The following is a 56,904-nucleotide window of genomic DNA, read 5'->3' on the forward strand; positions in this document are numbered from 1 at the left end:
GGTGGGCTCGCGGCCGGAACTGACCGGCCAGGGCGCCCGGTTGCGCCGGTTGCTGCCCATCGCCGCGACCGGCGGGGCGCTGGGGTGCGTGCTGCTGCTGGCGCTGCCCTCGGAGACGTTCGAGGTCGTCGTGCCCTTCCTCGTCGCCGCGGCCTCGGTGCTGCTGCTGGTCCAGCCGCGCGTGCAGCACCTGCAGCCGGGCCGGTGGTCGGCCCGCAACCCCCTCGTGCTGGCCGCGGTGTTCCTCGTCGGGGTCTACGGCGGGTACTTCGGGGCCGCCGCGGGCGTGCTCATGCTGGCCCTCACCGAACTCCTGCACGCGCAGTCCCTGGCCCGCAACAACGCCCTGAAGAACATGCTCACCGGCGCCGCGAACACGGTGGCGGCCCTCGGGTTCGCCGCCTTCGGGCCCGTCGACTGGCCGGCCGCGCTCGCCCTCGGCCTCGGCTGCGTGGTGGGCGGGCGCCTGGGACCGCCCGTGGTGCGCCGGGTGGACCCCCGCTGGCTGCGCGTGGTCGTCGCGGTCGCGGGCCTGGTCCTCGCCGTCCGCCTGTTCCTGGCCCGCTGACCCGCCCGCCCCGGCGTGGTAGGCACGTCCGGTGCGCATCGCCCTGTCGCAGATCACCAGCGGGACCGACCCGGCCGCCAACCTCGACCTCGTCCGCGCCGAGGTCGCCGCGGCCGCCGCGGCCGGCGCCCGGCTGCTCGTGCTGCCCGAGGCGACGTCCTGCCGCTTCGGGGTGCCGCTGGCGCCGGTGGCCGAACCCGTCGACGGCCCCTGGGCGCGGGAACTGGGACGGGTGGCCGACGAGGCGGGCCTGACGGTCGTCGCGGGCACCTTCAGCCCCGGCGCGGACGGCCGCGTGCGCAACACCCTCCTGGCCCGCGGCGCCGGGGTCCACGACCACTACGACAAGGTCCACCTGTTCGACGCCTACGGGTACGCCGAGTCCGACACCGTCGAGGCCGGCTCCCGGCCCGTCGTCCTCGACGTGGACGGGACGGGGGTGGGCCTGAGCACCTGCTACGACGTCCGCTTCCCGGGGCTGGCCACCGCCCTGGCCGACGCCGGGGCGCAGGTGGTCGTCGTCGCCGCCTCCTGGGGCGCCGGGCCCGGCAAGGCCGAGCAGTGGGACCTGCTGACCCGCGCCCGCGCCCTGGACTCCACGAGCTGGGTGCTGGCCTGCGGGCAGGCGCGCCCGGCCGTCCCGGCCGGTGACGCCCCCACGGGCATCGGCCGCAGCCGCGTGGTCGACCCCCTCGGCGTCGTCGTCGCCGAGCTGGGGGAGGACCCGGGCCGGCTCGTCGTCGACCTCGACCTGGACCGCGTGCCGGCCGTGCGCGAGACCGTGCCGGTGCTGCGCAACCGCCGGTTCTGACCCCTCCCGTGACCGACGCCGCCACCGCCCTGCTGGCCACCACCGCCGCCCACGCCGGCTTCTCGGCGGTCGTGACCGCCGTGGCCTACCCGGCCCTGGCCGCGACGCCCGCCGAGCGCTGGGCCGCCGTCCACGCCGCGCACTCGCGCCGCATCACGCCCGTCGTCGCCTGCGTCTACGGCGCGTTGCTGGCGTCCTGGGCGTGGGCCCTGGCCACGCTGCCCGCGAGCGCCGGTCTCCTCACCGCCGCGGCGGGCACGGTCGCGGCGTTCGGGGCGACGGCCGCGGTCGCCGCCCCCACCCACGCCCGGCTGGGCCGGGAGGGGCCCCGCCCCGAGCTGGTGCGGCGGCTGCTGCGCGCGGACGCGGTGCGGACCGCGGGCGCGGGGCTGGCGCTCGCGGGGGCCGTCGTCGCCGTCGTGCGGTGAGGGTTCAGGCCAGGGAGTCCAGGCCCGCCGGCAGCGGTTCGGCGTGCAGGACGTGCAGTTCCTGCGTGGCCCGGGTCAGGGCGACGTAGAGGTCGTTGGCCCCGCGCGGGCGCCGCAGCACCGCCGCGGGTTCGACGAGGACGACGACGTCGAACTCCAGGCCCTTGGCCCGGTGCACGTCGAGCACCGACACCGTGGCGTCCAGGTCGTCGGGGGAGGCCGCGACCGACCCGGCGGGCAGGGCCGCGTCCACCGCGGCCCGCAGCGCGTCCGAACCGGTGGGGCCGTCCTCGTGGGCGGTGAGCACGGCGATGCGACCGGCCTCCAGCGCGTCGAACCGCGACCGCACGAGGTCCACGACGGAGGCCGGGCCCGCCAGCGGGACGGCCACGGGTTCGTGCTCGCCCTCGCGGACCGGGGTCGGGGGGTTCGCGGCGATCCCGGCCGTGCGCAGCACGTCCGCGGCCACGCGGGAGATCCGCGCCGGGGTGCGGTAGTTGACGGTGAGTTCCTCCAGGCGCCAGCGGTCGTCGACGACGGGTTTGAGCGCCTGCGCCCAGCTGCGCGCACCGGCGGGGTTCGACGTCTGCGCGACGTCGCCCACCAGCGTCATCGACCGCGACGGGCAGCGTCGTTCCACCAGGCGCCAGGCCATCGCCGACAGTTCCTGCGCCTCGTCGACGACGACGTGCCCGTAGGCCCAGGTCCGGTCCACCGCAGCGCGTTCGGCGACGGTCCCGCTGGGTCCGCCGGTGGCGAACCGGTCGGCGAGCAGTTCGGGGGAGACGAGCGGGTTGCCCACCCCGGAGGCCTCGTAGTCCTCCAGGACCTTGCGGGCGTAGGCGACCTGCTCCTCGCGCTCGGCCGCGGCGCGCGCGTCGGTCGCGGTCTCCTCCAGGGGGCCGAGCAGTTCGGCGAGCTCGTCCAGCAGCGGGACGTCGGCCTCGGTCCACGCGCTCGGGTCGTCGCGGTGCAGGGCGTCGCGGTCGCGCTCGGACAGGCCGGGGGCGACCTCGGCCAGCAGCGCCGGGTTGCGGTAGAGGGCGGCCAGCACCTTCTGCGGGGTCAGCGGCATCCAGCAGAGGTTCACCTCCCGGCGCACGTCGACGTTCTCGCGCAGCTCGGCGACGAGGTCGTCGCGCTCCTCCCCGAGGTCGACGCCGCGGGCGCGGGCCAGGGAGTTCACCAGGGAGTTCAGCACCTCGCGCACGAACGTCACGCGCGCGAGGTTGTGGGGTTTGCGGCTGCGCCGGGCCCGGGTGCGGGCCGAGGCGATCGCCTCGGGGCGCAGCTGGACGCGGGTCCCGTCGAGGTCGAAGCGGATCGGGCGGGCGGGCACGCGCTGGCGGGCGGCCACGGCCGCCTCCAGGACGTCGACCATCCGCAGCGACCCCTTGAGCCGGGCGGCCGCGGGGGTGTCCTCGCCGCGGCCCACGACGCCGGGGTACATCTCCCCGAGCGTCAGCGTGACCACGCCCGTCTCCCCGAGGGCGGGCAGCACCTGCTCGACGTAGCGCAGGAACACCGGGCTGGGGCCCAGGAGCAGGACGCCGCTGCGGGCCAGCCGGTCGCGGTGGGTGTAGAGCAGGTAGGCGGTGCGGTGCAGGGCCACGGCCGTCTTGCCGGTGCCGGGGCCGCCCTGGACGACGAGGACACCGCGCTCGGAGGCGCGGATGACGCGGTCCTGCTCGGCCTGGATGGTCGCGACGATGTCGCCCATGCGACCCGTGCGGGGGGCGGTGACGGCGGCCAGCAGCGCCGCGTCACCGGTGGTGCGCTCGCCGTCGGCGGCCACGAGCACCTCGTCGTCGACGCCGGTGACGTGCCGCCCGGAGGTCAGCAGGTGCCGGCGGCGCACGACGTCGCGGGGGGAGGCGGCGGTGGCCTGGTAGAAGTCCTGCGCCGCCGGCGCCCGCCAGTCCACGAGGACCTGCGTGCCGCGCTCGTCGGCCAGGCCGAGGCGGCCCACGTAGCGGCGGGGGTCCTGGGTGCCCTCGCGCAGGTCCAGGCGCCCGAAGCAGAGGCGGTTCTCCACCGACCACAGCTGCGAGAGCCGGTCCTCGTACAGGGTCGCGAAGGCGTCCCGCTCGAAGCGGTTCTGGTGGGTTCCGGTGGCCTCGGTGCGGCGCACCTCGGCGAGCTGGTCGGCCGCCTGGGCCCGCAACTGGTCCAGGCGGGCGTAGAGGGTGCCGACGTGGGCGTCCTCGTGGGCGACCTCGCGCGCCGTGACGTCCGTGTCCGACTGCGTCGACTGGCTCACTCGGGCGGCTCTCCTCGGGCGGGACGGCACGGGCGCGCCGCGAACGGCACCGAAGAAGAGTAGACGCGGGCGCCGGGGCACGAACGGGGGGACCGGTACGTTCCCCCGTGGAGAGCAACGCTGCGCGAGGTCGCAGTGCACGACCGCACCGCTGTGTCCTCCCACGGGTCCACCTCCCGGGCACCGCGCAGGACGGCCCCGCCGGGTCGTCCTCCACCCGCCCCGTGAGGAGTCCCGTGACGACCCTGCCCGCCCCCGCGTCCCCGCCGGCCCGCCCTGCGCGCAGGACGACGCCCTACGCGGCGTTGACCGCCGCCGTCCAGGAGGCCGGCCTGATGCGCCGGCGCACCGGTCGCTACTGGGTGCGCATCGCCGCCACGACGCTCGCCTTCGCCGCCGTGGTCACCGGGACGGTCCTGCTGCGCGGCTCCTGGCTGGTCCTGCTCACCGCCGCCCCGCTGGCCCTGGTCCTGACCCAGTTCGCCTTCCTCGGCCACGACGGGGCCCACCGGCAGATCTTCGCCACCCACCGCGGCAACGAGTGGGCCGCGCGGATCTTCGCCGCCCTGCTCACGGGGCTGTCCTACGGCTGGTGGATGGGCAAGCACACCCGCCACCACCAGGCCCCGAACAAGCGCGGCACCGACACCGACATCGAGTCCGACGTCGTCTCCTTCCACCCCGAGGCCGCGGCCGGCCGGCGGGGGCCGCTGCGGTGGGCCACGGCCGGGCAGGGCTGGTGGTTCTGGCCGCTGCTGCTGCTGGCGGGCCTGAACCTGCACGCGGACTCGGTGCGGACGATGGTCCGCGGCCGCGCCGGCCGGCGCCGCTGGATCGACACCTCGTTCATCGTCGTGCACTGGGCCGTCTACGGCGCCGCGCTCGTGCTGCTGCTCGGGCCGGGCCGGGGCGCGGCGTTCCTCGGTGTCCACCTGGCCGCCTTCGGCCTGGCGATGGGCGGGGCCTTCGCGCCCAACCACGTCGGCATGCCGGTCGTGGCGCGCGAGACCAAGGTCGACTACATCCGCCGCCAGGTGCTGACGAGCCGCAACATCTCCGGCGGCTGGCTCGTCGACCTCGTCATGGGCGGTCTCAACCACCAGGTCGAGCACCACCTCTTCCCGAGCATGCCGCGGCCCAACCTGCGCGCGGCCCGGCCCTTCGTGCAGCGGTTCTGCGCCGAGCACGGCATCGCCTACACCGAGACGTCGCTGCCGCGCGCCGTCGCCGACATCACCCGCTACCTCAACGAGGTCGGGCTCGCCGCGCGCGACCCGTTCCGCTGTCCGCTCGTGGCGCACCTGCGCGCCGGCTGAGGGGTGACCCGCCCCGGGGTGGGCGTGCTACGTTGTGGGCTAGTCGCAGTTCTTCGACGTGCTCGCAGCGCCCCGGGGAATCACCGAGGGCCCAGTACGCTCACCACCCGGTCAGCACCCTCGGCGGCGAGCTCCACACGTGTGGGGCGCAAGACCCGAGGAGGCCTCATGGCTCAGGGAACTGTCAAGTGGTTCAACGGCGAGAAGGGCTTCGGCTTCATCGCCCCCACCGACGGCGGTCCGGACGTCTTCGTCCACTACTCCGCGATCTCCGGTAGCGGCTACCGCAACCTCGAGGAGAACGACACCGTCGAGTTCGAGGTGACCCAGGGCGCCAAGGGCCCCCAGGCCGCCAACGTCGTCCGTCTCTGACGAACGCCTGAACGACCCCCGTCCCGGCAGGGACGGGGGTCGTTCTGCGTCTACCGCCGTTCCAGCACCCCGCGCAGGAACGCCGCCTGCGCCGCGTGCTCCAGGTCGTCGTCGGCGACGCTGACCAGGCGCACCCCCAGCGTCACCGGCGGGTCCCACTGCTCGTCCACGACCCGGTCCAGGTCCGCGTCCGACAGGCCCTGCAGGTAGGTGGTCGTGCGGGCGTGCACGGCGTCGAGGTAGCCCGTCAGCAGCTCCGCCCCCGCCCGCACCTGCCCGACCTGGTCGGCGTCGAAGCCGTAGCCCGTCTCGCCGTCGTCGAAGGGCAGGCCGAAGCGGGCGGCCCAGCCGTCGGCCGTCCACGTCTGCTCGTGGCCGGCGACGTCGCTGACGTGGTCGTCCTGCACCCGGGCCAGGTGCCACACGAGCCAGGCGATGGTGTTGGCCCGCGGGTCGAGCCGGGCGGTGAGCGTCTCCTCGTCGAGGCCGTCGACGGCGGCGCGCCCGGCGTCGGGGATGCGGCTGTACAGGTCCAGCAGGAGGTCCTTGGCGTCCATGCGCCCACCCTGCGCCGCCGGGCCGGAGCCCGCACCCGGGGTCGCCTGCTCCGGACGGGGGACCGGGTGAAACGTGTGCCGTCACGCAGCGATGAATCGTTCGTGACGCAACGCGAACTCCTCGAACGCTGGTGGGGCAGCCTCGACCCCCTCGGGCGCCGTGACGTCCTCGAGGTGGAGGCGGGCGACTTCCTCAGCGAGGCCCTGGCCCTGGACCTGCAGCTCTACGGCGTCCACGTGCCCGACGTCGCCGTGGCCTTCGACGTCGACGGGCTCCTGCGCCGGGTCGTCGTGCACGTCCAGCCCCGCGAGCTGACCGACTTCCTCACCGCCGTCCGCTGACCGCGCTCGAGGACCCGGTGACGGGGGGTGGGCCGGTGAGCAGGACCGGGGCGTGCCCGACCCGATCGTCGCCGACCCGCGGTGACCGGGACCGGTGCCCCTCGTGGGCGCGGTCCGGGCCCGGCCGGTCTTCCTCGCCGGGGCGGGGCTGACCGGGTGGGTCAGCCGCGGGCGCGGGCCCCGAGGAAGGTCCCGATGCGGCCGACGGCGTTCTCCAGGTCCTCGACGCGGGGCAGCGTCACGATCCGGAAGTGGTCCGGCGTGGGCCAGTTGAAGCCCGTGCCCTGCACGACCAGGACGTGCTGGTCCTCCAGCAGGTCCACGATGAGCTGGTAGTCGTCCTGCACGGCGTGGACCTCGGGGTCCAGGCGCGGGAAGCAGTACAGGGCGCCGCGGGGTTTGACGCAGCTGACCCCGGGGATGGCGTTGAGCAGTTCCCACGTGCGGTGCGACTGCTCGGCGAGCCGGCCCCCGGGCAGGACGAGGTCGTTGATCGACTGGTGCCCGGACAGGGCCGCCTGCACGACGTGCTGGGCCGGCACGTTCGCGCACAGGCGCATGTTGGCGAGCAGGTCCAGCCCCTCGACGAAACCCGTGGCGTGGGTCTTGGGCCCGGACAGGTACATCCAGCCCGAGCGGAACCCCGCCACGCGGTAGGCCTTGGACAACCCGTTGAAGGTGATGCACAGCAGGTCCGGGGCCAGGGAGGCCGTGGAGACGTGGACCGCGTCGTCGTAGAGGATCTTGTCGTAGATCTCGTCGGACAGGACCAGCAGGCCGTGCTCGCGCGCGACCTGGAGCATCCCCTCCAGGACCCGCGTCCCGTACACCGCGCCCGTGGGGTTGTTCGGGTTGATGACGACCATCGCCTTGGTGCGCGGGGAGACCTGCGCGCGCAGGTGCTCCAGGTCCGGCTCCCAGTCCTGGGACTCGTCGCACAGGTAGTGCACCGCCCGCCCCCCGGCCAGGCTCACGGCCGCCGTCCACAGCGGGTAGTCCGGGGCGGGGACCAGCACCTCGTCACCGTCGTTGAGCAGGGCCTGCATGGCCATGACGATCAGTTCGCTGACGCCGTTGCCCATGTAGACGTCCGCGACGTCGACGTCGGGGACGCCCTTGAGCTGGCTGGACTGCACGACGGCGCGGCGGGCCGAGGGGATGCCCTTGCTGTCGCTGTACCCCTGGGCCACGGGCAGGTTGGCGACCATGTCCTGGAGCAGTTCGTCGGGGGCCTCGAAACCGAACGGCGCGGGGTTGCCGATGTTCAGCTTGAGGATGCGGTGACCGGCCTCCTCGAGCTGCTGCGCGCGTCGCAAGGCGGGGCCGCGCACGTCGTAGAGGACGTTCGCGAGTTTGTCCGACTGCTCGAGGTTCATCGACCGGCCTTCTCCGGGGGTGTGCAGGGTCGCCGTCCAGCTTGGCACGCGAGGACGCCGCCGGCGGGTGCAGGGGCGAGGAGGGGGCGCTCCGGAGTGTCGCGCGGTAGCGCTACCCGGTTGCCGCCCCGCGGGCCCGCGGACAGGGTGAGGGCGTGCGGACGCCCTGCCAGCCCCGGCCGGGCCCCGTGACGTGCCCCACGACGTGGCTCGTGACGTGCAGGGTCCTGCGGTGGGGGCTCCTCGCGGGCGCCGCGGGGTGGGCGGCGGTCGAGGCCGTCCACGCCCTCGCCGCGCGGCGGGGGTTCCCGGCCGGTCGCCGCACCCTCGCCCCCGACGTCGTCGTGGTGCTGGGCTGCCCGCCGCGCGCCGACGGGACGGTGAGCGGGATGCAGCGATGGCGCACCGAGATCGCCGCCCGCACCCCGGGGGACCCGGTGCTGGTGTTCTCCGGTTACGCCCGGCCCGGCGCGCGCAGCGAGGCCGCCGTCATGGCCTCCCACGCGCGCGACGTGCTCGGCGTGGCCCCCTCCCGGCTGCGGACGGAGGAGACGGCGACCACGACGTGGGAGAACGTCGTGCGCACCCTGTCCGACCTGGAGGGCGCCCGGCACGTGGCGCTGGCGTCCTCGCCGGTGCACGCGCTGCGGGCCCGGCGCTACCTCGCCCGCCTGCGCCCGGACCTGGCCGACCGGCTCGTGCCGGCCGCCGACTACCGGTTCGGGGAGCGGTGGGGCTGGAAGGCCGAGACCGCCGGCTACGACCTGGTGAGGTCTATCGGGCTGCGAGCGCTCCGCATTCATCGGATGTCATAGCCGGTTTGAGGGTCTTGACAGGCACCTGAGAGCAGTCCACGCTCTAAACATCCGAGGTCTACTCGGCGCTTCGCGTGGTGGTCCAAACGGTGCCGCCGCGGTGACATCGACGTCATGGAGGCATCCCCGATGGTCCGCTCCCTCACGCTCGCCCCCCACCGGGCCGCCCTGTCCCGCCGGTCCCTGCTGTCGTGCGCCGGGGGAGCGGGTGCCCTGGCCGCCCTGACCGCCTGCGGAGGGGACTCGGGCGGCTCCTCCGGCTCCGACACCGACCTGACCTGGTTCATGTGGTCGGCCTCGACCGAGGAGGTCGACGCGTGGAAGCACGTCGCGCAGATGGTCACCGACGCCGAACCCGGGACGACGGTGACCTTCCAGACGGCGGCGTGGAACGATTACTGGACCAAGCTCACCTCCCAGGCCGCGAGCGGCGCGTCGGCGGACCTGCTGAGCATGCAGTCCCTGCGGGCACCGCAGTTCGCCGAGCTGTTCGTCCCCCTCGACGACAAGCTCGAAGCGCTCGGCATCTCCTCCGACACCTTCGAGTCGAGCATCTTCGACGGGCTGAAGGTGGACGGGAAGCTGTTGGCCCTGCCCTACGACTTCGGGCCGTACATCGTGTTCTACAACAAGACCGCCTTTCAGGAGGCGGGTCTGCCCCTGCCGGTCGAGGGGTGGACCACCGACGACTTCGTCACCGCGGCCCGCGCCCTGACGACCAGTGGTCGGTACGGGTTCTTCGCCAACAACACCATCGACGGGGCGCTGCCGTTCGTGCTCTCGGAGACGGGGCGGGCCGCGGTCGACGAGGGCGGGGAGCTCGACGTCGAGAACGACGCGTGGCGGTCGACGTTGGAGTGGTACGCAGGCCTCATCACCCGCGAGGGGGTCGCCGCGCCGCTGCCGAGCGGAGGGTCGTCTGCAGCGGCCACGAACCAGTTCCTCGCCGGGAACGCCGCCATGTCGCTCGACGGGCCGTGGAGCCTCATCAACGCCAAGGCCACGGCCGACTTCGAGGTCGGCATCGCGCCGGTGCCGGCCGGCTCGTCGGGATCGACGACGTGGACGGCCGGGTCGGGCTTCGGGGTGTCCAGGTCCGCCCCTGACCCTGACCTGGCCGCCCGGGCCGTGGCGGTGCTCACCGGCGCCGACGCCGAGGCGTACCTCGGGGAGCAGGGTCGGGCCTTCCCGGCCCGGGTGGCGCAGCAGCAGTCCTGGTACGACGGGAACGACCTGGGAGACGCCAGGACCGTCATGGACTACTCCATCGAGAACTCCGTCCCCTACCGGACCACGGCCTCGTGGACCCAGGTGAACGACACGTACACCCGCTACGCGGTGCCGGCCTTCAACGGCGACGCCTCGGTCGACGAACTCCTGAGCCGGGTCCAGGCCCAGGCCGGGAGCTAGGGGGCGACGTGGCTGCAGCGACAGCGCCGGTCGTCCCCGGACCGGGGCGGCGGCGGACGCCGGAAGAGGTCAGGCGCGGGGACGGGAAGGCGGCCCTGGGCTTCCTGACGCCGGGGGCCCTGGGGTTCCTCGCGTTCACCCTCTTCCCCGTCCTCGCCTCGCTCGTCATGAGCTTCTTCGACTGGCCGGTCCTGGGGTCACCCACGTTTACGGGGTTGGGCAACTACGTCGAGCTGTTCACGACCGACGACACCTTCCGCACGGCCGTCCTGAACACCCTGCTGTTCGTCGTGCTCTACGTGCCAGTCAACATCGTGGTGTCGATGGGGCTGGCTGTGTGGATCTCCCCGCGCATCAAGGGGCGGCGGTACTACCGGGTGCTCTTCTTCATCCCCGCCGTGACGCCGATGGTCGGCAACGCGGTCGTCTTCACGTTGCTGCTGACCCCGAACGGACTGGTCGACTCGACCATGACGTCGCTGTTCGGGGTCGGGGCGCCGAACTTCCTCGGGTCCTCGACGTGGGCCATACCGGCCGTCGTGCTGCTGTCGGTGTGGCAGGGGTTCGGCTACAACCTCCTCGTCTTCTCCGCCGCGCTCGACGCGGTGCCCCCGCACCTGGTCGAGGCGGCCGAGATCGACGGCGCCGGTGCGTTCCGCCGGTTCTTCCACGTCGTGTTGCCGCTGCTGTCGCCGAGCATCTTCTTCGCGACGGTGCTGACCCTCATCTCCTCCTTCCAGGTTTTCACCCAATCCTACGTCCTCACCGGTGGCGGTCCGGGGAACAGTACGACGACCTTGGTCATGTACCTGTACCAGAGCGGCTTCCAGTTCTTCCGGCTCGGGTTCGCCTCCGCCGTCGCCTGGGTCTTGTTCGTCTTCATCATGGTCGTCACGGCGGTCCAGTTCATCGGCCAGAAGCGGTGGGTCCACTATGACCAGTGACACCTCGACCGGCACCACCCCGGCGGCACGCCCGGCGGTCGGACACCGCCCTGGCCGCGAGGCCACCGGACCGCGCGGTCGGCACCGTATGCGCCGCACCGCATCCCAGGTGCTCCTGACTCTCGTCGGCATCGGCTTCGCCATGCCGCTGGTGTGGATGGTGGCCAGCTCGCTGAAGTCCGGTGGGGAGATCTTCTCCACCCCTCCGAAGCTGCTGGGCGACCAGCTGCTCTTCTCCAACTACGCCGAGGCCACTGACTACCTGCCCTTCGGGCGGTTCATGCTCAACACCCTGTTCGTCGCCGTCGCCGGGACCCTCATCACCCTCGTGACCTCGGCGATGTCGGCCTACGCCTTCGCGCGGCTGCGGTTCCGCTTCCGCGAGGCGGTCTTCCTGCTGTACCTCGGAACCCTCATGGTGCCGCAGGAGGTCGTCGTCGTGCCGATGTTCCTGATCATGAAGGAGCTCGGCTGGGTCAACTCGTTCCAGGCGCTCATCCTGCCGTGGGCCTTCACCGCCTTCGGCACGTTCCTGCTGCGCCAGTTCTTCCTGACCGTCCCGACGGAGCTGGAGGAGGCGGCCAAGATCGACGGGGCAGGGCACTGGCGCATCCTCACCCGCGTGATCGCCCCCATCGCCGCGCCCGCGTTCGCCGTCCTGGCCGTCTTCACGTTCATCACCTACTGGAACAGCTTCCTGTGGCCGCTCATCATCACCAACGACACCTCGACGACCACGGTGCCGCTGGGGCTGAACCTGTTCCTCGGGCAGAACGCACAGGAGTGGCAGCTGCTGATGGCGGCTGCGACGATCTCGATGGCGCCGACCATCCTTCTCGTGCTGGTCCTGCAGAAGTACCTCGTGCGGGGGATCGCCCTGTCCGGCCTCGGCGGCCGTTGAACCACCGACCCACCAGGAGAGATCGTGAAACTCATGCGCATCGGCCCCGCAGGCGCCGAGCGTCCCGTGGCGCTGCGCGAGGACGGCACCCACGCCGACCTGTCCGGTGTCCTGGACCCGACGACCGCCTGGGGGTTCGAGGACCTGGAGCGGGCCCGCACCGCCCTCGCCGGCGCACCGGCGGTGGACGTGGGGGACGAACGGGTCGGCAGCCCGCTGCCCCGCCCGGGCGCCGTGGTGTGCATCGGGCTGAACTACCGCGACCACGCGGCCGAGACGAACGCGCAGGTGCCCTCCGAACCGGTCCTGTTCCTCAAGCTGCCCTCGACCGTCGTCGGGCCCTTCGACGACGTCCTCGTCCCGCGCGGGTCGGGCAAGACCGACTACGAGGTCGAGCTGGGCGTCGTCCTGGGGCGGCGGGTGCGGTACCTGGAGTCCGCGCAGGAGGGGCTGGACGCCGTGGCCGGGTACGTCGTCTCCCACGACGTGTCCGAGCGCGAGTTCCAGATCGAGCGCGGCGGGACGTGGGACAAGGGCAAGAACTGCGAGACGTTCAACCCCCTGGGGCCCTGGTTCGTCACGGCCGAGGAGGTGCCCGACCCGACGTCGCTGACGCTGCGGTGCTGGGTCGACGGCGAGCTGCGTCAGGACGGCACGACCGCGGACATGGTGTTCGGCGTCGGTGAGCTCGTGCACTACCTGAGCCGCTTCATGGTCCTGGAGGCCGGGGACGTCATCAACACCGGAACCCCGGCGGGGGTCGCGCTGGGGCGGCCCGACCCCAAGCCCTACCTGCGGGCCGGGCAGGTCGTGGAGTGCGAGATCGAGGGGCTGGGGCGGATGCGCCAGCGGATGGGGCAGGCGTGATGAGCAGGTTCACCGGGTTCACCACCCACGACGTGCGGTTCCCCACCTCCCGCGACCTCGACGGGTCCGACGCCATGAACCCCGACCCCGACTACTCCGCGGCCTACCTCGTCATCGGCACCGACGCTCCCGACGGGCTGGAGGGGCACGGGTTCGCGTTCACCATCGGCCGCGGCAACGACGTGCAGGTGGCCGCCGTCGACGCCCTCGCCGGCCACCTCCTCGGCCGCGACGTCGAGACCGTCCTGGCCGACATGGGCGCCACCTCGCGGTCCTTCGTCGACGACTCCCAGCTGCGCTGGCTGGGGCCGGAGAAGGGCGTCATGCACATGGCCATCTCCACCGTCGTCAACGCCCTGTGGGACCTGAAGGCCAAGCGCGCCGGGCTGCCGCTGTGGGACCTGCTGTCCCGGATGAGCCCGGAGGACCTCGTCGACCTCGTGGACTTCCGCTACCTCACCGACGCCCTGACCCGCGAGGAGGCGCTGGAGATCCTGCGCCGGGCCGAACCGGGCCGGGCCGGGCGGCGGGAGGAACTGCTGGCGGAGGGTTTCCCCGCGTACACGACGACCCCGGGCTGGCTGGGGTACTCCGACGACAAGCTCGTCCGGCTGGCCCGCGAGGCCGTCGCTGACGGGTTCACCCAGATCAAGCTCAAGGTCGGCGCGGACGTGGCCGAGGACGAGCGGCGGCTGCGGCTGGCCCGCGAGGCCGTCGGCCCGGACGTCCGGATCGCGGTCGACGCCAACCAGCGCTGGGACGTCGGTGTCGCCATCGACTGGATCGCCCGGCTCGCCCCGTACGACCCGTGGTGGATCGAGGAACCCACCAGCCCCGACGACGTCCTGGGGCACGCGGCGATCCGGCGCGGGGTGAGCCCCGTGAAGGTCGCGACGGGTGAGCACGTGCAGAACCGCATCGTCTTCAAGCAGCTGCTCCAGGCGCAGGCCCTGGACGTCCTGCAGATCGACGCGGCCCGCGTCGGCGGTGTCAACGAGAACGTCGCGATCCTGCTGCTGGCCGCGAAGTTCGGGGTCCCCGTCTGCCCGCACGCCGGCGGGGTGGGGCTGTGCGAACTCGTGCAGCACCTGTCGATGTTCGACGTCGTCGCCGTGGCCGGCACGACGCAGGACCGGGTCATCGAGTTCGTCGACCACCTCCACGAGCACTTCCTCGACCCCGTCGTCGTCACCGGCGGCGCCTACCGGGCTCCGACGACCCCCGGGTTCAGCGCCGAGATCAGGCCGCAGACGTTGCGGCACTTCGCCTTCCCCGACGGGGCCGAGTGGCGCCCCGTCCCCACCGAGGACCCCGTCCACCTGCCCGCGCGGGAGGTCAGCGCATGAGCACCGGACCGCTGGCCGGGCTGGCCGTCCTGGTCACCGGGGGTGCCTCGGGCATCGGGGCCGCCACGGCGGACCGGTTCGCCGCCGAGGGCGCGCGCGTCGTCGTCCTGGACCGCGACACCGCTGCCGACCACCGCACCGTCCGGGCCGACCTGTCCGACGACGCCTCCGTCCGGGCGGCCGTCGAGACCGCGGTCGGGCACCTCGGGGCCCTGGACGTCCTCGTGAACAACGCGGGCGTGGGTGCCGTCGGGGACGTCGGCGCCAACGACGATGAGGAGTGGCACCGCGTCTACGACGTCAACGTGGTCGGTCTCGTCCGCACCACCCGGGCGGCCCTGCCCCACCTGCGGCGGGCCGCGGCCGAGCGGGGGAGCGCGGCGGTCGTCAACACGTGCTCCATCGCCGCCTGGACCGGGTTGCCGCAGCGGGCGCTGTACTCCGCGACCAAGGGCGCCGTGCAGGCCCTGACCCTGGCGATGGCCGCCGACCACCTCGCCGACGGGATCCGCGTCAACTGCGTGAACCCCGGCACGGCCGACACCCCCTGGGTGCAGCGCCTGCTCGACGCGAGCGCCGACCCGGCGGCCGAACGCGCCGCGCTGCAGGCCCGGCAGCCCACCGGCAGGCTCGTCAGCGCCGAGGAGGTGGCGCACGCGATCGTCCACCTGGCCGATCCGCGCTCCGGGGCCACCACGGGGACCGTCCTGGCCGTCGACGGCGGCATGCACGGGTTGCGGGTGCCGGCCCGGCCGCCGGGGGAGGGGACCTCGTCGTGATCGACCTGCCCGCCTGGGGTCTGGGGGCCGCCGCCCTGGGCAACCTCTTCAGCTCCGTCCCCGACGAGACGGCCCGCGCGACCGTCGACGCCTGCTGGGAGGCGGGTGTCCGCTACGTCGACACGGCTCCCCACTACGGCGTGGGCCTGAGCGAGGAACGGGTCGGAGCCGCCCTGCGCGAACGGCCGCGCGGGGAGTTCGTCCTGCAGACCAAGGTCGGCCGGCTCCTCGTCCCCGGGCCGGGCACGGGCCGGGACACCGAGGGTTTCGACGTCCCGGACCGCCGCGTGCGGGTGTGGGACTTCTCCGCCACGGGGGTGCGCCGGTCGGTGGAGGAGAGCCTGCAGCGGCTGGGACTGGACCGGGTCGACGTCGCCCTCGTCCACGACCCCGACGACCACCTCGACGACGCGCGGGCCGGGGCCTTCCCGGAACTGCTGCGGATGCGCGAGGAGGGTCTCGTGCGGGCCGTCGGGGCGGGGATGAACGAGACGGCCCCCCTGATCGGGTTCGTCGAGGAGTTCGACCTCGACGTCGTCCTCGTCGCCGGCCGCTACCACCTGCTCGACGCCTCCGCGGCCGACGGGTTGTTCCCGGCGGCGCAGCGGGCCGGCACGGCCGTCGTCCTCGGCGGGGTGTTCGCCTCGGGGTTGCTGGCCCACGCCGAGCCGCCGGCGGACGCGACGTACCGGTACGCGCAGACGCCGCCGGACCTCCTGGACCGGGCCCGGCGCACCGCGGCCCTCGCCCGCGAGCACGGCACGACGCTGCCCGCCCTGGCCGTCCACGCCGCGCGGGCGCACCCGGCCGTCGCCTCGGTGCTGCTGGGGATGCGGTCCCCGCAGGAGGTGCGGCACAACGCGGCCCTGCTCGCGCAGGAGGTGCCGGGGACGGTCTGGGCGGCGCTGCGGAGCGCGGACCTGCTGCCCGCGGGTCTCCTCGCGCCGGGGGAGGGGCCGTCGTGATCGTCGACGCCCACCACCACCTGTGGGACCCGGCGACCCGCGAGCACCCGTGGATGCCGCCGGAACTGGCACGACCCTTCACGACCGGGGACCTGCGGCGGCAGACGGCGGCGGCCGGGGTGGACCGCACGGTGCTCGTCCAGACCGTCTCCTCGGCCGCGGAGACCGCGGAGTTCTGCGCCACGGCGGCGGCCTCCGACGGGCTGATCGCCGGGGTCGTGGGGTGGGTGGACCACACCCGCGACGTCCCCTCCCAGCTCGACGGGCTGGCGCACGCGCAGTTCCTGCGGGGCGTGCGGCACCAGGTCGAGGACGAACCCGACCCGGACTGGCTGCGCCGGCCCGAGGTGGTCGCCGCGGTCCGCTCCGCGCGCGGTCTCGTCGTGGACCTGCTCGTGCGCCCCGACCAGCTGCCCGCGGCGGCGGACCTCCTCGACGCCGTCCCGGACGGTGAGTTCGTGCTGGACCACGGCGCCAAACCCCCGCTCGGCACCGAGGGGTACGCGGCGTGGCGCACCGGTACCGCCGAGCTGGCCCGGCGGGAGAACGTCGTCTGCAAGCTGTCCGGGTTGTTCACCCTCGACCACCCCGAACTCCTCGAACCGGCCGTGGACCACCTGTTCTCGGTGTTCGGGCCGGACCGCCTCGTGTTCGGGACGGACTGGCCCGTCAGCACGCTCGCGCTCGACTACCAGGCCGTGGTGGCGCGCACGAGGTCCCTGCTCGACCCCTTCTCGGCGGACGAACGCACCGCCGTCCTGGCCGGCAACGCCGTGCGCACGTACCGGCTCTGACCCCGCCGCACCCGCGAGTCCCAGACCCCAGGAGGAACCACCGTGGCCATGTTCACCGACACCCCCCAGCGGCCCGAGCTGTACCGGGCGTTCGAGCGCGAGGTGCCGCAGTGGTACCGGGACGCCAAGTTCGGCATCTTCATCCACTGGGGCGCCTACTCCGTGCCCGCCTGGGCCGAACCCACCGGTGAACTCGGCACCGTCGAGCGACGGGAGTGGATGAAGCACAACCCCTACGCCGAGTGGTACTACAACACCATCCGCATCGACGGCAGCCCCGCCCAGGAGCACCACCGCACCGTCCACGACGGAGCGCCCTACGACGAGTTCCTGGACCGTTGGACGGCGGCCGCGTTCGACCCCGACGACCTGGTCGACCTGTTCCGGCGGGCCGGTGCGGGGTACGTCGTCCCCACCACCAAGCACCACGACGGCATCGCCCTGTGGGACGCACCCGGCACGGGGGAGCGCAACACCGTCCACCGCGGGCCGAAGCGGGACCTGGTGGCCGACCTGGCCGCCGCCACCCGCCGGGCCGGGTTGCGCTTCGGCACCTACTACTCCGGTGGGCTGGACTGGCACGTCGCCGACTCCGGCCCCCACACCGGCGACCCCCTGGAGGAGAACCGCCCCGTCGACGCGGCGTACAACGAGTACGCCTTCGCCCACGTCGTCGACCTCGTCGACCGGTACCGCCCCGACGTGCTGTGGGGTGACATCGAGTGGCCCGACGCCGGCAAACCGGACGGGCCGAGGTCGTTCGCGCGCATCCTGGAGCGCTACTACGCGGCCGTCCCCGACGGGGTCGTCAACGACCGGTGGGGCCTGACCCACTGGGACTTCCGCACCAGCGAGTACCAGGCCGGCAAGGAGTCCGAGGGGTCCGGGATGTGGGAGAACTGCCGGGGGGTGGGCCTGTCCTTCGGCTACAACCAGGTCGAGGACGCCACCCAGTACCTCGACGGCCCCGGGGCCGTCCGGCACCTGCTCGACGTCGTGTCCCGGGGCGGGAACTTCCTGCTCAACGTGGGCCCCGACGAGGCCGGGCGCATCCCCGAGCTGCAGCGGCGTTGCCTGGAGGGTGTGGCCGACTGGATGGCCGTGAACTCCTCCGCCGTGCACGGGACGACTCCGGTCGAGGGCGCGGTCCCCTCCGACGCGCCCTGGGTGCGGTTCACCCGGACCGGGAACGTCGTGCACGCCGTCGTCGACGTAGCGGGGGAGGTGGCGCTGGACCTGCCGGGTGCCGATCCCGGCTCCGCGCGGCTGCTCGACGGGACACCGGTGCCCGCCCGTGCGCAGGACGGGCGCGTCGTCGTCGACGTCCCGGCCCCCACCGTGCCCGGCCCCACGGTGGTCGACCTCGACGTGACCCGGCGGGGTCAGGGGTGACCCGTCCGGTCGGCGCGGACGACCGCCCGGTCACGTCCCGGGAGCAGACGCTCCCGACCCGGCGCGACGGGCCGCGCTGACCGAGCGCAGCCACTGCTCCACGCCCGCGACGTGGACCTGCGCCCAGGCGTGGGCCACGTCGTGCTGGCGGGCGGCCATGGCCTGCTGGATGGCGCGGTGCTCGGCCAGGGTCCGCGTCGTCGCGGCCTCCTGGGTCAGCCCGCGCCACACGCGCGCCCGGTGCAGCGGGCCGGAGAAGCTCTCGATGAGCGAGGCCAGGACGGAGTTGCCCGCCCCCAGCGCGATCCGGCGGTGGAACTCCTGGTCGTTCGCGACGAGGTCCTCGACGCTGGGGTCCGGGCCCAGCTCGTCGAGCAGGTCGGCCAGGCCCGCGATCTCCGCCTCGCCCATCCGCAACGTCGCCATCGACGTCGCCGGGGGTTCCAGCAGCCGCCGGACCTCCAGGAACTCCAGCAGGGAGTCGTCGCGCTGGACGTCGACGACGAACGTCATCGCGTCGAGCATCACGCCCGGTTCCAGGCTGGAGACGTAGGTCCCGTCGCCCTGGCGCACGTCCAGGACGTTGATGAGGGCCAGGGCGCGCACGGCCTCGCGCAGGGAGTTGCGCGACAACCCCAGCGCGGCGGACAGCTCCGCCTCGCGGGGCAGGCGGTCACCGGGGCGCAGTTCCCCGCCCAGGATCATCCCCTTGATGCGCTCGATCGCGTCGTCGGTGACCGCCACGGTGCTCAGTCCCCCTGCGCGGCAGCGCGTTGACGCCGGAAGCTCCAGACGGCGGGCAGACCGTCGTCGTCGCCGGAGTAGTCGTCCGGGGTCGACTGCAGCGGGGTCACGCGGGCCTGCCAGGCGATGTTCGCGGGGTGGTCGCGCAGGTGCTCGCGCATCGCCCGGTAGTCCTCGACGTCGAGCCAGTGGAACACGTCCCGCCCGTCGCGCCAGATCCGCCAGTCCCGCACCCCGGCGTCAGCGAGGGCCTGGAGCAGGTCGGCCGGGACCTGCGCGTGCAGCGCGTCGTAGGCCTCGCAGGCGTCGGCGTGCAACCGGGTGTGCAGGGTCCGTTCCATGTCCCGACGGTACCCGCCTCGGCCCCGCGGGGTTCAGGGTTGACGGCGTCCGACCGACCAGTTCCCCGCGACGTCGAGGTCGGTGCCGGCCCCCGACGCGGTGAACACCAGCCGGTCGTGCAACCGCGAGGTCCGGCCCTGCCAGAACTCGACCTCGTGGGCCCGCACGAGCAGCCCTCCCCAGTGCGGCGGGGTCGGCACGTCGGCGGGGGACCCTGTGTCCGGCCAGCGCTCGCGCAACCCCGCGGCCCGCTCGTCGAGCGTCGAGGCCGACTCGACCGGGGCGGACTGCTCGCTGGCCCAGGCCCCGATCCGCGAACCGTAGGGGCGGGAGGTGAAGTACGCCTCGGTCTCCTCGCGCGGCACCTGCTCGGCCCGCCCGCGCACGCACACCTGGCGCTGCATCCCGAACCAGCCGAAGACGAGGGAGACCCGCGGGTCGTGCGCGACGCCGCGGGCCTTGCGCGAGCGCAGGTTCGTGTAGAGGACGAAACCCCGCGCGTCGACCCCCTTGAGCAGCACGGTGCGCGCCGAGACGCCGTCCTCCTCGACCGTGGACAGCGTCATGGCGTTGGGTTCGGGAACCGTGGCCGTGCCCGCGTCCACGGCCTCGGAGTACCACCGCTGGAACTGCGCCAGGGGGGTCGGCGCGAGGTCCGCCTCCACCAGGTGCCGCTGGCCGTAGTCCACCCGTCGTCCCGCCGGATCCTCCACGGCCCCAGCCTAACGGTCCGGCTGGCGGTCCCCGGGGTGGAACCACCCGCCGAGGTGGGCCGCCGCCGGGGTGGGTCGGGGCGGGCACGCGGGTCCGCGCCCGGGAGGGCACACTGCGGCCCGTGCCGAGCGCCGCGTCCGACCTGGGCCTGACCCTGACCACCGCGGTCCGCCCGCCCGTCGAGGACCCCACCCTGGGCATCGACGTCCCGGCCGCGCCGGACCGGTCGCGGGCGCACCGGCTGGTCGCGGTGGGGGACTCCCTGACCCAGGGGTTCAAGCACTACGCGGTGCACGACCGGGCCCTGTCCTGGCCCGCGCTCGTGGCCGACCTGCTCGGGGTCCCCTTCGCCCGCCCGCACGACCGCGGCCCCGGGGGGTACCCGCTGAACCTGGAGTTCGCGGCCCGGCGCACCCTCACCCGCCCGCTGCTGCCGGGGCTGGTCGCGGGGGTGCGGTACGCGCTGCAGGTGCAGCGGGCCTACGAACGCCCGCCGGGTCCGCGGGGAGGCCTGCGCCACGAGGCCCTGGCGACGTGGGGCTGGGACCTGCGCGACCACCTCGCGCGCACCGCGGACACCGAACGCGCCCGGCTGCGGTCCGGCCCGCTGACCCGCCTGGACCCCCGGGTCCAGGCGCCGAACGCGCGGTCCGCGGTCGAGGTGCTCGACGGGTCCCGCACCCCGGGCGGGACGGCGCTGACCTCGCTGCGGGCGGCGCGCGCCCTCGCCGGCGGCGTCGAGAACCTGTGCGTGTGGCTGGGGTCGAACAACGTCCTGCGCAGCGTCGTGCAGTTGCAGGTGGTGCCCAGCGGGCCCCGGCTGCGCGACCTGGACGCCAAGGACGCCTACACGGTGTGGACCGTCCCGGACTTCACGGCCGAGCTCGCCGAGGTGGCCGGCGAGGTCGCGGCCGTCGGCGCCGACCGCGTCCTGTGGGGGACCGTCCCGCACGTGACGATCCCCCCGATCGCCCGCGGCCTGGGCGGCGCGCTGCCCGGGTGCGGCCGGTACTTCCGCTGGTACGCCCGCCCGTGGGCCGAGGAGGGGACGTTCGACCCCGGCCGCGACCGCCACCTCACGGGCCTGGACGTCTGGGCGGTGGACCAGGCCGTCGACGGGTACAACCGGGCCCTGCTCGATGTGGTGACCGCCGCCCGGGAGCGGGGGCGGGACTGGCGGGTCGTGGACCTGGGGGCGATGCTCGACCGCCTCGCCGTGCGCCGCAACGAGGAACTCGGTGCCCGGCCCCCGGAGTTCGCGCCCTACCCGCTGCCGGCCGCGCTGGGCGACCTGGACACCCGTTTCCCGCTCACCGACGACACCGGCCGGTTGCTGGCGGGCGGCCTGATCGGCCTGGACGGCCTGCACCCCACGACCTGCGGGTACGGCCTGGTCGCCCAGGAGTTCGCCACGGTCCTCGCCGGCGCCGGGGTCGAGTTCCCCCGCGGCGCGCAGGTGGACTTCGCCGCGCTGCGCCGCCGCGACACCTTCGTGTCCGACCCGCCGGCCGGGGTCGCGACCGCGCTGCGCCGGATCGGCCGCCTGGACCGGTGGACCCGCCCGCTGCGCTGACCCGTGCCGACCCGCCTCTCGACCCGCGTGGACTCGCGGGCCGCGGCGGGGCACGTCGTCCTCCTGCTGTGCACCGGGCGGGACGCCCTCGGCGACCGCGACCGGGTGCGGGAGGCCGAGATCGTCGGTGAGCTGCTGCGGTGCCGCGTGGACGGGGTCGTCGGGGTCGGCGGCTGAGCGCCGCCCGGTCCGGCGCCCGGTCCGTCGCGCGAGGTGCACCCACGGGGACACCCACGGCTGCACCCACGGCTGCACCGACGTGGAGCGAGCCGTGGGTGTCCCGGTCGCGTCGCCCCGGTGACCTCGGCCGGACACCCACGGGTGTTCTCACGGCCGGGACTCGCGGGTGCACCCGTGGGGGCCGCTGTGGGACCGGCGGGGCGGTCGTGGGGGCACCGTGCACGCCGGTCCCACCCCCGGTCCCATCCCCACCGGCCGTGGGTGCAGCCGTGGGTGCAGCCGTGGGTGCAGCCGGGGGCCGGTGCGGGTGGGGGTGCGGGGACGCTCAGCCCCCCACGTGCAGCAGGTGCACCCCGGCCAGGGACACCCCCGCCACCAGCACCCAGGAGCTCAGGCCCAGGACCAGGGACCGGCCGCCCGTGCGCAGCAGGTGCGGCACGTCGATGCCGGTCCCGAGCGCGAACAGCGCGGCCACGAGCAGGACCGACTGCACGTGCTGCACCCCGTCGAGGGCGGCGGTGGGCACGAGACCGGTGGCGCGGACGAGGACGGCGACGACGAACGCGGCGACGAAGAACGGCAGCACGGGCGGGCGTGCGGTGGACCCGGTCGCCGGGGCGGCCCGGCGGCGGTGCAGCACGACCAGGGCCACGAGCGGGGCCAGCAGCAGGACGCGGGACAGCTTGACCACGACGGCCGTCTCCAGGGCCCCCGGGACCCGGTCGCCGGTCGCGACCACCTGCCCGACGTCGTGGACGCTCGCCCCGGCCCAGACGCCGAAGGCGTGCACGTCCAGCCCCAGCGGGACGCGCAGCAGGGGCAGCAGCACGATGGCGAGCGAGCCGCACAGGGTGACCAGGGCGATGGAGGTGGCGACGTCCTCGTCGTCGGCGTCGGTCGCCGGTCGCACGGCGGCGATGGCCGAGGCCCCGCAGATGGAGAACCCGGTCGCCACGAGCAGCGACCGCGCCCGCCCCAGGCCCAGGGCCCGGCCCAGGAGCTGGGTGCCGCCGAACGTCACCGCGACGACGCCGACGACGAGCACGACCCCGCCCCAGCCGAGGTCGCGGACCTGCGACAGCGGCAGTTGCAGACCCAGCAGGACCACGGCGATGCGCAGCAGGCGCTTGGACGCGAACCCGGTCGCCGGTTTCCACGAGGCCCGGAACGCCCCGGTGGAGCGGACGAGCGCGCCCAGCGCCACGGCCACGGTCGAAGCAGTCAGGACGTGGGTCAGCCGCTCCAGGCCCAGGGCCAGCACGGTCGCGAGGGCGACGACGAGCAGGCCGGGGACGAGCGCGGTGAGGGCCGGGGCGGGGCGGGGGAGCACGCGGGGCACGGTCTCAGCGTGCGCCCCGCCGCCGGCGCGCGGGTCGGGGGGCCCGGTGGGGGACCGGGACCGCACCGGGGCAGGGGCGGCGTTGACCGGGACGGGCGGGTGTGCCAAGGTGCGGGAAAGCGCATTCCAGCGATGACGACGGAGTGGACATGGACACCGCGCGGCTGAGCCTGAACCAGATCACCCTGAACTCCCTCGACCTGCCCGCAGCGGTCGCCGCCTGCGAACGGCACGAGATCGGCTCGATCGCCGTGTGGCGGGACAGGATCGCCGCGGTCGGCCTCGAGCGCGCCGTGGACCTCGTGCGCTCGGCCGGGCTCCACGTGAGCTCCGTCTGCCGCGGGGGCATGTTCACCGACCCCGCCGCCGACCCCGCCGCCGTCCTGGACGACAACCGCCGCGCCGTCGAGGAGGCCGCGGCCCTGGAGGCGGACGCGCTCGTCCTCGTCTGCGGGCCCCTGCTGGACCGGGACCTGCCCGGGGCCCGCGCCCGGGTGCGCGACGGCATCGCCGCCCTCCTCCCGCACGCCCGTGCCGCCGGCGTGCGGCTGGCGGTGGAACCGTTGCACCCCATGATGATCGGCGTCCGGTCGGTGATCAGCACGCTCGGTCAGGCCCTCGACCTGTCCGACGAGCTCGGGGGGGACCCCGGGGAGGACGTGGGCGTGATCGTCGACGCCTACCACGTGTGGTGGGACCCGGAGCTGGCCGCGCAGATCGCCCGCGCCGGGACCCGCGTCGCCGGGTACCACGTCTCGGACTGGCTGCCGCAGACCTCCGACCTGCTGCTGGACCGCGGGATGATGGGCGACGGCCTGATCGACCTGCCCCACCTGTCCGGCCTGGTCGCCGACGCCGGTTTCACCGGCCCGGTCGAGGTGGAGATCCTGTCCCAGCGCTGGTGGGCCGAGGACCCCGACGACGTCGCGCGCCTGGTGCGCAAGCGGTTCGAGGAGTGCGTCTGACCCCACCCCGTCCGTCCCGGCCGCGGCCGTCGAGCCCCCCGCAGCCCCCGCGCCCCACGGGCCCGCGCCGCGGGGGCCGGTCGGCCACGCTCACCCGGCGCTCACCCCGCGCTCACCCGACCGGCGGGCCGGGGGCGGCCCGGGACCTGCGCGGCACCAGCAGCGCGGCACCGCCCAGCAGCGAGACGCCCGCCGTCCCGAGCAGCAGCGGCCCGAGCCCGAGGGTGGGGATCAGCGCCCCGGCCAGGGCCGGGGCCGCGACCGAGGTCAGGGCGCCGACGACCAGGCAGACGGTGAACGCCGCCCCCGCCCGCGCGGGCACCACCTCGGCGGTCCACACCGCGAGCACCGCCGAGCCGGTCATGTACCCCACCCCGAACGTGCCGGCCGAGACGACCGTCGCCGTCAGCGAGGTCCCGGCCAGGGCGAGCAGCGTCAGCGCGAGGCCGACCGTCACCAGGGACAGGGCCGCGACCCGTGCGCTGCCCAGCCGCCGCGCGAACGTCCCGGTGGCCAGGGCGACCACCCCGCTCAGCCCCACCGCGGCGTAGAGCGCCGGGACGGCGGCGGGGACGTCCCCACCGGCCAGGAGGTCCGCGGCGTAGGTGAAGTAGACGACGACGACGGCGAAGTAGACCAGGGAGTAGGCCAGCGGGACCCGCAACCGCCCGACCAGCCCGGTCGTGGCCCCCGGTCCGGCGGTCCGCCGCGGGGAGCGGGCCGGCGGCGCGAGCGGCGGCACGAGGAGCAGGTTCACGACCGCCGCGCCCACCGCGGCCACCGCGACCCCGGCCCAGACCAGCCGCCAGGACCCCGACAGCGCCAGGACCGCCAGGGCGCCCAGCAGGACCAGCCCGCCGCTGGTGCCGGTGGTGACCAGGGCCAGCGCCCGGGACCGCCGGGGCACGGGCACCGTGCGCGTCACGATGTCGGAGTAGGGCGCCCAGGCCCACCCGCCCGCACTGCCGGCCAGCACGGCTCCGGCGGCGAGCCACCCGGGGGAGGGAGCGGCCGCGACGACGACCGCCCCCAGCGCCCCGCACCCCCCGCCCACGCTGGTGCAGGCCCGCGGCCCCCGCCGGGCGGCCAGGGGCCCGGCCAGCAGCAGGCCGGCGAGGTACCCGGCGAACGTGGCGCTGGCGACCAGGCCGAGCACCACCTCGGACAGGCCCAGGTCCTGCCGGACGGCGGGCAGGGTGAGCCCGTAGGCGTAGCGGGCCATCCCGAAGGCGACCCCGACCACCGCCGCGCCCGCCAGGCCGACCCGGCCGGCGGCGCTGAGCGTCACCGGAGCCCTCCGTGCGCCGGCCCACCGGGGATGAGCCCGCCGGGGATGAGCCCGCCGGGGATCAGGTGGACCGCCCGGGCCGCAGCAGGTCCGTCGTCGCGGGATCGGCCGCGCCGTCGAAGAACTCCTCCAGCACCCGCCGGGCGAGCCCGTTCCCCGCCGCGGCGAACAGCGTCGCCGAACTGCGCAGCTTGAGCGCGTCCACCCCGCCGAACACCGCGGCGGCCTCCCGCGAGGGCTGGCCCAGCAACGCCTCGCAGTTCTCCCGCCAGCGCTCGCCGAGGGCGGGGTGGTCGAGGTAGGCGCGGGCCTCGTCGAGGCCGGCCAGGGCGTAGGCGACCGAGGTGGGGGAGCTGCCGAGCAGGAGCTGGGGGAACTCCCACCACATCCAGTGCGACGTCTTGCGGCCCGCCCGCAGCTCGGCCAGGGCGCGCCCGTGCGTCCCGTCGGAGGCGGTCACGAAGCGTTCGAGGTCAGCGCTCACCGCGTCATCCTCCTCGCGCGGACGTGCCGGGGCCAGAGGGACGGGAGGGTCGCTGCGGTGCGGCAGGATGCCACCCGTGACTGCTGACGCCACCGGTCTGCGCATCCCGGCCGACCTGCTGCCCGCCGACGGCCGGTTCGGGTCCGGGCCCTCCAAGGTCCGTCCCGAGCAGCTCGCCGCGCTCACGGCCGCCGGGCGCACGGTGCTGGGGACCTCCCACCGGCAGGCGCCCGTGAAGTCCCTCGTCGGGCGCGTCCGGGCCGGGATCGCGGACCTGTTCTCCCTGCCGCCGGGGTACGAGGTCGTCCTCGGCAACGGCGGCAGCACCGCGTTCTGGGACGTGGCGACGCTCGGCCTGGTCCGCGAGCGCGCCCAGCACCTGGTCCTGGGGGAGTTCTCGGCCAAGTTCGCCGCCGCCACGACCGCCGCGCCCTTCCTCGCCGATCCCGTCGTGGTGCGGGGCGAACCCGGGACGCTGCCCCGCCTCGGCGACGTCGCGGACGGGGTCGACGTCGTGGCCTGGCCGCACAACGAGACCTCCACCGGGGTGATGGCCCCCGTCGAACGGCCCGCCGGCCCGGCGCCGGAGCGGGGCGGGCCGCTGGTCGTCGTGGACGCGACGTCGGGGGCCGGGGGCCTGCCGGTCGACCTCGCCCAGACCGACGCCTACTACTTCGCCCCGCAGAAGGCGTTCGCCTCCGACGGGGGCCTGTGGATCGCGGTGCTGTCGCCGGCCGCCCTGGAGCGCGTCCACGAGATCGGCGCGAGCGGCCGCTGGACGCCCGCCTCGCTGGACCTGTCGATCGCGGTGGAGAACTCGCGCAAGGACCAGACGTACAACACCCCGGCCGTGGCGACGCTGGTGCTGCTCGCCGAGCAGGTCGAGTGGATGCTCGCCCGGGGCGGACTGGACTGGGCCACCGCGCGGACGGCCGAGAGTTCCGCGCACGTCTACGACTGGGCGCAGCGGCGGGAGTGGGCCAGCCCCTTCGTCGCCGAACCCGCGGCGCGCTCGCAGGTCGTCGCCACGATCGACCTCGACCCCTCGATCGACGCCGGTGCGGTGCAGGACGTGTTGCGGGACAACGGGATCCTCGACGTCTTCCCGTACCGCAGCCTGGGCCGGAACCAGGTGCGGATCGGGCTGTTCCCGGCCGTGGACCCCGCGGACGTGCGGGCGCTGACGGCGTGCGTGGACCACGTGGTGGAACGACTGAGGAAAGCCTGACCTGCATTCTCGGTGGTGTTCAGGAAAGGCGTTCCTGGCTAGCGGTGACGCATTTCCCTGGCTAGTTTCGATCCATGGCGACCGTGAACCTGGACCTGACCCCGATCCACCAGTGCTCCGCCGAGGGCTGCACCTTCAACGCCTCGACGTCGTGCCACGCCCCGGCGATCACCGTGGGCGACCACGGCGCGAACCACTGCGCCACCTTCCTGGGCATCCCGACCAAGCACTCCCCGACGCGGGACGGGCACGTGGGCGCGTGTCAGCTCGCCGACTGCTCGCACAACTCCGACCTCACGTGCACCGCCGCGAGCGTCGAGGTGGGGGCGTCGGCCTCCGGCGGGACGGAGTGCCTGACCTACAGCGCTGCCTGAGCCCCGGCCGCGGTCCGCACCGCGGCGAGTTCGGGTTCCAGCATCCGGGCCAGGGCCGGTGAGACGCCCCACGTCCGCGTGAGCTCGTCGAACTCGGCCAGCAGGTCGGCCCGGGCGGCGGCGCGGGGAGCCGAGCCGTTCCGGACGGCGCGGATCAGCGCGTTGCGCGGGGTGTGCGCGGAGTCGATGAACTCCACGACCTCGACGCGGTACCCGAGCAGTTGCAGCACGAGCGAGCGCAGGGTGTCGGTGAGGACGTCGGCGAACCGTTCGCGCAGGATCGCGTGCCGCACCAGCGGGGTGCGGTTGCCGTGCAACTGCCGCTGCACGTCGCGGTGGCAGCACGGGGCGGCCAGGACCAGCGGCGCCCCCCAGCGGACCGCCCGCGCGAGGGCCTCGTCGGTCGCGGTGTCGCACGCGTGCAGCGCCATCACCACGTCCGGCGCGTCCGGGCCCCCGTAGGGTTCCGCGCCCGCGATCGAGCCGACGGCGAACTCCAGCCCGGGCAGCCCCGCCTCCGCCGCCGCGCGACGGCCGGTCGCCACGACGTCCTCGCGCACGTCGACGCCGACGGTGGTCAGGACCTTGCCCTCGGCCGCCGCCGCGTCCCCGAGCCAGCGGTGCGCCGCGAACGTGAGGTAGGCGTTGCCGCAGCCGAGGTCCACGGCCCGCACCCGCTCACCGGGCCGGGACAGCACGGCCGGGGCCAGCGGGGCGAGCTGGCGGACGAACGCCTCCACCTGCCGCCGCTTGTCGCCGCCGGCCCCCAGGACGCGGAACAACGGGTCGTCGGGGTCGACGAGCCGGTTCTTCGCCTTGTCGTGCCCGGCCGGACCCGCCTGGTGCCGGGCGGCGGCGCGGTGGACCTGCGCCTCGCCCTTCTTGGTCACGCGGACCTGCACGACCTCGGTCGCCGTCTCGACGTGCAGGTTGCCGTAGGGCTCGGCCAGCAGGTCGTCGACCGCTTCGCCGGCCGCGTCCACCGGCACGTTGCGGGTGGAGACGACGGGGCCGGTGCGGGCGGTGAACTGCAGGTGCGGACCGGCCTTGAGCAGCACCGGGCGCACCTCGACCCGTTCGGCGGCCGGTGGTTCGGTGCCCTTGCGCCGCCCGGCCGCGACGGCCCGGGCCAGGTGCGGAGCGTCCAGCAGCAGGGTCCGGACGTCGGCCAGGGCGGAGGTCAGGTCGGTGGGCACGCCTCCCATTGTCCGCCCGCCCGACGGCCGCGGACTACGCCGCGGCCGTGTTCCGCTCGCCGTCCCGCTCGTCGTCCCGCTCGTCGTCCCGTCCGCCGTCCCGTCCGCCGTCGCGCAGCGGGACCAGCCGCACGTGCGGGGACCCCTTCCAGGAGTACCGCACCCGCACCCGGGCCCGGCGCAGCAGGAACACCCCGGCGCCGACGGCCACCACGACCGAGGGGATCGAGCCGACGAGGATCGACCACTCGGGGCCGAACCGGGTGCCCATCCACCCCACGAAGGGCCCACCGACGACGGTGCCGCCCTGCATGAGCGACATGTAGATCGCCATGACCCTCCCGCGCATGGCGGGTTCGGTGCCCAGCTGGACGGTCGCGTTGGCAGCCGTCAGCAGCGTCAGGGAGGCCAGCCCCATGAACGGCAGGACGAGCAGGTACAGCGCGTACGACGGCATGAGGGCCGCGAGCGAGGCCAGGACCCCGAAGGCGAGGGCGGCGCCGATCACCAGGCGGTGCCGGGGGCGTTCGCGGCGGGCGGCGACCAGAGCCCCGGCGAGGGAACCGACCGCGAGCACCGTGCCCGCCAGCCCGTACCCGGCCGAGTCCGTCCCGAACTTCACGCTCGTCATGAGCGCGCTGGTGAGCTGGAAGTTCAGCCCGAACGTCCCGACGACGCCGACGAGGGCGAACATCGCCAGCAGGTCCGGCCGGGCACGCACGTAGGCCAGGCCCTCGCGCATGCCCCCGGTGCCCCGGGCCGGTCTGGCCCGCGGCGCGGGCTCGGCGGGCCGCATGAGGTGGAGCATGAGGAGGGGGGCCAGGAACGAGGCCGCGTTCAGCACGAACACCGGCCCGGTGCCGATCCAGGCGATGAGGACCCCCGCCAGGGCGGGGCCGATGAGCCGGGCGGAGTTGAACGAGGCCGAGTTCAGGCCGATGGCGTTGGGCAGGTCCTCACGGGGGACGAGCTGCCCCACGAAGGTCTGGCGGACCGGGCCGTCGATCGCCGAGGCGCACCCCAGCAGGACGGCGAGCACGTAGACGTGCCACAGCTGCGCGGCCCCGCTCATCACCAGGACGCCCAGGACGAGCCCGAGGAACCCCATGACGGCCTGGGTCACCATGAGCGTGCGGCGCTGGTCGAAGCGGTCGGCGATGGTCCCGGCCAGGGGGGCGAGCAGGAGGATCGGCCCGAACTGCAGGCCGGTCGTGATGCCGCCGGCGGTGCCGGAGCCGTGGGTCAGGACCTGGATGACGAGCCAGTCCTGGGCCACGCGCTGCATCCACGTGCCGACGTTGGACACCAGGGAGCCGCTGATCCAGAGCCGGTAGTCGCGGTGCCGCAGGGAGCGGAAGGTCTGGTTCACTCGCTGACCACCCGCGTCAGGAGGGCGGCGGCCTCGGCCAGGGTGGCCCGTTCGGCGGGGCTGAGGTCCTCCAGGCGCCGGCTCAGCCACTCCGCCCGGCGGGCCCGGGTCTGCAGGACGACCTGCCGGCCGGCGTCGGTGACGGCCACGAGCACCTGCCGGCCGTCGTCGGGGTGGTCGGTGCGCGAGACGAGCCCGGCCTCGACGAGGGAGGTGATGGTCCGCGTCATCGAGGGGGGCCGGACGTGCTCGGCCTCGGCGAGCTCACCGGGCGTGCGGGGCCCGCCGTTGACGAGGTGGGCCAGGACGGAGAACTGCCCGTCGGTGAGGTCGTCGAGGCTCTTCTGGGCCCGCAGCCGCCGGGCGGTGCGCAGCAGCGAGATGCGCAGGTCGACGGCGAGGCGGTCCAGCGCGACGTCCTCGGGGGCCGGGCGGGAGGGGGTGTGCACGGTGCCCGCACCCGGGGACTCGGGGGAGGTGGGTGGTGGCATGGGGACACCATAGTCCTTGCCTTTGCTAATTACCACCGCGAAAGACCGGGCGCGACTCCCGAACAGGTTCCCCCGTGGTGCACTCGGCGTTAGTATCAGTCACGTTGCGTAATAATCCTGCGGACTCCGGGTCCGCGTGGTGGAGGGTGGGCCGGGACGTGAGCGGATCGTCGGCGACGTCGGCCACCCTGCGGGCGCGACGGGCCCTGCAGCGGGCGGCCGCGGCCGTCGCCCGGGACACCCCGGGGGACACCGGGTTCGGCGGCGACCAGCACGACCGCATCGACCTGTCGGGACCCGCACCCGCCTCGCCCGACCTCGCCGGCGTGCTCCTGCGCGCCCAGCGCCGCTTCACCGACTGCACCGACGTCGCGGCCCTGGCCGGGGAGCTCGTCGAGGAGGTGTGCGCGGCCGGGTACGCGCGGGTCCTCCTCCTGGAGACCGTGGCCCGCTCCCGGCACCGCGAGCTGGAGGTGCTCGCCGCCGGTGGTGACCTCATGCTCGTCCCGGGCCAGCGGATCACGGGCGCCGACCTGACGCGGATGTCGCCCGTGGCCGTCGTCGAACTCGTCCCCGGCCACCCCCGCGCCCCGCGCCTGGCGGCCTGGGGGCCCGGTGGGGCCGCGGCCGCCGGCGCCACCCGGCTGGAACTGCTCGCCGGGTCCGCCGGGGCGGCCTGGCGCGCCCTGGTCGCCACCGCCGACGCGGCCCGGGCCGACCGCGAGGCGGCCGGGGCACGGCTGGTGCTGTCCGGGGCGCTGCGCCTGGCGGGCCTGGGGTCCTGGTCCTGGGACCCCGCCAGCGGGGTCGTGACCCTCGACGACCGGTTGCGGGAGGTGCTGGGCCTGTCCGCCACCGACCCCGACCCCGACCTGGAGACCTGGCGCGCGCGCATCCACCCCGACGACCGCGGACCGTTCACCGGGGTCGAGGACCCCGCCGCCCACGCCGGGACCTCCGCCCCCTACCCGTTCCGCGTGACCTCCCCCGACGGGCGCGAGCACACCTTCCTCGGGATGAGCGTGCCGCTGGCGACGAGGAGCTCCAGCGTCGTGCAGGGCCTCGTCCTCGACGTCTCGGCCGAGGAGAAGTCGACCGGCGAACTCGTCCGCCTGGCCCAGTGCGACTCCCTCACCGGGCTGGCCAACCGGTCCGTGCTCGACGTCCGCCTCGCCGAGGCCCTGGAACGCGCCACCGCGCAGGACGCCGTCGCGCTCGTGCTGCTCGACCTGGACCGGTTCAAGCTCGTCAACGACACCCTCGGGCACCAGATCGGCGACGCGCTGCTGCGCCAGGTCGCCGTCCGGCTGCAGGACGCCGCCCCGCCCGGGGCCGTCCTGGCCCGCCTCGGCGGGGACGAGTTCGTCGTCATGGTGCCCGGGGTCGGCCGCGTCGAGGCCGCCTCCCTCATGGCCCGCGACGTCCTGCGCCGGCTGCGCGCCCCGATGCTGCTGCCCGGCCTGCCCGAACCCTTCGTCTGCACCTCCAGCGCCGGCATCGCCCTCGGCCACGACGGCACCGCCGACGACCTGTTCCGCAGCGCCGACATGGCCCTGTACCGGGCCAAGGACGGTGGCCGGGACCGCGTCGCCGTCTACGACTCGGCCATGCGCGAGGAGGCCCAGGCCCGGCACGTCGCCGAGCACCGCGTCCGGCGGGCGCTGCGCACCGACGGGTTGCGCGTCGTGTGGCAGCCCATCGTGGACCTGCGCACGTCCGAGCTCGTGGCCGCCGAGGCCCTCGTCCGGCTCGAGGACCCCGTCGAGGGGATCCTGGAACCCAAGCACTTCGTCGACACCGCCGAGGACACCGGGCTCATCGTCGACGTCGACACCTGGGTCCTGCAGGAGGTCCTGCGGCAACTGCGGGAGTGGCGCCGCGACGGCGTCGGCCTGCAGGTGTCCTTCAACGTCTCGGGCAAGACGCTGGAGCACCCCGCGTTCGCGCACCGCCTCGCCCACAGCGTGGAGTCGACCGGCGCCTCGGGCAGTTCGCTGCTGGCCGAGGTCACCGAACGCACCCTCATCGACCTGTCGACCTCCACGCGCGCCAGCCTGGGGGAACTGCGCAGCATCGGCGCCCGCGTCGGTCTCGACGACTTCGGGACGGGGTACTCCTCGTTGTCCTACCTCGACCGGTTCCCCCTGAGCTTCCTCAAGATCGACATGAGCTTCGTCCGCCCGCTGGGTTCCTCCGACCGCGCCGAGGCCGTCGTCCGGGCCCTCATCAGCCTCGCCCACGCCCACGGCATGGTCGTCACCGCCGAGGGCGTGGAGACCGAGCTGCAGGCGAGGATGCTGCGGGACATGGGGTGCGACCGGGCCCAGGGGTGGTTGTTCGGCCGCCCGGTGGAGGCCGGCCGGCTGCCCACCGGACCGGTCACCGCCTCACGTCCCTAGCGCGCGGCCCACCCGGGAGATCTCTACGCGCCGATCTTCGAGAAGCTGCCCGGGTGCAGGACGTGCTGCAGTGCAGCCGGTCGCGCGGCCAGCGGCGGCTCCGGCGTGCCCGCGTGGCGCAGTTCCCCGCACGGATCCGTCCTCGACGGCCTCGGACAGCGCGCCGTCGTCGCTCCCGACGCCCGTGAGTTCCGCACCGGCGAGCGCGAACGACTGCAGCGCGGTGAGGTAGCTGGGCTCCTCCGCCGCGACGACCGAGCCGGGGGAGGGCAGGGCCGTCGTGAGGATAGTCGGCGCCCGCTGGAACCCGTCGTGACGTGCAGGTCGTCCGGGGCGGTCGGTAGGCCGCGCCGCGTCAGTTGGTCCGCCACCGGGTCCTGCAGCCGCGGGTCGCCCTCGGTCGCGGACGGGGGAGGGACGGACCTACGGACAGGCGGGGGACGGTGGGACGCGACCGGGGTGCGGAACGCTGCCCGCGATCCTGCGCCCGCCCGGGGCGGGGTTCAGACGCGGTGCACGTGCGCGGCGTCGGCCTGGGCGAGGGGCCGGAGCACGACCTTGTCGAGGTCGACGTGCGGTGGGCGCGTCACCGCGAACGCGATGACGTCCGCGACGTCCTCCGCGCTCAGCGGGGTCAGCCCGTCGTAGACCTCGTCCGCCGCCTCCTGCGAGCCGAGCCGGACGAGGGAGAACTCCGTCTCCACCAGGCCCGGGGCGATCTCGGTGACGCGGACGGGTTCGCCGAGCAGTTCCTGACGCAGCGTGCGGACGAGGGCGTTCACGCCGTGCTTGACGGCCGTGTACCCGCCGCCGCCGGGATACACCTCGAACCCGGCGATGGAGCCGAGGACGACGACGTGCGCGTTGCCCCCGCGGCGCATCCCCGGCAGCAGGGCCTGGTGCACCCGCAGGACGCCGACGACGTTCGTGTCGTACATCGTCTTCCAGCCCTCGGGGTCACCGTTCTCGACGGGATCGGTGCCCAGCGCGCCGCCCGCGGAGTGCACGACGACGTCGACGTCCCCGACCTGCGCCGCCATCGCGGCCACCGACTCCGGGTCCGTCACGTCGAGCGCGACGGCCGTGCCGCCCACCTCCTGCGCCAGCGCCTGCAACCGGTCCACCCGCCGCGCCGCCGCGATCGTCGAGAACCCGGCGGCGGCCAGGGCCCGCACCGTGGCGGCCCCGATGCCGCTGCTCGCCCCGGTGACCAGGGCCGTGCGGCCGGGGGCGTTCTCGGTGTGCGGCGGGAAGGGCTGGGAGGAGGCCATGTCGTCATCCCACCAGACCGGGTCGGGGGTCGGCGCGCCGGGACCGCCGTCTGCCGGGTGGGCGTGCGTGCCGGCGGGGCCTCGGGGCTGGCGCAGTCCCCCGGGTGAGTCAAGGGCACCGGGTGCGACCCCGGCGGCGGAAGCGGCGGGGCCCGCGGGAGACCCACTACCGGCTGGGGACGAGGCTGTTCGGGGTCTTGGTGGCGCTGTTCATCGTCGGGTTGTTCGCCTACGCGGTGGTCGACGACCCCACGGACCCCGACGAAGTGCTGGGTGTCGCCTCCGCCCTCCTCTTCGGCGTCTTCCGGGCCGCCGTCGCGCCGCGGGTGAGGATCCGCGGGAGCCGGGTCGTGGTCGTCCAGCCCTGGGCGGTGGTGGTCGTGGAGCAGAGCCACTACGTGGGGGTCCACGAGGACGGAGGTGGGCTCACCCTCGACGTGGTCGGGCGAGAGGTGGACGTCTTCGCCTTCTCGGGGTCGCTGCTGGCCTCGCTCCTGGGGGACCCGCCGAAGCGGCGACTGGTCCGTGCGCTGGGGCAGTGGAGTCGTGGCGGGAACGACGGCCCCGTCGACGCCGGGGGCGAGCCGCGACCCGGCGTGTGGCCGGTGGTCCGGCAGTGCCTCGTGTTCCTGGGAGGGGGTCAGGTCCTCGCCCTCCTCGTGCCGGTCGTGCGGTGACCCCGGCCACTCCCCGGCCCAGGTCCACCGCCGGGCGATCGACTGGGGGACACTGGCCGGGTGCCGCTGTTCCTGCCCCCGTCGAAGGCGAAACCGCCCCCGCCGCCGCTGACGACCGACGACCGCCGCGCCGTCCTCGTGGGGCTGGGCGTCTGGGCGCTGCTCCTCGTCGTCGCCCTCGTCGTGCCGGAGGTGCGCTCGACGGGGGAGGGCCGCTGGCTCGGCTCGTGCATCGCGGGGATCGTGCTCGGGCTCATCGGTCTCGCGCACGTGCACCGCCGCGAGCGGCGCTCACGCTGACGGGCACCGCCCCACGCCGTCTGGTCCGGCCCGCCGCAGGCTGATTCTCGGTGGCCCACGAGGTGCCAGGCGTGCAGGAACGCTGCACCCATCGGACGACACGCCGAGGATTGAGCCTCGTCCCCGGGCGGGTCGCTCGAGGGGTGCAGCGTTCTTGCACGCCCTGACCGGTCCCGGTCCACCCTGCGCGCCTGCTGGCCGCGGCACGGTCACCTCAGCCCCGGCAGCTCCTCCGCCAGCACTCGTGCGGCGAGGCCGGCGTCGTCCCCGAGGAGCCCGACCAGCGCCGCCCGCGCCCACCAGACGCCCGCTGACGCCGCGAGTCCCGCGGCCGCACCGGCGACCGACGTCGCCAGGACCTCGCCGTCCCGCACCCAGAACGCCACGGGGACGCCGTCACACGTCAGCTCGCCCACCTCGGTCCACGTCCGCGCCAGCCCGGGCACGAGGGCGTGGGCGGCGGCGGGGACGCCCCTCTCGACGCCGGCGGGGTGGGCGAGGTCGCCGTCCGCCCGGTCCGAGGCGAGGTCGAGGTCGAGCAGGTCGGCGACCCGGACGGCGTGCGCCGCGGGGACGAGCAGGCGCGGGCCGAGGTCGGTCCGCTGCGCCCACACCGCGTCGTCGGGGACGACGACGTCGGCGGTGTCCACGGGGACGGGAACACCGTCCGCATCGAGGGCGGCCAGTCGCGCGACGTCGAGCTCCGCGGCCTCGTCGACGGCGCGGGCGAGGGCGCTCCACAGGCTGAGCAGGTCGGCGGCCGTGGGACCGCCGGGTCTGCCGGCCTCCTGGGCCGATCGGCGGAGCAGGCTGGCCAGGTCGGCGGTGCCGGCGGTGGCGAGGTCGTCCAGCACGCCGAGGGCGCGGCGGACGGGGCCGGGCAGCACGGTCAGCCAGTCGGGGCCGGGCGGCAACCAGGCGGGGGCCGAGCCCGCCGCATCGCGGACCACGTCGGCGCACGGTCCGTGCCGGCGCAGCCACCACGCGGTGAGCCCGGGACGGCGGTGCCGGCCGAGGACCCAGTCCGCGGTGAGGGCCCGCGACCCCTCCGGTTCCTCGGCCAGCGCGGCGAGCACGTCGGGCCACGCGTCCGCGACGAGGTCGAGGTCGCGGACGGCGACGACCCCCTCGACGGTCGTCCCCTCCGGGGCCTCGTGGACGACGTCCGCCCAGACCTCCTCGACGTACTCCGCGATGTCCGCGAGCCCGCGCTCGGCGGCCTCCTCGAGGGCGGCGGGGTCGGCCAGGTCCAGCGCGGGCAGGGCGACGAGCGCCGGCCCGCTCAGCACACCGACCGCTCGCAGGACGTCGGACCCCCACTCCTGCAGCAGGTCCGGGTGCACCGGAGCGACCTCGGCCGGGTTGTAGGCCCGCGCGGCGAGGGTGCCGGGGACGACGAGCGACCCCGCCGGGGCCAGGTCGTCGGCGTCGTCCGGCAGTGCGAGGTCGGCCAGCCACGGCAGGTCCCGCGCCACCCGGTCGGCGGTCGCCGGGTCCGGAGCACCGGGGCCCACGACGGCCTCCACGACGGCCAGCACCGCCTCGGCCACCGCGTCGGGGTCCTCGGCGTCGGGGGAGGCCGCGACCGCCGCGCGGACGGCGGGGTCGGTGAGCAGGGCCCACGGACCGCCCTCGCGGGCGCCGAGCCGCACGAGCAGGTCGCGGGCGGGACCGTCGGTGACAGCGGGGTCGACGACCCGCAGCCCGTGCTGAGCCAGCACCTCTGCGGTGACCGGGTCGAGGGGGTCCGCCCCGTCGGGCGCGACGTCGAGGAGCACGAGCCCTCGCGCACCGTGGACCCGGCGGCCGTCGAGCAGCGGCACGGCCAGACCGCTCATGGCCTCCCGGGCCACGGGGTCGGCCGCGGCCAGCGGGGCCAGCGCGGTGAACAGGGCCAGGCTGCCGGCGCGGTCCTGACCGGGCAGGACGTCCAGCACCTCGGCCAGGCCCATCCGCACGACGCCGAGCTCGGTCAGCACCCGGTCCGCCCCGCGCGGCGCGGCGACGAGACCGGCGAGCGCCGGGGCCAGGGCGGCGAGGAGTGCCGGGTCGTCGGCGCCCGGGCCGGTCAGCGCGACGGCCGAGGACGGCCGCACCGGCAGCGGGGCGCCGTCGACGCGCTCGACGCACAGCAGCAGCGGGACGTCGCGGGCGCGCTCCAGGACCCGCCGGCGCAGCTCGGCGTCGACCCGGCCCGCGGCGGCCCCGTACGGGACCAGCGCCAGCGCGTCGCCGCTCTCGGCGGCGACCTGCGCGAGCAGCTCGCCGTAGGCGTCCGCGGCGGCGTCCAGGAGGACGTCGGTGGCCCGGCCCGGGGCCGGGCGCCGCCGGTCCGGGCCGAGGGGGAACGTGCCGACGAGCAGGGCCCGCCACGGCAGGTCCTCGTCGGTGGGGGTGGGCGCGCACAGCACCCCCGGGGACCGGGCGCCCTCGTCCACCGGCAGCGCCCACGCGAGCTGCCAGCCCAGGCGACGCCGGTCCTCCACCCCGCGACCGGCGACGTCGGCGGGGTCGAACCGCCCGGCCCGCCGCAGCACCCGCCAGCGGTCGGTGACGTCGGCGACGCGCACGGGTGCCGTCCCGGGCCGTTCCACGACGACCTCGGCCAGCCCCGGCAGCGCGAGCAGCAGCACGTCGCCGCCCCCGCCGGCGAGCTCGTCGAGCTGGGACTCCACGAGGGCCCGCGCGGCGCCGTCGCGCAGCGGCAGCTCCACGACCGTGTCGTGGCCGGTCGGGACGGCCGCGGCGTCGGGGGCGGGGAAGGGCAGCCGCAGCGCGGCCACGTGACCGTCGCGGGCGGTGAGCTCGGCCACCGCCCCGGGACTGCCCGACCGCCGCACGAGGTCGGCGGAGTCGCCGCGGGAGAAGCGGACCGACCCCTGACCCGAGCGCAGCGCGGGGGAGTCGGTGACGGCCAGGACGGCGGCGAACCCGACGCCGAAGCGGCCCACCGACCCGCTCCCGTCCCGGTCCGCGCCCGCCTTGGCGCTCGCCCGCAGGGTGGACAGCCCCTCGACGCCGGCCGCGGTCAGCGGGGCGCCGGTGTTCGCGGCCAGGAGCGTCCCGGGACCGCCGCCGGGGTCGTCGAGCAGGCGCAGCAGGAGGCGGCCGGGGACGGCGGCCGCGGTCGCGGCGTCGGCGGCGTTCTGGGCCAGCTCCACGACGAGCCGGTCGCGGTAGGCGCCGAGGGCGGCGTCCTCCTCGGCGTTCGCGTCCTCGCGCAGCCGGGCCGGGGAGGCGTTCCAGGCGGCGAGGACGCGCTCGCGGCGGGCGGCGGTCCCGAAGGGGTCGGGCGCGGTCAGCTCCTCGCCCCGGTCACGTCCTCGCCCGACCCGGACCCCTCCGCCTGCGGTGCAGCCGGTTCCGGTGCCTCCGCCGTGCCGGAGCCGGTCGCGGTGGTCTCGGTGGTCGCAGCGGTCTCGACGAGGTCGAGGGCGTCGGGGGACAGGTCGTCCACGACCGGCGTGGACGGCTCGTCGGGGGTCACCTCGACGTCGGTCTCGCTGTGCGCGCCGCACCCGTGGTCGGCGCTGACGACGCGGCCGTCCTCGGGCGACCACTCGCTCGCGCAGACCCCGAAGACCTGCCGCAGCGACCCCGGCAGCGCCAGGAAGAACCCGCACGTGGAGCACTGCCCCTTGGCGTTCTCGGCGATCTCGGTGCGCGGGCCGCGGTCGCCCTCGTACCAGCGCCTGGCGGCCTCGTCGCGGCCCAGCGGGGACAGCACGCGCTCGCGGCCGAGCCCGAGCTCCTCGAAGGCGACCCGGTCGACGTCCTCCTCGCCGGTCTCCTCGAAGCCCTGCATGAGCAGCGGGTCGTCGGCCGTGCGCGGCAGGGTGTCCTGCGGGCCGACGTCGCCGGGGGCGAGCCGCTGCGCCCACGGCAGCCAGACGGGGGGCTGCAGCGCGTCCTCACCGGGCAGGAGGCAGACCTCGCTGACGGTGACGTTGCGGGCGCGCGAGGCGCGGGTGACGGTGACCGTCCAGCGCCAGCCGCGGTAGCCCGGCAGCAGGCAGGCGAAGGTGTGCCCGACGACGCGGTCGCCCTCGGGCGCGGCGCCGAGGTGCTCCCCGACGGTGCCGTCCTCGGCGACCTCCTCGGCCGCGGCGCGGGCCAGGTCCACGGCCCCGGCGGCCGCGGCGTCCAGCGTGGGCTTGCGGGGCCGCCGCGCCCGCTTGGCCGGCGCGGTGACGGTCCCCTCCTCGACGGCGTCCTCGCTCACGCTCACGCCTCGAGGTCGTCGGCGACGGCCCGCAGCACGGCGGCGGTCTTGCGCGCCCCGGAGGCGTCGGGGTACCGGCCCCGGCGCAGGGAGCCCGAGACGCCGTCGAGCAGCTTGATGAGGTCCTCCACGATCGGGACCATGTCCTCGGGCTTCTTGCGCGTGGCGCGGCTCACCGAGTGCACCGGGTCCAGGACGCGGACCGACAGCGCCTGGTTGCCGTTCTTGCCCTGCACGACGCCGAACTCCACGCGCGTGCCCTTCGCGAGCGTCGCGGAGCCCGCGGGCAGCGCCGAGGCGTGCACGAACACCTCCTCACCGCCCTCGGCGGCGAGGAAGCCGAACCCCTTGTCGGCGTCGAACCACTTGACCTTGCCAGTCGGCACGAACTTCTCCAGCCTGCGGTGCCGGGCGCCGCGGGGGTCCGCGCGCACCGGCGGGTGCGTCCAGTGTCTGAGCGGCCCCGGCGTCCGGCCGGCCGTGAGGCCGGCGCTCCGTGGCCGTCGGTCCAGGTTAACCGGGCAGCGGTGCCGCCCGCTCCCCCTCGCCCCGGGCGCCGCCCGCGCGCAGGTCCTGCACGTGCGTGGCCAGCCAGTCGGGGAAGTCCTCCAGGCGGGGCAGGACGACGTCGGCGCCGGCGTCGAGGAGGGCGGCGGTGTCGTGGGCGCCGGTCGGCACCCCCACGGCCACGGCCCCGGCCACGGCGGCGGCCCGCACGTCCCCGGGGTGGTCCCCGACGTAGGCGGTCGCGCCGAGCTGGGCCAGCCGCGCGCCCTTGTCCTCGGCGAACAGGTCGCCCGCGACGTCGGCCTCCCGGACCGCGCCGGCCAGTCCCGCCACCGCCAGCACCCGGTGCACGTTCGGGGTGTGCTTGGCGCTGACGACGACGCTGCGCCCGCCGTGGGCCGCCGGGGCCGCCAGGGCGGTGGCCGCCCCGGGGTAGGCGCGCACGGACTCGATGCCCAGGGAGGGGTACAGGGCGCGGTAGCGCGCCTGCAGCACCTCCAGCTCCTCCGGCGGCGTGCCGGGGGCCAGCCCGGCCAGGATGAGGTCCAGCGGCAGCCCCGCGTAGGGCCAGGTGTCGGCGACGGTCACCGTCACCCCCACCTCGGCCAGGACCGCCCCCAACGTGGCGGCGATGCCGTCGCGGGAGTCCACGAGGGTCATGTCGAGGTCGAAGCCGACCACCGGCACCCGCGGGGACCGGCCCCCCGCTGCCGCGGCGTCGGCGGCGGGTGGGGCGTCGGTGCGGGGCTCGGGCGGGCAGGCCGGCGCGGACGTCATGGGGCGACCCTACGTGGCGCCCGCACGGTCCCGACCCCGAGCGCGGAGGCGTGATCACGCGGTGAGAGGCTGCCGACGCCGGTTGCGCACCCCTGGGAGCTGCGCGAAGGTCACGGGTGCGAGGCGGTCGCCAGCGGTCGCGATCCGCCCCGCGCCGAGCACCGCTGACGAGGAGAAGGCATGGCTGACTACACCCTTCCGGATCTGCCCTACGACTACTCCGCGCTCGAGCCCCACATCTCCGGGGCGATCATGGAGCTGCACCACGACAAGCACCACGCCACCTACGTGACCGGTGCCAACACCGCCCTGGAGAAGCTGGCCGAGGCCCGCTCCAAGGACGACCTGGCCACGGTCAACCTGCACGAGAAGAACCTGGCCTTCAACCTCGGCGGCCACGTCAACCACTCCGTGTTCTGGCCCAACCTGTCCCCGGACGGCGGCGACAAGCCGACCGGTGAGCTGGCCGCCGCCATCGACGCCGACTTCGGCTCCTTCGACGGTTTCCAGAAGCACTTCGCCGCCACCGCCCTGGGCATCCAGGGCTCGGGCTGGTCGATCCTGGCCTGGGACTCCATCGGCCAGAAGCTCATCAACGTCCAGCTCTACGACCAGCAGGGCAACCTGGCCCTGGGCCTGGTCCCGATCGTCGTGCTGGACATGTGGGAGCACGCGTTCTACCTGGACTACAAGAACGTCAAGCCCGACTACGTCAAGGCCTGGTGGAACGTCGTGAACTGGGCCGACGCCCAGGCGCGCTTCGACCGCGCCCGCACCCAGACCAACGGCCTCATCGTCCCCTGACGACGACGGCCGCCGGTCGGCGGTGAGCGAGGGGCGGGACCCGGCCGGGTCCCGCCCCTCGTTGCGTCCGCGGTGGGGTGGGCGCCGGGTCTGCGGCGGGAGCGGTACCGGGCCGGTCCCGCGGCTGCACCCACGGCTGCACCGACGTGGGGACGGGCGGGGGACCGGGTGTGGGGCCGGGGGTCAGTCCCGCGCCGCCGGCCCCGGGCCGGCGGGCAGGTGCCGGTCGAGCACGGCGAGGAAGGCGCGGGTGGCGGCCGAGGCCCCGTCGCCGGCGTGCAGGACCGAGCTGCGGCGCGCGGGCCCGTCGACGACCGCGACCGTGTGCAGCCCGGCGCGGTCGAGCACGGCCGAGGCCGGCAGCAGCGCCGTCCCGGTCCCGCGGCGCACCAGGTCCAGCACGAGACCGACGTCGTCGGACTCCACCACGACGTCGCGCACGAGGCTGGCGGCCGCGAACGCGGCGTCGGTCTGGCGCCGGCCGCCGGTGCCGGCGGGGAAGTCGACGCAGGGCCGGGCCGCGACGTCGCGCAACCGCACGCGGCGCCGCCCGCGCCAGGGGTCCCCGGCCGCCACGACCGCGACGTGGCGCTCGACCGCCAGGAGGCGCCGCTCGACCCCGGCGGGCGGTTCGGCCATCGCCAGCCCGACGAAACCCACGTCCAGGGAGCCGTCGGCGACCCCGGCCAGGGTGGTGTCGCTGCCCTGGACCGCGACGTGGGCGCGGACCGCGGGGTGGTGCCGGAGCAGGTCGGCCAGGACGTCGGCCAGGCGGACCTCCGGCAGCGTGGGGACGGTCCCGATGCGCAGCCGGCCGGCGACCGCGCCACCGGCCGCGACGACGTCGGTGCGCAACCGGTCCAGCTCGGCGAGCACGGTGCGGGCGCGGGGCAGCAGGGCGGCCCCGGCGGCCGTCAGCCGCACCCGGCGGCTGGTCCGCTCGAACAGCCGGGTCCCGAGCTCGGCCTCCAGGGTGGCGACCTGGTGGCTCAGGGCGGACTGGGCCATCCCGAGCTGCGCGGCGGCGCGCGTGAAGTGCAGGTCGGCGGCCACGGCCAGGACGCACTGCAGCTGCGCGGGGGTCACGCCCGCCAGTCTCGCGCCGGGGCCGCACCCGTGTCGATCGTGGAACGCGATCGGTGACCGGGGGTCGATCGCTTGGACACCACGAGGGCGCGGGCGCACGATGAGGCCCGTGCTCACCCGCCCGCTGCTGCTGCTCATGGCCGTCACGACCGGTCTGACCGTCGGCGGCAACTACGTCAACCAACCGCTCCTGGACACCATCGCCTCCGACGTCGGCGTCGACGACGCCCGCGCGGCCGCCCTCGTGACCGTCTCGCAGGTCTCCTACGGCCTCGGGCTGCTGCTCGTCGTCCCCCTGGGCGACCTGCTGGAACGACGCCGGCTCCTGGTCGTCCTGGCCCTGCTGGCCGCGGCCGGGCACGCGGTCTGCGCGCTCGCGCCGTCCTACGCCGTGCTCGCCGTCGGCACCGCCGTGGCAGGGGTGTTCTCGGTCGCGGCCCAGGTCCTCGTCCCGTTCGCGGCCGAACTGGCCGAACCCGGCCGGGAGGGGCGGGCCGTCGGCACGGTGATGAGCGGGTTGCTCATCGGGGCCCTGCTGGCGCGCAGCGTGTCCGGGGCGCTGGCGGAGGTGGGGGACTGGCACACGCCCTACGCGCTGGTCGCGGTGGGGCTGCTCGTCATCGCGGTCCTGTTGCGCCGCGAGCTGCCCCGCAGCGTGCCGGGAGGCACCGGCGGGTACCTGGCCACGCTGGCCTCGGCCGCGCGCCTGGTCGCCGAACTCCCGCGGTTGCGCACCCGCGCCCTGCTCGGGGGGCTGGGTTTCGCCGGCGTCTCCGTCCTGTTCGCGACGATGACGTTCCTGCTCGCCGGTCCGGGTTTCGGGTTGTCCGAGCTGCAGATCGGACTCGTCGGGCTCGCGGGGGTGGCGGGGGCGGCGATGGCCTCCTACGCCGGACGGATGGCCGACGCCGGCCGCGGGCAGTGGGCCACCGGCATCGGCGCCGTCGGTCTCGTCGCCACCTGGGGTCTGCTGGGGCTGTCCAGCTCGGTGTGGCTGACCTCGCTGCTGCTGTTCGTCCTCGGGTTCGGCCTGGCGGACATGTTCCTGCAGGCCGTCCACGTCTCGAACCAGAACGTCGTCTACCCGCTGCGCCCGGACGCCCGGGCCCGGCTGAACTCGGTCTACATGACGACGTACTTCGCCGGGGGTGCGCTGGGGTCGGCCGCCGGGTCGGCGGCGTGGGGCGCGGGGGGCTGGTCCCTCGTCAGCGTCGTGGGGGCCGGGTTCGGGGTCCTCGTCGTCCTCGTGTGGCTGCTGGACCTGCGCCTGGAACGGGCGGGCCGGACGCTCAGCGCCGCCGGCGCCGGTAGCCGATGACCCCACCGACGGCGCCGACCACGACGACGGCGCCGATCCCGGCGGCGATGAGCCAGCGGTCGCCGTCGGAGGCCACCGGGTCCGACGGGTCCACCGCGGCCGGGCTCGAGGCGGTCGCACCGGCCCCCTCGCTCGGGGACGCCGCGTCCGTGGGGGCCGGTGAGGCGGGGGCCTGCGAGCCGCCGGCGGCCGCGGTCGCGGTGAAGGAGAAGCTGCCGGAGACGGGGTGCCCGTCGGAGGACGTGATGCGCCACTCGACCTGGTAGGTCCCCGCGGGCCGGGCCCCGGTGAGGGGTTCGCTGACGTCGGTGTCGACGATCTGCGGGTCCCCCCCGGACACGACGGTGCCGTCGGGGCCGGTGACGCGCACGAGGGTGCCCAGCGCCAGCGGCGTGGACGACATGGTCAGGACGACGGCGTCGGGGGCGGTGGCGACGGTGGCGCCGTCGGTGGGGTCGGTGGACTCCAGCCGGTCGTGGGCCGCGGCCGGTCCGGCGGTGGCCACCCCGCCGGCGAGGGCGAGGAACCCCGCGGCCAGCGCCAGCGGCACCCGGCGCGCGCCGGCGCGGGCCGGGTCGGGGGTGGCGGAGCGGGGGGCGGCGGTGGTCGACACGCGCCAAGACTACGGAGCGTCGGAGACGGCGGGAGGTCCGCCCCGGGCCGGGGCCGTGTCGGTCTTGACGGTTCGCCCGTCACCCGATTGGCTGCCCCGCGTCACGTCTTCACCGACTGTCACTTGCTGCACACTTCTAGTAATCCTCTCTTCGTGCCCCTGCTGGAGGCCACCGTGGTCGCCCGTCGTCCGCTCACCACTTCGGCGCTCGCGATGGGGGTGGGGCTCCTGCTGACCGTCGCGCCCGCGCTCCCCGCGACGGCCGCCCCACCCCCGGCCACCGCGCCGCCCTCGTCCCAGGCCGCCGACCGCACCTTCACCGACGGCGACTACGTCGTGACCCTCGCCCAGGACCCCATCGCCGGCTACGACGGCTCCCTGCCGGGCATCCCGCGGCTGAAGTCCGCCGGCGGGGACCTCGACCTGGCCCGGCCCACGACCCGCCGCTACCGGGACCTGCTGCTGTCGGCCCAGACGAAGGTCGCCGACGTCGTCGGCGCCGTCCCGCAGCAGCGGTACACCGTGGCGCTCAACGGGTTCAGCGCCCGCCTCACCGGCGCGCAGGCCAAGGAGCTGGCCGCCACGGCCGGGGTGGTCTCGGTCGCCCCCGACGTGACCCGGCACCTCGCCGACCCCGCCGAGGCCGGCGCCGGGAGCAGCCCGGAGACCGGCACCGAGACCGGCACCGAGTCCGGCACCGAGTCGGGTACCGATTCCGCGTCCGAGACCCGGTCCGGTACCGACCAGGCCACCGACCGCAGCGCGAGCACCCTCAAGGCCCCGGCCCGCGGCGCCCGCACCACGGCCGACTACCTGGGCCTGACCGGCCCCGGCGGCGTCTGGGACCGCCTCGGCGGGCCCGGGCAGGCCGGCCGCGGGGTCGTCGTGGCCGACCTCGACACCGGCCTGTGGCCCGAGCACCCCTCGGTCGCGGGCGCGAAGCTGCCGACTAGGGCCCCCGCGGACGACCCCCACGGGCCCTACCGCAGCGGTTCGACGATCCGCATGACCAAGGCGGACGGCGGCACCTACACCGGCGTCTGCCAGACCGGGGAACGCTGGTCGGCGTCGAACTGCTCGACCAAGGTCGTCGGCGCCCGCAGCTTCAGCGACGGTTTCCGCCAGGCCCACGCCCTGGGCGGGGAGGAGTTCGACTCCGCCCGCGACAGCGACGGGCACGGGACCCACACGGGCACGACCGCGGTCGGGCGCACCGGGGTTCCCGCCACGATCCGGGGCGAGGGGTACGGCGACGTCACCGGCATCGCCCCCGCCGCCGCCCTCGCCGTCTACAAGGTGTGCTGGACCAGCGAGGAGGGCGACAACGGGTGCCAGACCTCCGACCTCGTCGCCGCGATCGACCAGGCCGTCGCCGACAACGTCGACGTCATCAACTACTCCATCGGGTCCGACCCCTCGCCGGACCCGGCCGACCCGGTCGAGACGGCGTTCCTCGTCGCGGCCTCGGCCGGGATCTTCGTGTCGGCCTCGGCCGGGAACTCCGGTCCGGGGGCCTCCACCGTCGACCACCAGAGCCCCTGGGTGACCACCGTCGCGGCGGCCACCTCCGTCCTGCGCGAGGGCACCGTCGTCCTCGGCGACGGCACCAAGCTCGTCGGAGCCCGGTTGCAGCGCGAGCCGTTGCCGTCGGCGCCCCTCGTGCTGGGGTCGGCCGTGCGGATCCGGCAGGCCCCGGCCGATGACGCCGACAAGTGCCTCGACGGCTCGCTGGACCCGGCGAAGGCGAAGGGGAAGATCGTCGTGTGCGAGCGGGCCATCACCGCCCGCGTCGCCAAGTCCGCCGAGGTCGCCCGCGTCGGCGGGGCCGGGATGGTCCTCTACAACCCCGTCCCGAACTCCCTGGAACCCGACGCGCACACCGTGCCCACGGTCCACCTGGACACCCGGGAGGGGGAACGGCTCGTGGCCTACGTCCGCGGGCACCGCCGTCCCACCGCCTCCTTCCAGGCCGGGAACACGAGCGGGCGGCCCACCGCCACCCCCCAGGTCTCGGCGTTCTCCTCCCGCGGCCCGGCCCTCGTCGACGACGGGGACGTCCTCAAACCCGACGTCACCGCCCCCGGGTCCGGGATCGTCGCCGGGTACTCGCCCGTGGCCTCGGCCGACGGCGAGGACCTGTTCGCCCCGGAGTCCGGCACCTCGATGTCGGCCCCGCACGTCACCGGCCTGGCCGCCCTGCACCTCGCGGCGCACCCGGAGTTCACGCCCATGATGGTCAAGTCGGCCCTCATGACCACCGCGCGCGACGTCGTCTCCGCCTCCGGGCGGCCCGTGCGCCGGGTCCTGTCCGCCGGGGCCGGTTTCGTGGACCCGGCCGCGATGCTGACCCCCGGCCTCGTCTACGACTCCACCCCCCTGGACTGGCTGCGCTGGCTGGAGGGTTCCGGGGTCGACACCGGGACGGGTCTGGAGGCCGTCGACCCCAGCGACCTGAACCAGCCCTCGATCGCCGTCGGGGACCTCGTCGGCTCGCGCACCGTGACCCGGTCGGTCACGGCCGTCACGGGCGGGTTCTACTACGCGCAGGCGGACGTGCCCGGGTTCGACGTGCAGGTCCAGCCGAGCGTGCTGAACCTGCAGCCGGGCCAGACCGGGCGGTTCCGCGTGACCCTCACCCGGACCACCGCCCCGGTCGACCAGTGGTCCTCGGGGTGGCTGACGTGGACCGGCGGGGACCGTCTCACCGTCCGCTCGCCCGTCGCGCTCAAGCCGCTCACGCTCGGCGGGGTGCCGGCCGAGCTGACCGCGCCGGCGTCCAGGTCCGGGTCGGTCCGCGCGACCGTGCTGCCCGGCACCTCCGGCCCGCTGGACCTCACCACCGCCGGGCTGGTGGCCGGTGAGACCCGCCGCGGCCGGGTGGACCAGGGCGACGTCCGCGAGTTCCCCGTCACGATCCCCGAGGGGACGACCTTCACCCGGTTCGACCTCGTGGGGCAGCCCGGTTCCGACCTCGACCTGTACCTGTACACCGAAGGCGGCACGCTCGTCGGGCAGTCCGCGGCGGTGACCGCGGACGAGCGGATCGACGGGTTCGTCGAGCCCGGGCGGTACGTGCTGCAGGTCTCCGGGTACGCCGGCGCCGACGGCGGCCCCGACGCGGGGTACGCGCTGACGTCGTTCGTCCTCGGCGCCGGCCCCGGCACCGGGACCTTCCGGGTCGCCCCGGACCCCCTGCTGCTGGAGCAGGGGCGCCCGGCGACCCTCACGGCGTCGTGGCGGGGGCTGGACCCGGCCCGGCGCTACCTCGGGACGATCACCTACGGCGACACCGGCCAGCGGACGGTCCTCGCCGTCGGGTGAGGACCCGGCACGATCCCCGGACCACGGCCCGGTCACCTCGCGGAGGTGGCCGGGCCGTGCCGCGTCCGGGCACGGTCGGCCCCCGCGCAGGGGGCGTGGCACAGTGGCCGGGTGCAGCAGCCAGGGACTCCCCGGGGGACTCAGCCCGCGCAGCCCACGAACACCGGGGCCATCGCAGGGGTCGTCGCCTCCGTCGCCGGGCTGGTCGTCTCCCTCGTCATCGCCCCGCTGTCGATCGTCATGGGCCTGGTCGTCGTCGGTTTCGGCGTGCGGGCCCTGCGCAGCGGGCACCCCGACCGGGGCTGGTGGACCGCCGCCCTCGCCCTGGCCGTCGTGTGCGTCGTCGTGGGCGTGGCGGCGACGGCCGTGGCCTTCGCGTGAACCCGTTCATCGTCGCCGCCGAGGTCGAGGAGTCGACCCAGGACGCGTTCGACCGGCTGCGGCGCACGCACTTCCCGCCCGAGCGGAACCGGCTGGCCGCGCACCTCACGCTGTTCCACGCCCTGCCGGGCGATGCGCTCGGTGACGTCCTCGACGCGGTGCGGCGGGCTTGCGCGCGACCCGCACCGACCGCGGAGGTCACGGGGGTGCGCTCGCTGGGCCGCGGGGCGGCCCTCGTCGTGGCGAGCCCGGGGCTGAAGGCCGCACGCGCCGCCGTCGCCGGTGACTTCACCGGGCGGCTGACCCGGCAGGACGCGCACGGGTTCTCCCCGCACGTCACCGTGCAGAACTTCGTCGACCCGGCCGTGGCGCGCGCCACCGTGGCGGCGCTCTCGGCGGAGCTGACCCCGTGGGAGTTCACCGTCACGGGACTGGCGGTGCACCGCTACGCCGGTGGCCCGTGGGACCGGGTGGAGGGCTTCTCCTTCGGCCCGCGCTGAGTCCGTGCGAGCCGGTCGCCCTCCCGGCCCTCGGAGGGCACGGGTGCCAGCCACGCTGGACCCCCGTCCGAGACCGAGCCGGTCCCGTTCGCCACCTCGCCCTCTCCGCCCCGGTCATCTCGGTCGCGGCGTCGCCGCGGCGTGATCACGTCGTGGCACCGACGAACCGTGGTACATCGAGCCCCCATCGCGTTCAGTTCCCACCTGCGTTCATCTATGCTGAACACGTGCAAGGACTGAACGACGTGTCAAGCGTCAATCCTTCTCGGGCGTTGATGCGTCTCCACGACGTGGGGGTGTCTCTGGAGGGTCTGTCGTCGGCGGGCTTGGCCGGTGGTGGCCCGGTCGTGGCGACGCTCAGCGGCGCAAGCAGGCAGCACCGGGTCGCGGTCGTCTCGAGCCCGACGATGACTCTCACCGAGGTGCTCCCGCTCACGGAGCGCACCCAGGGGCTCCCGTTGATCGTGCTCGGTCCCGCCGTCAGCGAGCGCGCGGCCGATGCCTTCAGGCGCAAGCGCATCAACTACGTCGATGAGCAGGGAAACGCGCACGTCCAGCTCGAGGGAATCCTCATCGACATCCGGGGTCGCAAGGGCTTTGGGGGGGAGATCCGGTCGAAGAGCGTCGCGTCGGCCAACGGCCCGTTGACGAGGTCGAACCTGTTCAGTGCCAAGCGAGCCCAGATCATCTTCACCCTCCTCGCCTGGCCCGAGCTGCACGAAGCGCCCATGCGCACGGTTGCACGAGTCGCCGGTGTCTCCTTGGGGAAGGCTTCGGAGACCTACTCCCTCCTGGAGGAGCTCGGCTACCGTGACAAGCGCGCCTCTCCGGGCTTCCTCCGGCGAGAAGAACTCCTGGAGGGGTGGCTCCTCGCCTACCCCACCGGTCTCGGGCGCAGTACTCGGCTCAGGGACCTCGAAGGCGACCCTGCGGTTCCCCTCCACCTCGATGCGGGCTGCGTCGTCAGCGGTGAGTACGCGGTCCCCGAACTCATCAAAGGGAGAAGCGTCATCATCTACGTGGAGGAGCTGCGGCCGCGCATGGTGGCGTCCCACCGTTGGCGTCCCGGCCCGCGACCCAACATCCACATCCGTCACAAGTTCTGGAGTGAGGAGGTGCCGCGGTCCGAGGCGCCCCACCCGCGGACCGCGCCTCCTCTCCTGATCTACGCAGACCTCCTGATGGCGAGCGAAGGCAGGCAAGCCGAAGCGGCACACCAGTACCGGCAGATCCATGCCTTCTGAACCTCACGCCGGGTACTTCTCGACCCTGGATGCCGTCGTGCGAGAGATCACCACGTGTGCAGACGTGTCATCGGGCTCGCTCATGCTCGTCGGGGCGTTCTGCCGCGACCTGCTGCACCACCAGCACGGTTCCCCCTTCCCCGTGCGGACGACGAGTGACGCTGATCTCGGCGTGGCGATCGACGACTGGGGTGTCCAGCGCACGATCGACGCGAGCTTCCCGCGTACCGGCGCCAGCGGAATCCGCTACATCATCGCTGGTCTCCCCGTCGACATCATCCCCTTCGGGGACGTCGAAGACCCGGAAGGAACATCGACCCGCCCGGGCGGGGGGAAGGCGTCAGCGTCTTCGGGTTCCACGACGTCTACGCGGGAGCGACTGATCTGCAGTTGCCGACTGGCGGTGCCATCAAGGTTCCGACAGCGCCGGGGTACGGGGTCCTCAAGCTGGCGGCCTGGCTCGACCGGTCTCCCCAGCACATCACCAAAGACGCGAGCGATCTCGCTGTCGTCGCTCGGTGGTACGAGAATCGCAACGATCTGACGGACGAGCTCTACGGGACCGACGAGGGCGCTGAGATCTTGGCCCGCTTCGACTACGACCCGGGAGATGCGGCCGTCAGCGTTCTCGCGAGGGACATGGGGAACGCCCTCGCCCTCTCGCGCAAGAACGAGTTGCGAGAACGCCTGGCGGTGGCCGATCTGGATTCCCTGGCGAAGTACTTCTCCTTGGACAACACGCGGGTGCCTGAAGAGCAGTTCGTCGAACGTCGGCGGCGGGTCGGGATCCTGGTCGACATCTAGCGGTCGTGCGTGGTGCCATCGAGAAGGCGCCGCGAGCACCGTCCTCCGGCTCCTGAACCCGGTGGTCCGCGAGCCCTCGAACCTGCCCCGTCACCACCTCTGCGGAGCGCGGAGAGCCGGGCCACCTCGGGTGGCGGATCGCGGCGTCCGTCCACCCGCCGCCCGTCCGACGGGATCAGGTGCGCAGCGCCCCCGCCGCGGCCACGGCCGAGGGGAGCGCGGCCAGCACCCGGTCGACGTCCGCACCGGTCGAGCCGCTCCCCAGCGTGAACCGCACGGCCGTGCGCGCCAGGTCGGCGGACAGGCCCGTGGCCAGCAGCACGTGCGAGGCGTCGTCGGAGCCCGCGGCGCAGGCCGACCCGCTGGAGCAGACGATCCCGGCGGCCTCCAGCTCGGCGAGCACGGTCTCCCCGCCGACGCCCTCGAAGCAGAACGAGGCGTGCCCGGGCAGCCGGTGCGTGCGCGAACCCGTGAGCCGGGCACCGGGGACCGTGGTGAGCACCCCGTCGACGAGGCGGTCGCGCAGCGCCTGCAGCCGGGGGACCTCGGCGTCGCGGGCGGTCGCCGCCAGGTGCAGGGCGACGGCGGTCCCGACGGCCGAGGCGACGTCGCTCGTGCCCGAGCGCCGGCCGAGCTCCTGCCCGCCGCCGTGCAGGACGGGGGCCAGGGGGACCGACCCCCGGACCCAGCAGAACCCCGCCCCCCGCAGCCCGCCGAACTTGTGGGCCGAGGCCGACAGGGCGTCCACGCCGAGGCGGTCGACGTCGAGGTCGAGGTGCCCGGCGGCCTGGACGGCGTCGGTGTGCAGAGGGATCCCGAACCGGCGGCAGCGGGCGGAGACGTCCGCGAGCGGCTGGACGGTGCCGATCTCGTTGTTCGCGTACATCACCGACACGAGCGTGGTGTCCGGGCGCAGCACCGCCTCCAGCGCGTCGAGGTCGACCCGACCCTCGGCGTCGACCCGGACCACGTCGACGGTGAACCCGCTGTCGCGCAGCGCGAACGCGGTCTCCAGGACGGCCGGGTGCTCGATCGCGGACACCACGACGTGCCGGCCCCGGGGGTTCGCGGTGGCGATGCCGGTGACGGCGAGGTTGTCCGCCTCAGTCCCCCCGGCGGTGAAGACGACCTCCCCGGGCCGGGCGCCGAGGACGTCGGCGATCGCGGCGCGGGCGGCGTCCAGGCCGGCCTTGGCCGCCCGGCCCACCGCGTGCGCGCTGGAGGGGTTGCCCGTCACGGACGTGAGGTAGGGCCAGACGGCTTCGAGCACCTCCCGCCGCGGTGGGGACGTCGCGGCGTGGTCCAGGTACGCCACAGGGGTCTCCACGTCAGGCCCCCGCGACGGTCGTGTCGAGCCCGAGGTCCAGCGTGCGGGCGTTCTGGGTCAGCGCCCCCACCGAGACCAGGTCCACGCCCTGCTCGGCGATGCCCCGCACCGTCTCCAGGGTGACGCCGCCGCTGGCCTCGACGAGGGCGCGGGAGCGGGACCGGACGAGGGCGACGCCCGCGGCGAGGTCGGCGAGGGAGAAGTTGTCGAGCAGGACGACGTCGACGTCGGCGGCCAGCACGGCCTCGAGCTGGTCGAGCCGGTCCACCTCCACCTCGATCGTCGTGGTGTGGGAGATGTTCTCCCGCACCGACTTCAAGGCCGTCGTGACGTCGAGCCCGCTCGCCAGCAGCACCGCGAGGTGGTTGTCCTTGACGAGGACGGCGTCCGAGAGGGACCAGCGGTGGTTGTGCCCGCCGCCGGCCCGGACCGCGGCGCGTTCCAGGGCCCGCAGCCCCGGGGTCGTCTTGCGGGTGTCGACGACGCGCGCGCCGGTGCCGGCCACCGCGTCGACGAACGCGGCGGTGAGGGTCGCCACGCCCGACAGGTGCTGCAGCAGGTTCAGGGCGATCCGCTCGGCGCGCAGGACCCCGCGGGCGGTGCCGCGGACGCGGCCCAGGACGTCGCCGGGCGCGAACCGGGTGCCGTCGGGGGCCAGGTCCAGGGTGTCCAGCCTCCCGCCGGTCAGGGCCGCGGCCTGGGTGAACGCCTCACGGGCCGCGGCGGTCCCGGCGAGGACACCGGGCTCGCGGGCGACGAGCTGGGCGTCGGCCACGGCCTCGGCCGGCAGCAGCGACTCGCTCGTCACGTCGCCCCAGGGGGCGTCCTCGGCCAGGGCGAGCGCGACGACGCCCGCAGGGGTGTGCGCGGGGGTGGGGTTCACGGGGTCCTCCGGAGGCTGCGGCGGCGGGGCCGGGCGGGGGTGGTGGGGTGGTCGGCGCGGAAGTGGGCGCCCAGGCTCTCCTCGCGCGCGGTGGCGGCGGCGACGAGCAGCTGACCGGCCAGGAGCAGGTTGGCGTCCTCCCACGTCGCGCGCGGGACGTCCAGGGCCCCCGCGTCGAGCTCGACGGGCGCCTCCTGGGGGGTGAGCAGCTTGGTGGCGACGGCGAGCCCGGCGGCGTCGCGGACCAGGCCGGCGTGCTCCCACAGCGCGGCCTGCACGTCGCGCCGGCCGACGTGCGCGGCGACGGGGCGGGCCGGGGCGGGGACCTCGCCCACCTGCTCCTCGGCCTCCTCCGCGACCTCCCCCTCGGTCGTGTCGTCGCCGAACCGGGCGGGGCCGGGGCCGGTCGCGATGTCGGCGACGACGGCACCGCCCACGACGAGGGCCTCCAACAGGGAGTTCGAGGCGAGCCGGTTCGCCCCGTGCACCCCGGTGCACGCGACCTCGCCGGCGGCCCACAACCCCGGCAGGGAGGTGCGCCCGGCGGCGTCGGTGCGCACGCCGCCCATCCAGTAGTGCGCGGCCGGGGTGACCGGCAGCGGGTCGCGCTCGGGGTCCAGCCCCGCCCGCGCGGCGAGGGCCGCGATGCCGGGGAACCGGTCGGCGAACGGGCGTCCCAGGGCGGCGCGGACCCCGGTGGCGTCGAGCAGGACCGGGGTGCCGCCCTGACCCGCCATCGCGGTGGCGATGGCCCGGGCCACGACGTCGCGCGGGGCCAGTTCCCCGCGCGGGTCGGCGTCGAGGGCGAACCGGCGGCCGGTGCCGTCGCGCAGCACGGCGCCCTCGCCGCGGACGGCCTCGGAGACGAGGAACGGTTCGCCGACGGCGGCGACCGTGGGGTGGAACTGGAAGAACTCCAGGTCGGCCACGAGCGCGCCCGCGCGGAAGGCCGCCGCGAGCCCGTCGCCCGTCGCGACGGCGGGGTTCGTGGTGCGGCTGAACAGCTGTCCCGCCCCGCCCGTGGCCAGCACCACGGCACCGGCGTGCACGCGCAGCAGGGTGCGGGGGCCCCCGGCGGCCGGGCCGAGCGCGAACTGCGCACCCGTGACCCGGCCGTGCGACGTCAGCAGTCCCAGCAGGAACGCGTCCTCGCGGACGTCGACGTCGCTGCGGCGCACCGCCCCGGCCAGCGCCCGCGAGACCGCCGCGCCGGTGCGGTCGCCGCCGGCGTGCAGGATGCGCGGGCGCGAGTGCGCGGCCTCCAGGCCCAGCGCCCAGCCGGTCGTGCCGCTGCGGTCGAAGGCGACCCCGCGTTCGGCCAGGACCCGCACCGCGGCCGGTCCGGCCGCGCACAGCGCCCGCGCCGCGGCGGGGGAGGACAACCCGGCCCCGGCGGCGAGGGTGTCGGCGACGTGGGCGGTGACGTCGTCCGGCCCGGTCGCGGCGGCGATCCCGCCCTGGGCCCAGGCCGTGCTGCCCTCGCCCAGCGCCGTCTTGGTCGCCAGCACCACGCGGCCGTGGCGGGCCGCCTCGAGCGCCGCCGTCAGCCCGGCGACGCCCGCGCCGACCACGAGGACGTCGGTGCGCACGTCCGTGCCCGGGGCGGCCGGTGTCACGCGCCGACCGCCAGCATCCGCTCCACCGCCGTGCGCGCGTGGGCCGCGACCTGCGCCTCGACGCTGACCTGGTTCACGACCCGGCCCTCGACGAGGGACTCCAGCACCCACGCCAGGTAGGCCGGGTGGATCCGGTACATCGTCGAGCACGGGCAGACGACGGGGTCCAGGCACTCGATCGTCAGGTCCGGGCGGGTGTCGGCCAGCCGGCGCACCATGTTGATCTCGGTGCCGATCGCGAACGCCGTCCCGGCCGGGGCGGCGTCGACGGCGAGCTGGATGTAGCGCGTCGACCCCGCCTCGTCGGCGGCGTCGACGACCTCCACCGGGCACTCGGGGTGCACGACGACGCGGACGTCGGGGTTCTTCGCCCGGGCCTGGGCGATCTGGTCGACGGTGAACCGCTGGTGCACCGAGCACCAGCCCCGCCACAGCACGACGCGGGCGTCGAGGAGGTCCTGCTCGGAGTTCCCGCCGCGGGGTTTGCGCGGGTCCCACAGCGGCATGTCCTCGACCGCGACGCCCATCGCCTTGGCGGTGTTCCGGCCCAGGTGCTGGTCGGGGAAGAACAGGACGCGCTGCCCCCGCTCGAACGCCCACTCCAGCACCTCGCGGGCGTTGGAACTGGTGCAGACGATCCCGCCGTGGGCGCCGCAGAAACCCTTCAGGGAGGCGGCGGAGTTCATGTACGTGACGGGGACGACGGGCACCTTGCCGTCGGCGTCGGGTTCGGTGCCGTACAGCGCGGCGAGCTGGTCCCAGCACGCCTGCACCGCGTCGATGTCGGCCATGTCCGCCATCGAGCACCCGGCGGCGAGGTTCGGCAGGATCACCGGCTGGTCGTCGGTGGTCAGCAGGTCGGCCGTCTCGGCCATGAAGTGCACGCCGCAGAACACGACGAACTCGGCCTCGGGGTGCTTCAGCGACTGCTGGGCGAGCTGGAAGGAGTCGCCCACGAAGTCGGCGTGCTGCACGATCTCGTCGCGCTGGTAGGCGTGCCCGAGGATCGTCACCCGCGACCCCAGCGTCTCCTTGGCCGCGCGGATGCGCCGGTCCAGCTCGTCGGCGGGCAGCAACCGGTACTGCGCCGGGATCTGCTGCTGCACGGGGGAGTCGGCCGGGGCCGGGTCCTGCCGGGAGGCCCCGGCGCCGTACGTCGGCGTCGGCAGGGGCCGGCCGGGAACCGCGTCGAACTGCCAGGGCCCGGTGGGCAGGTCGGGGTCGCAGGTGCTGTCCGCGCCGTCCGGGGTGCGGGTGAGCAGGGCGATCTGCGTGGGGACGGACGCCATCGTGCTGCCTTCTCTCGGAGTTCCCGCGCGGGGGTGCACGGGGTTTCGTGGGGGTTCGGGTCAGGCCAGGGGGCCGGCGGTCCGCAGCGGACCGGCCGACCCGTCGGGGACGACGGCCCGGTAGAGCTTGGGCGGGCGGTGCCGCCCGCCGGTCTGCCGTTCGCCGGTCTCGACGACGGTGCCCGACGCCTCCACCTGGCGCCGGAAGTTCGCGGGGTCCAGCGAGCGCTGGAGCACCGCCTCGTGCACCCCGCGCAACTGCGCGAGGGAGAACCGCTCGTCGAGGAAGTGCTGGGCGACGTGCGCGAACTGCACCTTGGTGCGCAACCGCCACAGCGCGTACTGGACGATCTCGTCGTGGTCGAAGGCCAGACCCGTGCAGTCGTCGGCCGACGTCCAGCGGACGTTCTCCCCCTCCACCGCGGCCGCCGCCTCGTGGTTGCGCACGAGGGCGGAGTAGACGACGGACACGACGCGCTGACCGGGGGAGCGGTCGGGCCGCCCGAACGTGTAGAGCTGTTCCAGGTAGCTGGGCCGCAGGCCCGTGGTCTCGGCCAGCGTCCGCCGGCCGGCGTCGCTCAGGCTCTCCTCCTGCCGCACCCACCCGCCCGGCAGGGCCCACTGGTCGCCGTACGGGTCGCGCGTGCGGCGCACCAGCGGCAGGTGCACGCGCACGTCGCCGCGGCGGTCGGGCAGCAGGGCGAAGATCACCGTCGAGACCGCGACGAGGATCGCCTGCTGGGACGTGCTCATGAGGAGGTCGGACCCCGGATCAGTAAGGGTGGTTCTGACATCAACTGCTGCGGTCAGCACTGTAGGCCCCCGCGTCCCCCGTCGACAAGCCGCCGGCCCGGGCGCGCGGCCGGGAGCACCGGACAGCCACCGGGAACGCCCCCGGGAACGCCGCTGGGAACGCCGCCGGGAATACGGGGTGACAACTCCCGGGGAGCGGTCGTACCGTCGAGGTACACGGGAAGGAGGTGGTCCGAACACATGGTTTCTCATCGGACGCGTGAGGTGGCTGCCCGCTAGCAG

The 56,904-nt window shown here is 75.1% G+C and carries 55 protein-coding genes (1 of these 55 running past the window's edge); 31 read left to right on the plus strand and 24 right to left on the minus strand.

The genetic code is table 11. The annotated features are described in order from the left end of the window. The 3 genes in view from AB2L27_RS13160 to AB2L27_RS13170 are tightly spaced (at most 31 nt apart) and all read left to right on the plus strand, a layout consistent with a single transcriptional unit that may run on beyond the window. On the plus strand, positions 1 to 568 hold the 3' portion of the coding sequence (locus AB2L27_RS13160) for a sulfite exporter TauE/SafE family protein (RefSeq protein WP_370441930.1). 173 nt of this gene lie to the left of the window's left edge; only the last 568 of its 741 coding nucleotides appear in the window; the start codon falls outside the window, past its left edge; its stop codon occupies positions 566 to 568. A gap of 31 nt (positions 569 to 599) precedes the next feature. Further along, a complete protein-coding gene (locus AB2L27_RS13165; RefSeq protein ID WP_370441931.1) occupies positions 600 to 1,379 on the plus strand; it encodes a carbon-nitrogen hydrolase family protein in 780 nt (259 codons plus the stop codon). Positions 1,380 to 1,387: 8 nt separating this feature from the next. Continuing rightward, a complete protein-coding gene (locus AB2L27_RS13170; protein ID WP_370441932.1) occupies positions 1,388 to 1,807 on the plus strand; it encodes a hypothetical protein in 420 nt (139 codons plus the stop codon). A gap of 4 nt (positions 1,808 to 1,811) precedes the next feature. Here AB2L27_RS13170 and AB2L27_RS13175 read toward each other — a convergent pair whose 3' ends face one another. Beyond that, positions 1,812 to 4,067 (minus strand): HelD family protein, encoded by a 2,256-nt coding sequence (locus AB2L27_RS13175; protein WP_370441933.1) that lies wholly within the window; start codon positions 4,065 to 4,067, stop codon positions 1,812 to 1,814. Positions 4,068 to 4,303: 236 nt separating this feature from the next. Between AB2L27_RS13175 and AB2L27_RS13180 the strand changes: the two genes are divergently transcribed. Both AB2L27_RS13180 and AB2L27_RS13185 read left to right on the plus strand, forming a co-directional pair. Continuing rightward, positions 4,304 to 5,383, plus strand: a complete 1,080-nt coding sequence (locus AB2L27_RS13180; protein WP_370441934.1) for a fatty acid desaturase family protein — start codon at positions 4,304 to 4,306, stop codon at positions 5,381 to 5,383. A gap of 168 nt (positions 5,384 to 5,551) precedes the next feature. Then, positions 5,552 to 5,755 (plus strand): cold-shock protein, encoded by a 204-nt coding sequence (locus tag AB2L27_RS13185; protein WP_179749782.1) that lies wholly within the window; start codon positions 5,552 to 5,554, stop codon positions 5,753 to 5,755. A 50-nt stretch (positions 5,756 to 5,805) separates the two neighbouring features. Here the strand turns inward: AB2L27_RS13185 and AB2L27_RS13190 are convergent, their stop codons facing one another. Beyond that, positions 5,806 to 6,312: a mycothiol transferase gene (locus tag AB2L27_RS13190; protein WP_370441935.1), complete on the minus strand. Its 507-nt coding sequence runs from the start codon at positions 6,310 to 6,312 to the stop codon at positions 5,806 to 5,808. A gap of 102 nt (positions 6,313 to 6,414) precedes the next feature. On the opposite strand from AB2L27_RS13190, the gene AB2L27_RS13195 reads away from it, so the two are divergent. Further along, the gene (locus tag AB2L27_RS13195) at positions 6,415 to 6,654 is read left to right on the plus strand and encodes a hypothetical protein (protein WP_370441936.1); all 240 of its coding nucleotides are present in this window, start codon (positions 6,415 to 6,417) and stop codon (positions 6,652 to 6,654) included. Between the two features lie 161 nt (positions 6,655 to 6,815). Here AB2L27_RS13195 and AB2L27_RS13200 read toward each other — a convergent pair whose 3' ends face one another. Continuing rightward, complete coding sequence (locus AB2L27_RS13200) at positions 6,816 to 8,030, minus strand: pyridoxal phosphate-dependent aminotransferase (protein ID WP_370441937.1); 1,215 nt, start codon at positions 8,028 to 8,030, stop codon at positions 6,816 to 6,818. A 212-nt stretch (positions 8,031 to 8,242) separates the two neighbouring features. Here AB2L27_RS13200 and AB2L27_RS13205 point away from each other — a divergent pair, with 212 nt between their 5' ends. The 10 genes from AB2L27_RS13205 to AB2L27_RS13250 all read left to right on the plus strand — a co-directional run bounded on the left by AB2L27_RS13205 (position 8,243) and on the right by AB2L27_RS13250 (position 18,243). After that, complete coding sequence (locus tag AB2L27_RS13205) at positions 8,243 to 8,845, plus strand: ElyC/SanA/YdcF family protein (protein WP_370441938.1); 603 nt, start codon at positions 8,243 to 8,245, stop codon at positions 8,843 to 8,845. Between the two features lie 114 nt (positions 8,846 to 8,959). After that, a complete protein-coding gene (locus AB2L27_RS13210; protein ID WP_370441939.1) occupies positions 8,960 to 10,255 on the plus strand; it encodes an ABC transporter substrate-binding protein in 1,296 nt (431 codons plus the stop codon). A gap of 8 nt (positions 10,256 to 10,263) precedes the next feature. Next, complete coding sequence (locus AB2L27_RS13215; RefSeq protein WP_370441940.1) at positions 10,264 to 11,199, plus strand: carbohydrate ABC transporter permease; 936 nt, start codon at positions 10,264 to 10,266, stop codon at positions 11,197 to 11,199. A gap of 109 nt (positions 11,200 to 11,308) precedes the next feature. Then, complete coding sequence (locus tag AB2L27_RS13220; RefSeq protein ID WP_370441941.1) at positions 11,309 to 12,100, plus strand: carbohydrate ABC transporter permease; 792 nt, start codon at positions 11,309 to 11,311, stop codon at positions 12,098 to 12,100. Between the two features lie 24 nt (positions 12,101 to 12,124). Next, entirely contained in the window at positions 12,125 to 12,967 is an 843-nt protein-coding gene (locus AB2L27_RS13225; RefSeq protein ID WP_370441942.1) for a fumarylacetoacetate hydrolase family protein, read from the plus strand. Continuing rightward, a complete protein-coding gene (locus AB2L27_RS13230; RefSeq protein ID WP_370441943.1) occupies positions 12,967 to 14,313 on the plus strand; it encodes an L-fuconate dehydratase in 1,347 nt (448 codons plus the stop codon). The genes AB2L27_RS13225 and AB2L27_RS13230 overlap by 1 nt, the downstream gene beginning before the upstream one ends. Beyond that, positions 14,310 to 15,092, plus strand: coding sequence for an SDR family NAD(P)-dependent oxidoreductase (locus AB2L27_RS13235; protein WP_370441944.1), 783 nt, complete (start codon positions 14,310 to 14,312; stop codon positions 15,090 to 15,092). The genes AB2L27_RS13230 and AB2L27_RS13235 overlap by 4 nt, the downstream gene beginning before the upstream one ends. Further along, a complete protein-coding gene (locus tag AB2L27_RS13240) occupies positions 15,089 to 16,057 on the plus strand; it encodes an aldo/keto reductase (protein WP_370441945.1) in 969 nt (322 codons plus the stop codon). The genes AB2L27_RS13235 and AB2L27_RS13240 overlap by 4 nt, the downstream gene beginning before the upstream one ends. After that, positions 16,054 to 16,851 carry an amidohydrolase family protein gene (locus AB2L27_RS13245; protein WP_370441946.1) on the plus strand — a complete coding sequence of 266 codons (798 nt, stop codon included), beginning with the start codon at positions 16,054 to 16,056 and terminating at the stop codon, positions 16,849 to 16,851. Before AB2L27_RS13240 ends, AB2L27_RS13245 begins: the two co-directional genes overlap by 4 nt. Positions 16,852 to 16,899: 48 nt before the next feature. Then, on the plus strand, positions 16,900 to 18,243 hold the full coding sequence (locus AB2L27_RS13250; protein WP_370442001.1) for an alpha-L-fucosidase: 1,344 nt from the start codon (positions 16,900 to 16,902) through the stop codon (positions 18,241 to 18,243). 30 nt (positions 18,244 to 18,273) lie between these two features. Here the strand turns inward: AB2L27_RS13250 and AB2L27_RS13255 are convergent, their stop codons facing one another. Genes AB2L27_RS13255 through pdxH form a run of 3 tightly spaced genes read right to left on the minus strand, consistent with a single transcriptional unit; the run spans position 18,274 to position 20,042 of the window. Beyond that, a complete protein-coding gene (locus AB2L27_RS13255; RefSeq protein WP_370441947.1) occupies positions 18,274 to 18,987 on the minus strand; it encodes a FadR/GntR family transcriptional regulator in 714 nt (237 codons plus the stop codon). 5 nt (positions 18,988 to 18,992) lie between these two features. Next, a complete protein-coding gene (locus AB2L27_RS13260) occupies positions 18,993 to 19,328 on the minus strand; it encodes an L-rhamnose mutarotase (RefSeq protein ID WP_370441948.1) in 336 nt (111 codons plus the stop codon). 33 nt (positions 19,329 to 19,361) lie between these two features. Further along, positions 19,362 to 20,042 carry a pyridoxamine 5'-phosphate oxidase gene (gene pdxH / locus AB2L27_RS13265; RefSeq protein WP_370441949.1) on the minus strand — a complete coding sequence of 227 codons (681 nt, stop codon included), beginning with the start codon at positions 20,040 to 20,042 and terminating at the stop codon, positions 19,362 to 19,364. Between the two features lie 122 nt (positions 20,043 to 20,164). Here pdxH and AB2L27_RS13270 point away from each other — a divergent pair, with 122 nt between their 5' ends. Together AB2L27_RS13270 and AB2L27_RS13275 are read left to right on the plus strand one after the other, a co-directional pair. Then, positions 20,165 to 21,616 (plus strand): hypothetical protein, encoded by a 1,452-nt coding sequence (locus tag AB2L27_RS13270; protein ID WP_370441950.1) that lies wholly within the window; start codon positions 20,165 to 20,167, stop codon positions 21,614 to 21,616. Between the two features lie 3 nt (positions 21,617 to 21,619). Beyond that, a complete protein-coding gene (locus AB2L27_RS13275) occupies positions 21,620 to 21,793 on the plus strand; it encodes a hypothetical protein (protein ID WP_370441951.1) in 174 nt (57 codons plus the stop codon). A gap of 328 nt (positions 21,794 to 22,121) precedes the next feature. Here the strand turns inward: AB2L27_RS13275 and AB2L27_RS13280 are convergent, their stop codons facing one another. After that, the gene (locus AB2L27_RS13280; RefSeq protein ID WP_370441952.1) at positions 22,122 to 23,135 is read right to left on the minus strand and encodes a YeiH family protein; all 1,014 of its coding nucleotides are present in this window, start codon (positions 23,133 to 23,135) and stop codon (positions 22,122 to 22,124) included. Positions 23,136 to 23,284: 149 nt separating this feature from the next. Here AB2L27_RS13280 and AB2L27_RS13285 point away from each other — a divergent pair, with 149 nt between their 5' ends. Beyond that, positions 23,285 to 24,100 (plus strand): sugar phosphate isomerase/epimerase family protein, encoded by an 816-nt coding sequence (locus tag AB2L27_RS13285; RefSeq protein WP_370441953.1) that lies wholly within the window; start codon positions 23,285 to 23,287, stop codon positions 24,098 to 24,100. A 112-nt stretch (positions 24,101 to 24,212) separates the two neighbouring features. On the opposite strand, the gene AB2L27_RS13290 is transcribed toward AB2L27_RS13285, so the two are convergent. After that, positions 24,213 to 25,388, minus strand: coding sequence for an MFS transporter (locus AB2L27_RS13290; RefSeq protein ID WP_370441954.1), 1,176 nt, complete (start codon positions 25,386 to 25,388; stop codon positions 24,213 to 24,215). A 61-nt stretch (positions 25,389 to 25,449) separates the two neighbouring features. Continuing rightward, positions 25,450 to 25,872 carry a DUF1810 domain-containing protein gene (locus tag AB2L27_RS13295; protein ID WP_370441955.1) on the minus strand — a complete coding sequence of 141 codons (423 nt, stop codon included), beginning with the start codon at positions 25,870 to 25,872 and terminating at the stop codon, positions 25,450 to 25,452. Between the two features lie 76 nt (positions 25,873 to 25,948). Here AB2L27_RS13295 and serC point away from each other — a divergent pair, with 76 nt between their 5' ends. Together serC and AB2L27_RS13305 are read left to right on the plus strand one after the other, a co-directional pair. After that, entirely contained in the window at positions 25,949 to 27,100 is a 1,152-nt protein-coding gene (gene serC, locus AB2L27_RS13300) for a phosphoserine transaminase (RefSeq protein WP_370441956.1), read from the plus strand. Positions 27,101 to 27,174: 74 nt separating this feature from the next. Then, on the plus strand, positions 27,175 to 27,474 hold the full coding sequence (locus AB2L27_RS13305; RefSeq protein WP_370441957.1) for a DUF1540 domain-containing protein: 300 nt from the start codon (positions 27,175 to 27,177) through the stop codon (positions 27,472 to 27,474). Here the strand turns inward: AB2L27_RS13305 and AB2L27_RS13310 are convergent. From AB2L27_RS13310 to AB2L27_RS13320, 3 genes are read right to left on the minus strand one after another with little or no spacing between them, the layout of a single operon-like run. Continuing rightward, positions 27,459 to 28,670, minus strand: a complete 1,212-nt coding sequence (locus AB2L27_RS13310) for a class I SAM-dependent methyltransferase (protein WP_370441958.1) — start codon at positions 28,668 to 28,670, stop codon at positions 27,459 to 27,461. The two genes, AB2L27_RS13305 and AB2L27_RS13310, sit on opposite strands and share 16 nt — an antisense overlap. 34 nt (positions 28,671 to 28,704) lie before the next feature. Beyond that, positions 28,705 to 30,039 (minus strand): MFS transporter, encoded by a 1,335-nt coding sequence (locus tag AB2L27_RS13315; protein ID WP_370441959.1) that lies wholly within the window; start codon positions 30,037 to 30,039, stop codon positions 28,705 to 28,707. After that, a complete protein-coding gene (locus AB2L27_RS13320; RefSeq protein WP_370441960.1) occupies positions 30,036 to 30,530 on the minus strand; it encodes a MarR family winged helix-turn-helix transcriptional regulator in 495 nt (164 codons plus the stop codon). The genes AB2L27_RS13315 and AB2L27_RS13320 overlap by 4 nt, the downstream gene beginning before the upstream one ends. 158 nt (positions 30,531 to 30,688) lie before the next feature. Here AB2L27_RS13320 and AB2L27_RS13325 point away from each other — a divergent pair, with 158 nt between their 5' ends. After that, a complete protein-coding gene (locus AB2L27_RS13325; protein WP_370441961.1) occupies positions 30,689 to 32,929 on the plus strand; it encodes a putative bifunctional diguanylate cyclase/phosphodiesterase in 2,241 nt (746 codons plus the stop codon). A 503-nt stretch (positions 32,930 to 33,432) separates the two neighbouring features. Here the strand turns inward: AB2L27_RS13325 and AB2L27_RS13330 are convergent. Beyond that, complete coding sequence (locus tag AB2L27_RS13330; RefSeq protein ID WP_370441962.1) at positions 33,433 to 34,200, minus strand: SDR family NAD(P)-dependent oxidoreductase; 768 nt, start codon at positions 34,198 to 34,200, stop codon at positions 33,433 to 33,435. 197 nt (positions 34,201 to 34,397) lie between these two features. Between AB2L27_RS13330 and AB2L27_RS13335 the strand changes: the two genes are divergently transcribed. After that, positions 34,398 to 34,877: a hypothetical protein gene (locus AB2L27_RS13335; protein WP_370441963.1), complete on the plus strand. Its 480-nt coding sequence runs from the start codon at positions 34,398 to 34,400 to the stop codon at positions 34,875 to 34,877. Positions 34,878 to 34,937: 60 nt separating this feature from the next. Next, positions 34,938 to 35,177 (plus strand): DUF2530 domain-containing protein, encoded by a 240-nt coding sequence (locus tag AB2L27_RS13340; RefSeq protein WP_370441964.1) that lies wholly within the window; start codon positions 34,938 to 34,940, stop codon positions 35,175 to 35,177. A gap of 209 nt (positions 35,178 to 35,386) precedes the next feature. Here AB2L27_RS13340 and AB2L27_RS13345 read toward each other — a convergent pair whose 3' ends face one another. The 4 genes from AB2L27_RS13345 to AB2L27_RS13360 all read right to left on the minus strand — a co-directional run bounded on the left by AB2L27_RS13345 (position 35,387) and on the right by AB2L27_RS13360 (position 40,683). Next, positions 35,387 to 38,338 (minus strand): sacsin N-terminal ATP-binding-like domain-containing protein, encoded by a 2,952-nt coding sequence (locus AB2L27_RS13345; protein ID WP_370441965.1) that lies wholly within the window; start codon positions 38,336 to 38,338, stop codon positions 35,387 to 35,389. A gap of 137 nt (positions 38,339 to 38,475) precedes the next feature. Continuing rightward, the gene (locus tag AB2L27_RS13350; RefSeq protein ID WP_370441966.1) at positions 38,476 to 39,399 is read right to left on the minus strand and encodes a DUF3027 domain-containing protein; all 924 of its coding nucleotides are present in this window, start codon (positions 39,397 to 39,399) and stop codon (positions 38,476 to 38,478) included. A gap of 2 nt (positions 39,400 to 39,401) precedes the next feature. Continuing rightward, positions 39,402 to 39,785, minus strand: coding sequence for a cold-shock protein (locus AB2L27_RS13355; protein ID WP_370441967.1), 384 nt, complete (start codon positions 39,783 to 39,785; stop codon positions 39,402 to 39,404). Between the two features lie 127 nt (positions 39,786 to 39,912). Next, positions 39,913 to 40,683, minus strand: a complete 771-nt coding sequence (locus AB2L27_RS13360) for an HAD family hydrolase (RefSeq protein WP_370441968.1) — start codon at positions 40,681 to 40,683, stop codon at positions 39,913 to 39,915. Positions 40,684 to 40,863: 180 nt separating this feature from the next. Between AB2L27_RS13360 and AB2L27_RS13365 the strand changes: the two genes are divergently transcribed. Beyond that, positions 40,864 to 41,487 (plus strand): superoxide dismutase, encoded by a 624-nt coding sequence (locus AB2L27_RS13365; RefSeq protein WP_370441969.1) that lies wholly within the window; start codon positions 40,864 to 40,866, stop codon positions 41,485 to 41,487. Between the two features lie 183 nt (positions 41,488 to 41,670). Here the strand turns inward: AB2L27_RS13365 and AB2L27_RS13370 are convergent, their stop codons facing one another. Continuing rightward, positions 41,671 to 42,573, minus strand: coding sequence for a LysR substrate-binding domain-containing protein (locus tag AB2L27_RS13370; RefSeq protein WP_370441970.1), 903 nt, complete (start codon positions 42,571 to 42,573; stop codon positions 41,671 to 41,673). Positions 42,574 to 42,673: 100 nt separating this feature from the next. Between AB2L27_RS13370 and AB2L27_RS13375 the strand changes: the two genes are divergently transcribed. Then, positions 42,674 to 43,891, plus strand: a complete 1,218-nt coding sequence (locus AB2L27_RS13375; RefSeq protein WP_370441971.1) for an MFS transporter — start codon at positions 42,674 to 42,676, stop codon at positions 43,889 to 43,891. Here the strand turns inward: AB2L27_RS13375 and AB2L27_RS13380 are convergent. Then, positions 43,863 to 44,504, minus strand: a complete 642-nt coding sequence (locus AB2L27_RS13380) for a copper resistance CopC family protein (protein WP_370441972.1) — start codon at positions 44,502 to 44,504, stop codon at positions 43,863 to 43,865. The genes AB2L27_RS13375 and AB2L27_RS13380 overlap by 29 nt on opposite strands. A gap of 153 nt (positions 44,505 to 44,657) precedes the next feature. On the opposite strand from AB2L27_RS13380, the gene AB2L27_RS13385 reads away from it, so the two are divergent. The 5 genes from AB2L27_RS13385 (at position 44,658) to AB2L27_RS13405 (ending at position 50,754) form a co-directional block, all read left to right on the plus strand. After that, entirely contained in the window at positions 44,658 to 47,825 is a 3,168-nt protein-coding gene (locus tag AB2L27_RS13385; protein ID WP_370441973.1) for a S8 family peptidase, read from the plus strand. Between the two features lie 111 nt (positions 47,826 to 47,936). Next, positions 47,937 to 48,206 (plus strand): hypothetical protein, encoded by a 270-nt coding sequence (locus AB2L27_RS13390; protein ID WP_370441974.1) that lies wholly within the window; start codon positions 47,937 to 47,939, stop codon positions 48,204 to 48,206. After that, a complete protein-coding gene (locus AB2L27_RS13395; RefSeq protein ID WP_370441975.1) occupies positions 48,203 to 48,706 on the plus strand; it encodes a 2'-5' RNA ligase family protein in 504 nt (167 codons plus the stop codon). The genes AB2L27_RS13390 and AB2L27_RS13395 overlap by 4 nt, the downstream gene beginning before the upstream one ends. A gap of 227 nt (positions 48,707 to 48,933) precedes the next feature. Then, a complete protein-coding gene (locus tag AB2L27_RS13400; protein ID WP_370441976.1) occupies positions 48,934 to 49,950 on the plus strand; it encodes a type IV toxin-antitoxin system AbiEi family antitoxin in 1,017 nt (338 codons plus the stop codon). A 390-nt stretch (positions 49,951 to 50,340) separates the two neighbouring features. After that, positions 50,341 to 50,754, plus strand: coding sequence for a hypothetical protein (locus AB2L27_RS13405; RefSeq protein WP_370441977.1), 414 nt, complete (start codon positions 50,341 to 50,343; stop codon positions 50,752 to 50,754). Between the two features lie 175 nt (positions 50,755 to 50,929). On the opposite strand, the gene AB2L27_RS13410 is transcribed toward AB2L27_RS13405, so the two are convergent. From AB2L27_RS13410 to AB2L27_RS13430, 5 genes are read right to left on the minus strand one after another with little or no spacing between them, the layout of a single operon-like run. Beyond that, the gene (locus AB2L27_RS13410; RefSeq protein ID WP_370441978.1) at positions 50,930 to 52,081 is read right to left on the minus strand and encodes a cysteine desulfurase family protein; all 1,152 of its coding nucleotides are present in this window, start codon (positions 52,079 to 52,081) and stop codon (positions 50,930 to 50,932) included. A gap of 1 nt (position 52,082) precedes the next feature. Further along, positions 52,083 to 52,964, minus strand: a complete 882-nt coding sequence (gene nadC, locus AB2L27_RS13415; RefSeq protein ID WP_370441979.1) for a carboxylating nicotinate-nucleotide diphosphorylase — start codon at positions 52,962 to 52,964, stop codon at positions 52,083 to 52,085. After that, positions 52,961 to 54,580 carry an L-aspartate oxidase gene (gene nadB / locus AB2L27_RS13420; protein WP_370441980.1) on the minus strand — a complete coding sequence of 540 codons (1,620 nt, stop codon included), beginning with the start codon at positions 54,578 to 54,580 and terminating at the stop codon, positions 52,961 to 52,963. The genes nadC and nadB overlap by 4 nt, the downstream gene beginning before the upstream one ends. Beyond that, a complete protein-coding gene (nadA, locus tag AB2L27_RS13425; protein WP_370441981.1) occupies positions 54,577 to 55,869 on the minus strand; it encodes a quinolinate synthase NadA in 1,293 nt (430 codons plus the stop codon). Before nadA ends, nadB begins: the two co-directional genes overlap by 4 nt. A 60-nt stretch (positions 55,870 to 55,929) precedes the next feature. Then, on the minus strand, positions 55,930 to 56,622 hold the full coding sequence (locus AB2L27_RS13430; RefSeq protein WP_370441982.1) for an NUDIX hydrolase: 693 nt from the start codon (positions 56,620 to 56,622) through the stop codon (positions 55,930 to 55,932). Positions 56,623 to 56,904: the final 282 nt, after the last annotated feature.

This window comes from Kineococcus halophytocola (genome assembly GCF_041276425.1).
Lineage (GTDB): Bacteria > Actinomycetota > Actinomycetes > Actinomycetales > Kineococcaceae > Kineococcus > Kineococcus halophytocola.

Bases quoted from the DNA above. Each gene is read 5' to 3' on its own strand.
- AB2L27_RS13185 (WP_179749782.1), top strand. From the start codon at position 5,552: ATGGCTCAGGGAACTGTCAAGTGGTTCAACGGCGAGAAGGGCTTCGGC.
- AB2L27_RS13190 (WP_370441935.1), bottom strand. From the start codon at position 6,312: ATGGACGCCAAGGACCTCCTGCTGGACCTGTACAGCCGCATCCCCGAC.
- AB2L27_RS13200 (WP_370441937.1), bottom strand. From the start codon at position 8,030: ATGAACCTCGAGCAGTCGGACAAACTCGCGAACGTCCTCTACGACGTG.
- AB2L27_RS13210 (WP_370441939.1), top strand. From the start codon at position 8,960: ATGGAGGCATCCCCGATGGTCCGCTCCCTCACGCTCGCCCCCCACCGG.
- AB2L27_RS13230 (WP_370441943.1), top strand. From the start codon at position 12,967: ATGAGCAGGTTCACCGGGTTCACCACCCACGACGTGCGGTTCCCCACC.
- AB2L27_RS13235 (WP_370441944.1), top strand. From the start codon at position 14,310: ATGAGCACCGGACCGCTGGCCGGGCTGGCCGTCCTGGTCACCGGGGGT.
- AB2L27_RS13250 (WP_370442001.1), top strand. From the start codon at position 16,900: ATGTTCACCGACACCCCCCAGCGGCCCGAGCTGTACCGGGCGTTCGAG.
- AB2L27_RS13260 (WP_370441948.1), bottom strand. From the start codon at position 19,328: ATGGAACGGACCCTGCACACCCGGTTGCACGCCGACGCCTGCGAGGCC.
- AB2L27_RS13285 (WP_370441953.1), top strand. From the start codon at position 23,285: ATGGACACCGCGCGGCTGAGCCTGAACCAGATCACCCTGAACTCCCTC.
- AB2L27_RS13305 (WP_370441957.1), top strand. From the start codon at position 27,175: ATGGCGACCGTGAACCTGGACCTGACCCCGATCCACCAGTGCTCCGCC.
- AB2L27_RS13320 (WP_370441960.1), bottom strand. From the start codon at position 30,530: ATGCCACCACCCACCTCCCCCGAGTCCCCGGGTGCGGGCACCGTGCAC.
- AB2L27_RS13330 (WP_370441962.1), bottom strand. From the start codon at position 34,200: ATGGCCTCCTCCCAGCCCTTCCCGCCGCACACCGAGAACGCCCCCGGC.
- AB2L27_RS13360 (WP_370441968.1), bottom strand. From the start codon at position 40,683: ATGACGTCCGCGCCGGCCTGCCCGCCCGAGCCCCGCACCGACGCCCCA.
- AB2L27_RS13365 (WP_370441969.1), top strand. From the start codon at position 40,864: ATGGCTGACTACACCCTTCCGGATCTGCCCTACGACTACTCCGCGCTC.
- AB2L27_RS13375 (WP_370441971.1), top strand. From the start codon at position 42,674: ATGAGGCCCGTGCTCACCCGCCCGCTGCTGCTGCTCATGGCCGTCACG.
- nadA (WP_370441981.1), bottom strand. From the start codon at position 55,869: ATGGCGTCCGTCCCCACGCAGATCGCCCTGCTCACCCGCACCCCGGAC.
- AB2L27_RS13430 (WP_370441982.1), bottom strand. From the start codon at position 56,622: ATGAGCACGTCCCAGCAGGCGATCCTCGTCGCGGTCTCGACGGTGATC.